Source organism: Paracidobacterium acidisoli, from assembly GCF_003428625.2.
GTDB lineage: Bacteria > Acidobacteriota > Terriglobia > Terriglobales > Acidobacteriaceae > Paracidobacterium > Paracidobacterium acidisoli.
Genome location: NZ_QVQT02000003.1, coordinates 227057 through 282359, shown reverse-complemented (window position 1 = coordinate 282359; position 55303 = coordinate 227057). Strand labels below are relative to the sequence as shown.

56 protein-coding genes (2 of these 56 cut by a window edge) are annotated in these 55303 nt (G+C 62.7%); 31 read left to right on the top strand and 25 right to left on the bottom strand.

All coding sequences use genetic code 11. The annotated features are described in order from the left end of the window. The 5 genes from nusB to D0Y96_RS08730 form a co-directional block, all read left to right on the top strand. Nucleotides 1-232 carry the 3' portion of a transcription antitermination factor NusB gene (gene nusB, locus D0Y96_RS08750; protein ID WP_117298995.1) on the top strand. 194 nt of this gene lie to the left of the window's left edge, so only the last 232 of its 426 coding nucleotides appear in the window; its start codon lies off the left edge, out of view; its stop codon occupies nucleotides 230-232. A 77-nt stretch (nucleotides 233-309) separates the two neighbouring features. After that, nucleotides 310-726 carry a lysozyme inhibitor LprI family protein gene (locus tag D0Y96_RS08745; protein ID WP_117298994.1) on the top strand — a complete coding sequence of 139 codons (417 nt, stop codon included), beginning with the start codon at nucleotides 310-312 and terminating at the stop codon, nucleotides 724-726. Nucleotides 727-803: 77 nt separating this feature from the next. Continuing rightward, entirely contained in the window at nucleotides 804-983 is a 180-nt protein-coding gene (locus D0Y96_RS08740; RefSeq protein ID WP_147324986.1) for a hypothetical protein, read from the top strand. A gap of 108 nt (nucleotides 984-1091) precedes the next feature. Continuing rightward, complete coding sequence (locus D0Y96_RS08735) at nucleotides 1092-1637, top strand: hypothetical protein (RefSeq protein WP_117298992.1); 546 nt, start codon at nucleotides 1092-1094, stop codon at nucleotides 1635-1637. A 118-nt stretch (nucleotides 1638-1755) separates the two neighbouring features. Further along, nucleotides 1756-3042: a hypothetical protein gene (locus D0Y96_RS08730; protein WP_147324984.1), complete on the top strand. Its 1287-nt coding sequence runs from the start codon at nucleotides 1756-1758 to the stop codon at nucleotides 3040-3042. A gap of 37 nt (nucleotides 3043-3079) precedes the next feature. Here the strand turns inward: D0Y96_RS08730 and D0Y96_RS08725 are convergent, their stop codons facing one another. Continuing rightward, nucleotides 3080-3955 carry a DUF5715 family protein gene (locus D0Y96_RS08725; RefSeq protein WP_117298990.1) on the bottom strand — a complete coding sequence of 292 codons (876 nt, stop codon included), beginning with the start codon at nucleotides 3953-3955 and terminating at the stop codon, nucleotides 3080-3082. A gap of 217 nt (nucleotides 3956-4172) precedes the next feature. Here D0Y96_RS08725 and D0Y96_RS08720 point away from each other — a divergent pair, with 217 nt between their 5' ends. After that, nucleotides 4173-4916 (top strand): YIP1 family protein, encoded by a 744-nt coding sequence (locus tag D0Y96_RS08720; protein WP_117298989.1) that lies wholly within the window; start codon nucleotides 4173-4175, stop codon nucleotides 4914-4916. Between the two features lie 39 nt (nucleotides 4917-4955). On the opposite strand, the gene D0Y96_RS08715 is transcribed toward D0Y96_RS08720, so the two are convergent. Next, the gene (locus tag D0Y96_RS08715) at nucleotides 4956-5966 is read right to left on the bottom strand and encodes a hypothetical protein (RefSeq protein ID WP_147324982.1); all 1011 of its coding nucleotides are present in this window, start codon (nucleotides 5964-5966) and stop codon (nucleotides 4956-4958) included. 233 nt (nucleotides 5967-6199) lie between these two features. Here D0Y96_RS08715 and D0Y96_RS08710 point away from each other — a divergent pair, with 233 nt between their 5' ends. The 7 genes from D0Y96_RS08710 to pyrG all read left to right on the top strand — a co-directional run bounded on the left by D0Y96_RS08710 (nucleotide 6200) and on the right by pyrG (nucleotide 13657). After that, nucleotides 6200-6838 (top strand): TetR/AcrR family transcriptional regulator, encoded by a 639-nt coding sequence (locus tag D0Y96_RS08710; RefSeq protein WP_117298987.1) that lies wholly within the window; start codon nucleotides 6200-6202, stop codon nucleotides 6836-6838. Then, nucleotides 6835-8160 carry an FAD-dependent oxidoreductase gene (locus D0Y96_RS08705; RefSeq protein WP_158562320.1) on the top strand — a complete coding sequence of 442 codons (1326 nt, stop codon included), beginning with the start codon at nucleotides 6835-6837 and terminating at the stop codon, nucleotides 8158-8160. Before D0Y96_RS08710 ends, D0Y96_RS08705 begins: the two co-directional genes overlap by 4 nt. Nucleotides 8161-8217: 57 nt before the next feature. Then, complete coding sequence (locus tag D0Y96_RS08700) at nucleotides 8218-8562, top strand: PadR family transcriptional regulator (RefSeq protein WP_117298985.1); 345 nt, start codon at nucleotides 8218-8220, stop codon at nucleotides 8560-8562. Further along, entirely contained in the window at nucleotides 8559-9224 is a 666-nt protein-coding gene (locus tag D0Y96_RS08695) for a hypothetical protein (RefSeq protein WP_147324981.1), read from the top strand. The genes D0Y96_RS08700 and D0Y96_RS08695 overlap by 4 nt, the downstream gene beginning before the upstream one ends. A 38-nt stretch (nucleotides 9225-9262) precedes the next feature. Continuing rightward, a complete protein-coding gene (locus tag D0Y96_RS08690; protein WP_117298983.1) occupies nucleotides 9263-10774 on the top strand; it encodes a hypothetical protein in 1512 nt (503 codons plus the stop codon). A 64-nt stretch (nucleotides 10775-10838) separates the two neighbouring features. Next, entirely contained in the window at nucleotides 10839-11804 is a 966-nt protein-coding gene (locus D0Y96_RS08685; protein ID WP_147324979.1) for a hypothetical protein, read from the top strand. A gap of 203 nt (nucleotides 11805-12007) precedes the next feature. Beyond that, the gene (gene pyrG / locus D0Y96_RS08680; RefSeq protein ID WP_117298981.1) at nucleotides 12008-13657 is read left to right on the top strand and encodes a CTP synthase; all 1650 of its coding nucleotides are present in this window, start codon (nucleotides 12008-12010) and stop codon (nucleotides 13655-13657) included. On the opposite strand, the gene D0Y96_RS08675 is transcribed toward pyrG, so the two are convergent. Both D0Y96_RS08675 and D0Y96_RS08670 read right to left on the bottom strand, forming a co-directional pair. Next, on the bottom strand, nucleotides 13647-14072 hold the full coding sequence (locus D0Y96_RS08675) for a PIN domain-containing protein (RefSeq protein WP_117298980.1): 426 nt from the start codon (nucleotides 14070-14072) through the stop codon (nucleotides 13647-13649). The two genes, pyrG and D0Y96_RS08675, sit on opposite strands and share 11 nt — an antisense overlap. After that, nucleotides 14069-14353 (bottom strand): AbrB/MazE/SpoVT family DNA-binding domain-containing protein, encoded by a 285-nt coding sequence (locus D0Y96_RS08670; protein ID WP_117298979.1) that lies wholly within the window; start codon nucleotides 14351-14353, stop codon nucleotides 14069-14071. The genes D0Y96_RS08675 and D0Y96_RS08670 overlap by 4 nt, the downstream gene beginning before the upstream one ends. Nucleotides 14354-14427: 74 nt before the next feature. Between D0Y96_RS08670 and D0Y96_RS08665 the strand changes: the two genes are divergently transcribed. Further along, the gene (locus D0Y96_RS08665) at nucleotides 14428-15087 is read left to right on the top strand and encodes a DUF4230 domain-containing protein (RefSeq protein WP_117298978.1); all 660 of its coding nucleotides are present in this window, start codon (nucleotides 14428-14430) and stop codon (nucleotides 15085-15087) included. Between the two features lie 21 nt (nucleotides 15088-15108). Beyond that, complete coding sequence (gene kdsA, locus D0Y96_RS08660; RefSeq protein WP_117298977.1) at nucleotides 15109-15942, top strand: 3-deoxy-8-phosphooctulonate synthase; 834 nt, start codon at nucleotides 15109-15111, stop codon at nucleotides 15940-15942. A 171-nt stretch (nucleotides 15943-16113) separates the two neighbouring features. Here kdsA and pheT read toward each other — a convergent pair whose 3' ends face one another. The 5 genes from pheT to D0Y96_RS08635 form a co-directional block, all read right to left on the bottom strand. Continuing rightward, entirely contained in the window at nucleotides 16114-18192 is a 2079-nt protein-coding gene (pheT, locus tag D0Y96_RS08655; RefSeq protein ID WP_117298976.1) for a phenylalanine--tRNA ligase subunit beta, read from the bottom strand. 68 nt (nucleotides 18193-18260) lie between these two features. Then, entirely contained in the window at nucleotides 18261-18629 is a 369-nt protein-coding gene (locus D0Y96_RS08650; protein ID WP_117298975.1) for a four helix bundle protein, read from the bottom strand. Nucleotides 18630-18699: 70 nt separating this feature from the next. Further along, nucleotides 18700-19806, bottom strand: a complete 1107-nt coding sequence (pheS, locus tag D0Y96_RS08645) for a phenylalanine--tRNA ligase subunit alpha (RefSeq protein WP_117298974.1) — start codon at nucleotides 19804-19806, stop codon at nucleotides 18700-18702. A gap of 12 nt (nucleotides 19807-19818) precedes the next feature. After that, nucleotides 19819-20034 carry a type II toxin-antitoxin system HicB family antitoxin gene (locus D0Y96_RS08640; protein WP_117298973.1) on the bottom strand — a complete coding sequence of 72 codons (216 nt, stop codon included), beginning with the start codon at nucleotides 20032-20034 and terminating at the stop codon, nucleotides 19819-19821. Continuing rightward, the gene (locus D0Y96_RS08635) at nucleotides 20031-20216 is read right to left on the bottom strand and encodes a type II toxin-antitoxin system HicA family toxin (protein WP_117298972.1); all 186 of its coding nucleotides are present in this window, start codon (nucleotides 20214-20216) and stop codon (nucleotides 20031-20033) included. Before D0Y96_RS08635 ends, D0Y96_RS08640 begins: the two co-directional genes overlap by 4 nt. Before the next feature lie 88 nt (nucleotides 20217-20304). Here D0Y96_RS08635 and D0Y96_RS08630 point away from each other — a divergent pair, with 88 nt between their 5' ends. The 7 genes from D0Y96_RS08630 (at nucleotide 20305) to D0Y96_RS08600 (ending at nucleotide 26276) form a co-directional block, all read left to right on the top strand. Continuing rightward, nucleotides 20305-20826 carry a gamma carbonic anhydrase family protein gene (locus D0Y96_RS08630; protein WP_117298971.1) on the top strand — a complete coding sequence of 174 codons (522 nt, stop codon included), beginning with the start codon at nucleotides 20305-20307 and terminating at the stop codon, nucleotides 20824-20826. Nucleotides 20827-20883: 57 nt separating this feature from the next. Continuing rightward, on the top strand, nucleotides 20884-21309 hold the full coding sequence (locus D0Y96_RS08625; RefSeq protein ID WP_117299703.1) for a putative toxin-antitoxin system toxin component, PIN family: 426 nt from the start codon (nucleotides 20884-20886) through the stop codon (nucleotides 21307-21309). Next, nucleotides 21306-21554 carry a hypothetical protein gene (locus D0Y96_RS08620; protein WP_117298970.1) on the top strand — a complete coding sequence of 83 codons (249 nt, stop codon included), beginning with the start codon at nucleotides 21306-21308 and terminating at the stop codon, nucleotides 21552-21554. The genes D0Y96_RS08625 and D0Y96_RS08620 overlap by 4 nt, the downstream gene beginning before the upstream one ends. A gap of 103 nt (nucleotides 21555-21657) precedes the next feature. Next, nucleotides 21658-22938 (top strand): histidine--tRNA ligase, encoded by a 1281-nt coding sequence (hisS, locus tag D0Y96_RS08615; protein ID WP_117298969.1) that lies wholly within the window; start codon nucleotides 21658-21660, stop codon nucleotides 22936-22938. A 33-nt stretch (nucleotides 22939-22971) separates the two neighbouring features. Then, nucleotides 22972-23472 carry a DUF6882 domain-containing protein gene (locus D0Y96_RS20705; protein ID WP_350449012.1) on the top strand — a complete coding sequence of 167 codons (501 nt, stop codon included), beginning with the start codon at nucleotides 22972-22974 and terminating at the stop codon, nucleotides 23470-23472. 34 nt (nucleotides 23473-23506) lie between these two features. Continuing rightward, entirely contained in the window at nucleotides 23507-25378 is a 1872-nt protein-coding gene (gene aspS / locus D0Y96_RS08605) for an aspartate--tRNA ligase (RefSeq protein WP_117298967.1), read from the top strand. A gap of 214 nt (nucleotides 25379-25592) precedes the next feature. Beyond that, entirely contained in the window at nucleotides 25593-26276 is a 684-nt protein-coding gene (locus tag D0Y96_RS08600; RefSeq protein ID WP_158562319.1) for a hypothetical protein, read from the top strand. 139 nt (nucleotides 26277-26415) lie between these two features. On the opposite strand, the gene D0Y96_RS08595 is transcribed toward D0Y96_RS08600, so the two are convergent. After that, the gene (locus tag D0Y96_RS08595; protein ID WP_117298965.1) at nucleotides 26416-27222 is read right to left on the bottom strand and encodes a rhomboid family intramembrane serine protease; all 807 of its coding nucleotides are present in this window, start codon (nucleotides 27220-27222) and stop codon (nucleotides 26416-26418) included. Between the two features lie 517 nt (nucleotides 27223-27739). Between D0Y96_RS08595 and D0Y96_RS08590 the strand changes: the two genes are divergently transcribed. Both D0Y96_RS08590 and D0Y96_RS08585 read left to right on the top strand, forming a co-directional pair. After that, nucleotides 27740-27934: a hypothetical protein gene (locus tag D0Y96_RS08590; RefSeq protein WP_117298964.1), complete on the top strand. Its 195-nt coding sequence runs from the start codon at nucleotides 27740-27742 to the stop codon at nucleotides 27932-27934. Further along, the gene (locus tag D0Y96_RS08585; RefSeq protein WP_117298963.1) at nucleotides 27931-28290 is read left to right on the top strand and encodes a carboxypeptidase-like regulatory domain-containing protein; all 360 of its coding nucleotides are present in this window, start codon (nucleotides 27931-27933) and stop codon (nucleotides 28288-28290) included. The genes D0Y96_RS08590 and D0Y96_RS08585 overlap by 4 nt, the downstream gene beginning before the upstream one ends. Before the next feature lie 110 nt (nucleotides 28291-28400). On the opposite strand, the gene D0Y96_RS08580 is transcribed toward D0Y96_RS08585, so the two are convergent. After that, the gene (locus D0Y96_RS08580; RefSeq protein ID WP_117299701.1) at nucleotides 28401-30290 is read right to left on the bottom strand and encodes a 30S ribosomal protein S1; all 1890 of its coding nucleotides are present in this window, start codon (nucleotides 30288-30290) and stop codon (nucleotides 28401-28403) included. A 485-nt stretch (nucleotides 30291-30775) separates the two neighbouring features. Here D0Y96_RS08580 and D0Y96_RS08575 point away from each other — a divergent pair, with 485 nt between their 5' ends. Beyond that, the gene (locus D0Y96_RS08575) at nucleotides 30776-33217 is read left to right on the top strand and encodes an alpha-L-rhamnosidase-related protein (protein ID WP_158562318.1); all 2442 of its coding nucleotides are present in this window, start codon (nucleotides 30776-30778) and stop codon (nucleotides 33215-33217) included. 130 nt (nucleotides 33218-33347) lie between these two features. Continuing rightward, a complete protein-coding gene (locus D0Y96_RS08570; protein ID WP_117298961.1) occupies nucleotides 33348-35063 on the top strand; it encodes a S53 family peptidase in 1716 nt (571 codons plus the stop codon). A 144-nt stretch (nucleotides 35064-35207) separates the two neighbouring features. On the opposite strand, the gene D0Y96_RS08565 is transcribed toward D0Y96_RS08570, so the two are convergent. After that, nucleotides 35208-36653: an alpha/beta hydrolase family protein gene (locus D0Y96_RS08565; protein ID WP_117298960.1), complete on the bottom strand. Its 1446-nt coding sequence runs from the start codon at nucleotides 36651-36653 to the stop codon at nucleotides 35208-35210. Between the two features lie 144 nt (nucleotides 36654-36797). Here D0Y96_RS08565 and D0Y96_RS08560 point away from each other — a divergent pair, with 144 nt between their 5' ends. Then, a complete protein-coding gene (locus D0Y96_RS08560; protein ID WP_117298959.1) occupies nucleotides 36798-38177 on the top strand; it encodes a hypothetical protein in 1380 nt (459 codons plus the stop codon). A gap of 199 nt (nucleotides 38178-38376) precedes the next feature. Here the strand turns inward: D0Y96_RS08560 and D0Y96_RS08555 are convergent, their stop codons facing one another. From D0Y96_RS08555 to D0Y96_RS08545, 3 genes are all read right to left on the bottom strand, one after another. Further along, on the bottom strand, nucleotides 38377-39003 hold the full coding sequence (locus D0Y96_RS08555; protein ID WP_252263618.1) for an HNH endonuclease: 627 nt from the start codon (nucleotides 39001-39003) through the stop codon (nucleotides 38377-38379). 14 nt (nucleotides 39004-39017) lie between these two features. Next, entirely contained in the window at nucleotides 39018-39920 is a 903-nt protein-coding gene (locus D0Y96_RS08550) for a ComF family protein (RefSeq protein ID WP_350449011.1), read from the bottom strand. Between the two features lie 117 nt (nucleotides 39921-40037). Further along, nucleotides 40038-40274: a hypothetical protein gene (locus D0Y96_RS08545; RefSeq protein ID WP_117298957.1), complete on the bottom strand. Its 237-nt coding sequence runs from the start codon at nucleotides 40272-40274 to the stop codon at nucleotides 40038-40040. On the opposite strand from D0Y96_RS08545, the gene D0Y96_RS08540 reads away from it, so the two are divergent. Next, the gene (locus D0Y96_RS08540) at nucleotides 40273-40794 is read left to right on the top strand and encodes a Uma2 family endonuclease (protein WP_117298956.1); all 522 of its coding nucleotides are present in this window, start codon (nucleotides 40273-40275) and stop codon (nucleotides 40792-40794) included. The two genes, D0Y96_RS08545 and D0Y96_RS08540, sit on opposite strands and share 2 nt — an antisense overlap. Nucleotides 40795-40860: 66 nt before the next feature. Here the strand turns inward: D0Y96_RS08540 and D0Y96_RS08535 are convergent, their stop codons facing one another. Then, nucleotides 40861-41793 carry an EamA family transporter gene (locus D0Y96_RS08535; RefSeq protein ID WP_117298955.1) on the bottom strand — a complete coding sequence of 311 codons (933 nt, stop codon included), beginning with the start codon at nucleotides 41791-41793 and terminating at the stop codon, nucleotides 40861-40863. A 167-nt stretch (nucleotides 41794-41960) separates the two neighbouring features. Between D0Y96_RS08535 and D0Y96_RS08530 the strand changes: the two genes are divergently transcribed. From D0Y96_RS08530 to D0Y96_RS08520, 3 genes are all read left to right on the top strand, one after another. Then, complete coding sequence (locus D0Y96_RS08530) at nucleotides 41961-44150, top strand: OPT family oligopeptide transporter (RefSeq protein ID WP_252263617.1); 2190 nt, start codon at nucleotides 41961-41963, stop codon at nucleotides 44148-44150. A 71-nt stretch (nucleotides 44151-44221) separates the two neighbouring features. Continuing rightward, nucleotides 44222-44470 carry an AbrB/MazE/SpoVT family DNA-binding domain-containing protein gene (locus D0Y96_RS08525; RefSeq protein WP_117298953.1) on the top strand — a complete coding sequence of 83 codons (249 nt, stop codon included), beginning with the start codon at nucleotides 44222-44224 and terminating at the stop codon, nucleotides 44468-44470. Further along, nucleotides 44463-44846 carry a type II toxin-antitoxin system VapC family toxin gene (locus D0Y96_RS08520; RefSeq protein WP_117298952.1) on the top strand — a complete coding sequence of 128 codons (384 nt, stop codon included), beginning with the start codon at nucleotides 44463-44465 and terminating at the stop codon, nucleotides 44844-44846. The genes D0Y96_RS08525 and D0Y96_RS08520 overlap by 8 nt, the downstream gene beginning before the upstream one ends. A 62-nt stretch (nucleotides 44847-44908) precedes the next feature. On the opposite strand, the gene D0Y96_RS08515 is transcribed toward D0Y96_RS08520, so the two are convergent. The 9 genes from D0Y96_RS08515 to D0Y96_RS08475 form a co-directional block, all read right to left on the bottom strand. Next, nucleotides 44909-46021: an ABC transporter permease gene (locus D0Y96_RS08515; protein WP_117298951.1), complete on the bottom strand. Its 1113-nt coding sequence runs from the start codon at nucleotides 46019-46021 to the stop codon at nucleotides 44909-44911. Beyond that, nucleotides 46018-47055, bottom strand: coding sequence for an ABC transporter ATP-binding protein (locus D0Y96_RS08510; protein ID WP_117298950.1), 1038 nt, complete (start codon nucleotides 47053-47055; stop codon nucleotides 46018-46020). The genes D0Y96_RS08515 and D0Y96_RS08510 overlap by 4 nt, the downstream gene beginning before the upstream one ends. Further along, on the bottom strand, nucleotides 47052-48116 hold the full coding sequence (locus D0Y96_RS08505; protein WP_117298949.1) for an HlyD family secretion protein: 1065 nt from the start codon (nucleotides 48114-48116) through the stop codon (nucleotides 47052-47054). The genes D0Y96_RS08510 and D0Y96_RS08505 overlap by 4 nt, the downstream gene beginning before the upstream one ends. Beyond that, complete coding sequence (locus tag D0Y96_RS08500) at nucleotides 48113-48892, bottom strand: TetR/AcrR family transcriptional regulator (protein WP_117298948.1); 780 nt, start codon at nucleotides 48890-48892, stop codon at nucleotides 48113-48115. Before D0Y96_RS08500 ends, D0Y96_RS08505 begins: the two co-directional genes overlap by 4 nt. Before the next feature lie 71 nt (nucleotides 48893-48963). Then, a complete protein-coding gene (locus D0Y96_RS08495; RefSeq protein WP_117298947.1) occupies nucleotides 48964-50397 on the bottom strand; it encodes a sodium:solute symporter family protein in 1434 nt (477 codons plus the stop codon). 172 nt (nucleotides 50398-50569) lie between these two features. Further along, nucleotides 50570-50893, bottom strand: coding sequence for a DUF167 domain-containing protein (locus D0Y96_RS08490; RefSeq protein ID WP_350449010.1), 324 nt, complete (start codon nucleotides 50891-50893; stop codon nucleotides 50570-50572). A 20-nt stretch (nucleotides 50894-50913) separates the two neighbouring features. Then, nucleotides 50914-51636: a YggS family pyridoxal phosphate-dependent enzyme gene (locus D0Y96_RS08485; RefSeq protein WP_117299695.1), complete on the bottom strand. Its 723-nt coding sequence runs from the start codon at nucleotides 51634-51636 to the stop codon at nucleotides 50914-50916. 72 nt (nucleotides 51637-51708) lie between these two features. Further along, on the bottom strand, nucleotides 51709-54321 hold the full coding sequence (locus D0Y96_RS08480) for a M1 family metallopeptidase (RefSeq protein ID WP_252263616.1): 2613 nt from the start codon (nucleotides 54319-54321) through the stop codon (nucleotides 51709-51711). 258 nt (nucleotides 54322-54579) lie between these two features. Continuing rightward, nucleotides 54580-55303, bottom strand: partial view of a copper resistance D family protein gene (locus D0Y96_RS08475; protein ID WP_117298946.1) — the 3' portion only. The gene runs 917 nt beyond the window's last position; 724 of the gene's 1641 nt are visible here — the last part of the coding sequence; the start codon falls outside the window, past its right edge; it ends in the stop codon at nucleotides 54580-54582.

The following is a 55303-nucleotide window of genomic DNA, read 5'->3' as shown; positions in this document are numbered from 1 at the left end:
CGCGCTGATCGTCGAGCACTCGAAGAACTGGAAGCTGGCGCGCATGGCCGCTGTCGACCGCAACGTGCTGCGCATGGCCATCGCCGAAATCATCGGCTTCTCCGGAACGCCCTTCCCTATTGTGATTAACGAGGCGCTGGAGATCGCGCGGCGCTACTCCGCGCCGGAGTCCATCAACTTCCTCAACGGCGTGCTGGATGCGGTGGCGAGAGCCAGACTGAGTGCGCGGTAGGGGACGGTGGAAAGTTGAATTGCGGTGAGAAGCATTTACCGAAAATCCCGTTTTGTGAGAGTTTCGCCTGAGATACGATGGCCTTCATGCAAATAGGTCATACTTTGCGTTTTTTTCTGCTTTCTTCACTCGCCTGCCTCTTGACTGGGAATATTTTGGCTCAACATATGAATGCGGCTGGAAATCCATGCCAGTCGATAGGTCCGGATTCTTCAGAGACGCAATGCTTCATAACGGCATCACAGGCTGCCGATAGGGAGTTGAACTCCTTCTATGGAAAACTTCGAGCACACTTGAGGTCCGACGACCTGAGTAACTTACAGGCAGCACAACGGCTTTGGATGCAGTTCCGTGATGCGAACTGCAAGGCTGAATACGATCTATATGAAGGCGGGAGTGCGGGGCCAATGGTACGTGCAGCTTGTATCGAGGCTGTCACTCGTCAGCGTACAGCAGAACTAAAGACCATATATGGCTGGGTGCTTGAGAAGTAACAATCTCTGCTCGCTAACAGCAGAAGATATGCGATATGCCCAGCAGCGTTATCCTGAAACATCTCAAAGGAACGTCTATGAAACTCCTTACCTGGCTGATGGAAACCTTTATCAACACCTTCGGCATCACCCGTCCCAGGCCCGAGCAGGAGCGCACCGCCAGCCTCATCATCGGAGGCTTTCTGCTGCTGATCATCCTTTTCGTCGCGAGCCTGACCAGCTTCTTCATCTATCAGCTTCGCGCCCCCGCCCATTGATCGCCGGAAGTTCCCTTTCCGGCACCTGCTCTTAAATTTGTGCGTATTGTCATATCTTTTTGACCGTCCGTTCGCGCTTTTTCCCGATTCTGTCCTCAGGGAGAGCCGATGCGTATCGCACGTTCTGTGCTGTTTCCTCTCACACACTGGAACTGGAAGGCGGCACTGCTCACCGCCGTCCTGCGCGGCTCTGCCTGCATCGCCGCCCTGCGCCACATGGAGCTGCACGCCCGCCAGCACTTCGGCATCGTCGAAGCCGCCTATGTTCTGCTCACCTCCGGCGTCTTCTCCGCATGGCAGCAGCAGTCGCTCAGTATCCGCTCACGGCGTCTCGGATGGTTCACCTGCGTCTTCGCCGTTCCGCTCAGCTCGCTCGGTCTTGACACATTGCTGCACCTCCGTCTCGACCACGGCAACATGCGCGCCCTGGGCATCTCGGCGCTCGTCTTTACCCTGGTCTCGGCCATGTTTCACTGGCATGTCATGCAGAACGGCGCCATGATTGTCGGCGAGAGCTCGCGCTCGCTCTGGACCGACCTCCGTCAGATGCCACGCCTCGTGCTCTCCTTCATCCGCACACCGCTTTCCTGGCTCGGGACCGCCGGAGATTCCGCGTCCGAGGCCGCCGAGTGCGAGGCCGAGCTGGCCGCATAAACGCCTTCGCAGCCCTTTTCATTCGCAGCGCTCTCTTCGCTTTCAGCCTGTCGAAGGTCTTTGTTTGCGCCCCGGCTGCGGGTACGCACAAAATAGCGAGGATGGAGTAACCTGCAGAGTGCGCTCCGGAAGACATGCCGGCCGCCGAAGATCGGCGCTCATCACGCTTTTTATGGCGGCGGGGCTTTGCGTCGCCGCCGCGCAGCCGCAAAAAAACGCAGCCGCCGCTGTGCCCGATCTGCAGCCCACCACGCGCATTCCGGTAGAGCCCCTGGGATTTATGCCGCAGGGCGGCTTCTACATGAGCTACCGCCTCTCGTCGGCCTCGCTCGGCTTTCTCGACAACGATCACCTGCTCTTCACCTTCCGCCCCGGCGGGCTGATGAAGCGCCTTCCCGGCGACGAGGATGGCGACGAGGATCAGGACATTCGCGCCGTCGTCCTCGACATCGCCACCGGCAAGGCCGGTCAGCCGGCGGAATGGCGCATGCACGACCGCTCCCGCTATATGTGGCCCGTCGCCGGCGGCGAGTTTCTTATCCGCATGCGAAACTCGCTCTTTCTGACCGACAGCTCACTGCGCCTCCGGCCCTGGCTGAACCTTCCCGAAGATCTGCGCGCCGTGCAAATCTCGCCCGACGGCACTACTCTCGCCCTTGAAATGAACGAGCCCGCTCCGCCCGCCTCGCAGAACACCGTGCTGGGCGACAAGCCGGCCGCACCCGAAAAGAAGATCAAAATCATCATCGTTCCCGTAGGCTCGCACGATGCCGAGGCGGCATCGGAGACTCACAACCCCGTCATGCTGCCGATGATTCCCGGCGGCCTGCTCGAAACGCTCGAAGGAAAGAAAGCGGACACCTGGGCCATCCGCAGCGTTCTCTTTCGCGGAGACCCGAAGATCGTAGCCGAGGTCCAGTCGCGGTGCCAGCCTACGCTCAACCCGGTCAGCGCCACCGTCACCCTGGTGGTCGGCTGCTATCAGAGCCTCGGCGACCAGCATGTCGTCGCGCTCTCGGCTGACGGGCACCAGTTGTGGGAGCAGAGATGGCAGGCCCGATACGTCTGGCCGACCTTCGACTTCGCGCGGAACGGCAGCCGCTTCGTCTACTCCACCCTCGACCTCGGACGCCCCATCGGCACCATGGACCCCTTCGACAGCACCGACGTGAAGGCGCAGATGGTGGGCGTCTTTGACACCGCAACCGGCAAACTTGCTCTGGTCCGCAACGCCTCGCCCGTCATGAGCGCGGGGCAGAACTACGCGCTCTCTGCCGACGGGCGGCGCTTCGCCATCCTGCGCGACGATGCCATCGAGATCTACGACCTTCCGCCCGTGGCGGAGCCTGCGCCCGGTCCGGCAGCGCAGACCCAGGCCAGTAAACAGGGCTCAGGCAAAAAGTAGAAGCGCGCAGGAGACAGAGCGCACCGGCTCACGCCGATCAGTGCACCCCGGCGGCCAGCAGCGTGGCATTCGCCTGGTTCCGTCGAACCGGATGCCCCGGAACCCTGCCTGCCGGCGAGTAGCTTTTGTACACCGTGATATGGAAGCAGGCCTGGTAGAACTCCTCTTCCACGTCGATCCGTCCTGCCGCCTGCAGCGGCATCAGCCAGGCGCGCATCCAGGCAATCTCGGAAAACGACATGCCGCGCTTGCCGATATCCACCGCCGCCCCGGTCAGGTGCGGCGAAGCGATCTCGCCCGTCGCGGCCGCGGCGTTGCCGTTGATCTCCATCAGCCGCCGCTGATAACTCACCGTCCGCACCGCCGAGTTCACCCGCAGCGGCCTGCGAAAGCGCGTATTGTGCGCACGGGCCAGATCCATCAGAAATCGCGCCGTCCAGGGACGGCAGTAGCGCCGGTCGGCCGGAATCTCCGGATTCACCTGAAGACCGGCAACCGCGGGCACCACCACCAGCTTGTGATCGTCGCGCAGCTCGTCCAGCTCGGCCGTGTCCTGAATCCGCTTCAGGCCGTCGGCTTCGGTCCGCTCGTTCTGGCGCATCAGCGAGGCCAGAGTTCCGCGCATCGGCGGCAGCGCTCCCGCGCGTGTCAGCCGGTACGCCGGAATCGATGTGGTCACCACCGGCACCGTCGGCTCCAGCTCGGCAGCCTGCATCTCGGCCTTTGCCTCTGTCTGTGGGCTGCGGCTCGCCGTCTCCGTCGCGCGGTGGTGCGCCGTCGTGCGCACATGGCTCACGGCGCGAGCATGACTCACACTATGGCGGCGATGATGATGGCGGCGCACGGCCGCTGAGGCCGGCAGCGCAGACGCGAAAACCAGCAGAAGGACCAGCGAAAAACCAGAACTGCGCATTGTTGGGGACCGCCGAAAATCGACCCGAGCACTCTGAGAATATCGAACCCGGAACGGCCGGGGAAGTACTTCGGCGGGTTCATGTACAAAAACCTCTTGGCCCGCGCCGCTGCTGAGCAGGTTTTCGGGGCAAATTTTCTGAACGCTTTCACCCTGCCGGAGTAAAATCCGGGCCAGTTGGAAGACGCCGCTTTTTAACCCGATCTCCGGAGGCTCCATGACCGACATCCACGCTGCGACCATTCCCGAAGGTACCCGGCTCAGCGAAGGCCAGCGCATCGTCGACACGTTCACCGCTCCCTCAAAGACCTTCACCGACATCCTCCGCAGCTCGGCATGGTGGGGACCGTTTCTGGTTCTGCTCATCGTCAGCATCGGCTTCTCCTTTGCCGTGCAGCAGAAGGTCGGGTGGGCAAGAGTCTTTGAGAGCAACCTGCACCAGAGCCCGAAGCAGGAAGAGCGCTTTGCCCAGATGCCCGCCGAACAGGCGGCGAACGCAAAAGCACTCGGGCAGAAGATCACCGCCGTCATCGCCTACAGCTACTCCGTCGTGGTCCTGATCATCACCGTCGTCAGCGCGCTGCTGATCTGGGTTACGGTCAACTTCGGCTTCGGAGGCACCTCGAAGTTCGGCCAGATTTATGCGGTCAGCATGTACGCCACGCTGGTCATGAACATAAAGTATCTGCTGGCCATCGTCGCGCTCTTCGCCGGACTCGCGCCCGACTCATTCACGCTTCAGAACCCGGTCGGCACCAATCTCGGCTACTACCTCAGCAGCGATCTTCCCCGCTGGCTGACGCTGCTCTGCACGCACATCGATCTCTTTGAGATCTGGTCGGTGATCCTCTCCACCATCGGCGTGGCAGTCGTGGCAAAGGTCTCGCGCGGCAAAGCCGCCGCCGCCGTCTTCGGCTGGTGGATCATCCTGGTACTGCTCAGCGTTGTGCTTGCTTCCTGAAGCGAAGGCGGGAGCCGTTTTATTCAGGAGAGCAGCCGTTTAATTCCCGTCCTCGATCGGCGTCAGCGCGTGCCGGTTCTCCGGCTTGCGAGGGTCCACCCCGAAGTCCCACACATCGAGGTTGACCTCGCCCGGAGAGAGAATCTCCATCAGCGCGTACTCGCCGAAGTCCAGCGGATACTTCGGCGTCAGCTTCATCCAGTAGCCGCCCGGCAGAATCTCCGCCTTCGTCGGCACGATGTCCTCCGACTGCGTCACCTTGCCCAGCATGCTCACGCGCATCGCTCCGATCGTGCGCAGTGTGCGGCGCGTCTCCACCCGCACAATCGCATAGCGGCTGTCCGGCGAGCTGTGCGAAACCGCCTTTTTATCATCCTTCACTGAGCTGGCTCCGCCCGTATTCACCGTCAGCGCCCCGTCCGGCCCCGCAGTCTCCGCATCGCCGTGATCGAGACTCACATACAGCACCGGCTGGTTCACGTGCAGCTGTATCTTCGACTCCGGCCCGTCGAGCTGAATCAGCTCCTTCGCGCCGCCCAACGGCGCAATCGCCGCGCGCAGAATAGTGTGGCCCGTATCCCGGTTTACATTGCCGTTGCTCTGCTCCAGATGCACCAGCTCCGGAATCCCCTGCCACGTATCGAGCGCAAAGATGCCGCTCTCATCCGGCAGCCGCAGTCCCGGAGCCACCACCGGCATCCGGTTCTTCTCCGCGGCGCGCTCCGCCTGCTCTTCCTTATCGATCTCCGCGGCAGTATTCTGCGCGGCATTATCGTCCGGAGCGGCCGCCGGATTTGCCCCCGGCGCATGATCCCGGTTCCACTTGTCCGTCGCCGGCCAGTCGACCAGCGCATACGGAATCTCCTCCACCTGCCCGTTTCGCTCCGCGCTGGTGTAACGCACCCGGTCGCCGACGACCTCGTACTTCAGCACCACCTGGTACGAGCCGTCCTTCAGAATCAGCCGCTTCCGCTCCGCCTGCGCAAAGCCGGGAATCGCCACCCCAAAGAGCAGAGCCACAAGCAGCAGAAGAGCCGGAATCAGGCGCACAGGTCGCATCTGCACCATTAGACACCGCGTCGCCAAAGCCGTCATCGCCCTCCATCCCTTTGTCTTTCATCCCGATTCATTTCCGCGAGGCTCGGGATGGCGTATGGGCCCAGCCGGAAAGATCGCCTCAAAGCCTCATCTTCACGCCGGCACTCCACCGGTCGGATAAATCTTTCAGGCTTTCAATCAATCACTTGATTAAATATCCAATCAGATGATAGTCTCCTCTTGAAATGGCCAGAACCGACACCGCCGCCGGGCTTCTCCCGGTCACCACCGAACAGATTGACAGGCGGATGAGCCTCCTCCAGGCCGCCTTCGATGTCATCGCCGAGGCGGGATTCGAAGGGTTGCGTACCCGCGCCGTCGCGCAGCGCGCCGGGGTCAACGTCGCGACCCTCCACTACTACTTCCCCACCAAAGAGACGCTGATCCACGGCCTCGCCGAGTTTCTGGCAACGATCTTTGCCACGCTCCATGCGCCGGAGGCGCCCTCGACCGGCTATCGCGCCCTCGACCACCTCCGTCAGGAGTTCACCGACATGCACTTCTACCGCGAGCACCATCCGCAGCTCGGCATCGTTCTGGCGGAGCTGGCGCTGCGCGCCGGCCGCGACGCCACCGTTCGAGCAGCCCTCGACATCATGATGGGCAAATGGCGGTACTGGATCGGAACCATCGTATCCACCGGCATCGGAGACGGCACCTTTCGCCCCGGGCTCGATCCGGAGATCACCACGTCCACACTGATGGCCATCCTCGGCGGCGCGCCGGCACTGGGCATGGAGGCCGTCGAAAACATTCGTCTGGGCGTCGAGGAATGGCTTCTCGCGCCCGCCATAAAGGAAAAGCTGAAGGGAGCAAACGCATGAACCGCGATCTGCATGTGCTCGTCATCGGCGGAGGCATCGGAGGCCTCTGTCTGGCGCAGGGACTGAAAAAATCCGGCGTCTCCGTCACCGTCTGCGAGCGCGATACCTCAGCGGCGGCGCGTCTGCAGGGCTTTCGCATCCATATCGACCCGCAGGGCAGCCAGGCGCTCCACGACTGTCTCCCCGAGCACCGCTGGAACCTCTTCACCGCCACCTGCGGCGACTATGGACGCGGCTTCACGCTTCTGAGCGAAAAGCTCGACGAGCTGATGCAGTATCGCGAGCCGCATGAGACCGCCGACCCCGTCCGGCGTCATCGCTCCGTCAGCCGCTCGACGCTGCGCCAGGTGCTTCTGGCCGGACTCGGCGACACCGTCCGCTTCAACCGCCGCTTCGTTCGCTACGAGCGCGGCCCGGAAGGACGCATCACCGCCTTCTTTGAAGACGGCTCGACGGAGCAGGCCGATGTGATGGTAGCCGCCGACGGCGTCAATTCACGCGTCCGCGAGCAGTACCTGCCCGGCAACGAACCCGTCGATACAGGCTCGATCAGCCTGGGCGGAAAGATTCCCCTCACCGATGGCGTCATGGCGCTGCTGCCGCCCTGCCTGCTCGACGGACCGGCCATCGTTCTGCCTCCATCGCCCGCTAACCTGTTTATGGCGGCATGGCGGCGCTCCGCCCATGCAAAGGAGATGGCCCGCCAGCTCCGGGATGCCTCGCCCGCCTCCCGCGCCGTGACCGACGACGAAGGCGATTACGTCGTGATGGCGCTCGGCGCGCGCCGCGAGTACTTCCGCCTCAACTGCGAGCCCGAAGAGATGACTCCCGCACAGATGCTCGACCTGATGCGGAGCAAAGTCTCCGCCTGGCATCCGAATCTGCGCAAGCTGGTCGAGATGATGAATCATGACCTGGGCTTTCTGAACATTCGCACCTCCCGGCCGGTGGCGCCATGGACGCCGACGAACATCACGCTGCTCGGCGATGCCATTCACAGCATGACGCCCTACCGCGGCGTCGGCGCCAACATCGCTCTCCGCGACGCCGGCCAGCTCTGCGCCGCTCTCGCCGCTGCCGCTCGCGGAGAACGGCCGCTGACCGAGGCCATCGGCGAGTATGAGGCGCAGATGCGTGTCTACGGCTTCCACGCCGTCTCCGAATCGCTGAAGTCGCTCGAACAGGCCATCAGCGAGAAGAAGTTCGGCTTCCGCGTGGCCATGTCGGCCATGCGCATGGCAAACCATGTGCCGGCACTGCGAAGAAAGATGGTTGCAAGCCTTGAAGCCCGCCCGCCGAAGAGCGTCGCGCAGGCATCCTGAGCTTTATCTCTGACGATTTTTCTTGCTGTCCGCCATATATTCACTATTATTGAAGAAATGGCAAAGCGAACCTTTCTCGGCGAGTTCGAGCTGATGATCCTGCTGGCGATCCTCCATCTGGGAGACGAGGCCTATGGGGTTCCTGTATCGCGCGAGCTTGAAAATTACTGCGGCCGCAGCATTGCGCTGGGCAGCGTTTACGCATCGCTGGAGCGCATGGAGAACAAGGGTCTGGTCAGCTCCAGCGTCGGCGATCCCACGCCGGAACGCGGGGGAAAGGCGAAGCGCTATTTTCGCGTGACCGGAGAGGGACTGCGCGAGGTGCAGGAGACGCGCCAGGTGCTGACCCGGCTCTGGCAGGGCCTGCCGCAGATAACGGAATGGAAGGGGAGGCAGGCATGAACTCCGGACGTCCGCCCGTAATTGCGACCTGGCTGATGGAACATCTGACTCCCGGCGGCAGGGACGAAGCGCTGGCCGGCGACCTGCTCGAAGAGTTCCTGCATGGGAAGACGGCCGGCTGGTACCGGTGGCAGTGCGCGGCGGTGGTTGCAGCCGGATACCGCGAAGCGCTGCGCACGCGCTGGCCGGCGGCGATCTTTGCCGCGGCGTGGGTCATCCCGGTGCCGGCGACATTTTTCCGGATCGCCACCGATGCGCGGCTGTCGAGGCTCTTCAACAGCGCCTGGGAGCTGCCGTGGCCCTGGTCGACAATGTGCGAGATGAGCTTTTATGTGGCGGCGAATCTGCTGTTCCTGTGGACCGGGCTGCTGACTTACCTTGCGCTGCATGCGCTGACGATGCGGGAGGAGCGGGTGCGCGTGCTGCGCGGGCTGGCGCATTGTTCTCTGCTGTACCTTCCGCTCTCGATCGCGTGGGCGGTGCTGACGGGGCTGATGCAGACGCCGGGACATCCGGTGGATATCCGGCACACCGCCGCCGTGGAGCTGATCCTCGATCCGCACTTTCTGCCCATGCGCGTGCCGTTCTTTCTGAGCCTGCTGCTCTCCACCTGGGCAGCGCTGCCCGCCAGGAAGCGGCATTCCGGAAAGATTGCGGCCTGAAGCTCGACCCTTTTGCACGTTAACCGTGAGGCGCGGTCATGGAACTGCCTGTCTTCAGCAAATCGGATGCGTCGGCTGACCCCTCTTCTGCCCCGGAGACGCGCGCCCGCATTCTCTGCGGAACACTGGCGGCCCTTCTTGTGGTGCTGGCCTTTTGCAATCCGCCTGCGCACGCTCTTTCCGGTCCCGCGATTTTTCTTCTGGCTGCGGGATATATCTGCTTTGCGACTGCCGCGGGGTTTGCCGGTGCGCTGATTCCGCGCCGCCGGAAATCGGAGCTGGGACCGGAAGGGGAATCGGAATGGGACCTGAAACGCAGCCCGGAACGGATCTTTGAGCGGATCTGTCTTTCCGGCGCGGCGGCACGCGGCGCGGCTCTGAGCTGGATACTGCTTGCGCCTGCCGTGCTGCTGCTGCGCGAAGCCTCAATGTGGGCGCTGCCGGTGACCGCGGCTGCGTCGGCCGCGCTTGCCGTGTGTCTGCGCAGGGCTGCGCCGGAGGAGACGTCCCCTTCCGCCGTATGGATGACATATCGGCAGGAAACACCGTACTTTGCGGAGCCGCTGCGCTTTTTGCCGAGGCGCCGGATGGCGGTGCTGTCGTCGATCTGTCTGCATGGAACAGTGCTGGTGCTGCTGATTCCCGCAATCTTTGCCGGCAGCGTGCTGCTGGCTGCGGCCGTCTTCGGTCCGGCAGCGCAGGTTGCCGGATGGAAGGCGGCACCGGATGAACCACGGAAAAACGCGGTCCGCGCGACGCTGCGGCTGACGCTGGGAACGGTCTTCGCGCTTTTCATTTTGTTCCTGGCGATGCTGCCGTGGCTGCCGGGCGGGACGATTCCGCCGGGGATGGCGGCGGTGCAGGATCGGGCGCAGGCCGCCGCCCGGGCTGCATCGGCCGCGGCAAAGGAGGCTTCCGCAGGCGCGCCGGAGAAAGGATTCCGGGCGATGATTCTGTGGCCCGCGCCGGAGAAGAAGCCCGTTGTTCTTCCTCCCGTGCCGCATCCGGTTCGTTCTCCTCTGAGCAGGCTTTCCGCTCCGCTGGTAATTCCCTTCAATGGTCCGTACTGGTATTCGAGAGAGCCGGGAAAGTGGCCGGGCGCGAATGCCCATGTCGCCCACGGAAGTCCGCTGACAACAAAGATCCACTCAACGGACTGGAAGCCGCTGCTGATGGCGGCCCATCAGCAGCTGGGCACGGCGATCGATCTGAACTGCTGCAGCCGTATCGAGCTCACCATTCGCAATGGCGACCCGCACGCGGAAAGCATAGCCGTGGGAATTTATCTGACGGATTCCACCCTGCCCGGCAAACCATCGCAGTATCTGGGTGCGGAGCCGGTTCTTCCAGGCGCGGAAATGGGCATGGACTCCGGCCTTTCGACGGCCCGCGTTCGGGAGCAGACCCTGACATTCCCGATGCGCGACGAGGGCCGCATTCGCAAATTCGATGAGATTACGGTCGTCTATCTGACCGGAATGGATCACTCGACCGAGGGAGCGAGGATCGCCGTACGGTCCTTCACTCTGTTTCCGCGCCAGCGCCCTTGAACCTTTCCGGAGAGGCATCAGCCTCTTTCTGCATCGAGCGCCGCTTTTGGTTATCCTCAAAGGTATGCGTTTCCCTGTAGTTCCTGTGGTTTGTGTTCTGGCGGGACTCTGTCTCTCCGCCTCGGGCCAGTCGACAACCGGCCAGCAGCCCTCGGGCTCCCAGGCCGCCGCCGCTCCGGCGACCTCGAGCGGCGCCTCTGCCCAGACTGCGGCTCCCGCCCCGGCCACACCGCCGCTGCGGCTGGAAAACCTGCCTCCCGAGCCGCACACGCCCACGCCGGAAGAGCAGGCCGAGATGCAGCGGCAGCGGCAGGTCGCCGCCATCAACCGCATCGCCACCATGCAGGCCCACTGGGGCGTGGCCATGTCCACGCCGGGCGTCTCCCTCTCGATGAAGGAAGTCGGCCGCACGAAGACGCCGCAGGGTACCGAGCTCACCTACCGGGTATCGGCCATCGGCTTTACCGCCGGCGAAAAGCTCGCGTTCATGCGCTGGCCGCTCGATGGAAATATTGAGACGACGATGGATAATCTGACCGTCAGCCCGAGCGGCGAAGCCATCTGCGGCCCTGCCCCCACCGCAGCCGACCCCACCTCCTGCACCAAAACCATGGAGGCCAGTCAGCCCCTCGAAGTAAAGGCCACGGTCGCGCCCGGAGAAGCCATCCGCATCGCGCTGATCGACGCCGACCAGAAGCGCGGAGCGGCGACTTCTGTCGTGCCCTTTCCTATCGCCGGAGCGGACAAGGGCTGCAAAATCGAGCTGCTTCTCGGTCTGAAGAATGCCGGACTGGTGCTGATCGAAGGCGAAGGCTTTCCTCCGAACGCCTCGCTCGCGCTCAATACCAGCTCCTTCGGAGAAAAGAGCGCTCTGAACGCAAAAACGGACCCCGGCGGCCATCTGATCGTGGCCATGATGCCCGGCGTCAAAGGACACGCCTCCGGCGCGACCACGGTGAGCTATCAGGGAACCGCCTGCTCCCCCTCGCTCACCTTCCCGTGGGGCGCAGACAGCTACAAAGCGCAGTAAAGCAAAGCCTTTCGGGTACTCCGCAGCAAAAAAACCGCCCGGCCCGCGCACCTCAGACAACTTCAGCCGCTGCAGCAGCCCGGCGGCTGAGGTTACCTCTCCCGCCACCCGAAAGGCTCTTCCCTTCGCCGCCGCTTCCTGCGATACTTGATTGTGCCAACCGGGTTCGCCCATCCCACACAATTGAAGAAGGTGATGCAGGAATGTCCGCAAAGTACATCTTTGTGACCGGCGGAGTTGTGTCCAGCCTAGGCAAGGGTCTTGCTGCGGCCTCGATCGGCTGTCTGCTCGAAAGCCGCGGCCTCAAAGTCAATCTGATGAAGTTCGATCCGTACCTGAACGTCGATCCGGGCACCATGTCGCCCTTTCAGCACGGCGAAGTCTTCGTCACCGACGACGGCGCGGAGACCGATCTCGACCTCGGCCACTATGAGCGCTACACGCACGCAAAGCTCACGCGTGACAATAACCTGACCACCGGCCGCATCTACGAGCAGATCATCACCAAAGAGCGGCGCGGCGATTACCTCGGAAAAACCGTTCAGGTCATCCCCCACGTCACCAACGAGATCAAAAACGCCATGCGCAAGGTGGCCTCGGAAGGCGACGTGACCATCGTCGAAATCGGAGGCACCGTCGGCGATATCGAATCGCTGCCCTTCCTCGAAGCCATCCGCCAGATGCGCCAGGAGCTGGGCCGCGAGAATACTGTTTTCGTCCATGTCACGCTGGTTCCGTGGATCAGCGCCGCGCAGGAGCTGAAGACCAAGCCGACGCAGCACTCCGTCAAGGAGATGCTCTCGATCGGCATTCAGCCCGACATCCTGCTCTGCCGCACCGACCGCTTCCTCTCGCACGAGATCAAGAGCAAGATCGCGCTCTTCTGCAATCTCGAAGAGAAGGCCGTCATCGCCGCGAAAGATGTCGAGTCCATTTATGAAGTGCCGCTCAACTTCTCCCACGAGGGCGTCGACAAACTGGCGCTCAAATATCTGCACATCGAAAGCCGCGAGCCCGACCTGAGCCGCTGGACGGAGCTGGTGCGCCGCTGCTACAACCCGCAGGACGACGTCTCCATCGCCATCGTCGGCAAGTATGTCGAGTATGAGGACAGCTACAAGTCTCTGAAAGAAGCCCTCGTCCATGGGGCGCTCGCCCATAATCTGCGCCTGCGCGTGACGTGGATCGAGGCCGAAGGCCTCGAAGCTGCCGACTATGAGAAGCAGCTGGAGGGTTTCGACGGCATTCTGGTGCCCGGAGGCTTCGGCAAGCGCGGCATCGAAGGCATGCTGAATGCAATCCGCTACGCCCGCGAAAACAGGGTGCCGTACTTCGGCATCTGCCTCGGCATGCAGACGGCGTGCATCGAGTTCGCCCGCAACGTCTGCGGCCTGGCTGCCGCCAACTCCAGCGAGTTCGACCCGGCCACGCCGCACCGCATCATCTATAAGCTGCGCGAGCTGACCGGCGTCGAGGAGATGGGCGGTACGATGCGCCTCGGTGCCTGGACCTGCATCCTCCAGCCCGATTCCCTCGCCTCGCAGTCCTACGGGAAAACCGAGATCAGCGAACGTCACCGTCACCGTTACGAATTCAACCGCGAATACGAAGCGCTGCTCACCGGCGCCGGGCTGCGCATCACCGGCACCACTCCCGACGCGACCTATGTCGAAATCGTCGAGATCCCCGACCACCCCTTCTTCCTCGGCTGCCAGTTCCACCCCGAGTTCAAATCGAAGCCGCTCGAGCCGCATCCGCTCTTCAGCGCCTTTGTGAAGGCCAGCTACGCGAACCGCACAAAGAATCTGCCCGCAAGGCAGCGCGAAGAAGACGCGGCTCGCATCACGGCATAACGATCCGCTCCGCCAGATCGGGCGCGAGCGCCTGAAAATGGCGGAGATTGAGCGTGTGGATTTTTTCCGCCCCGCACTTTCGCGCACACGCCAGCAAAAGAGCGTCGTACACACGCCCACCACCCACTCCTGCTTCAGCGGCGGTCTTCAGCGTGTGAAGATATTCCTTTTCGGAGAGAGCGACCGTGGAAAGCCGTTCGCATACTTCTCCGGTCACCAGAATGCCTTCTTCAGGCCGCAGGCGAAGCGGATGCGGAAGACGCGTGATGACGGAATACAGCTCCGCGAGTGTATGACTGCTGCATGCCGCCACCTCAGGACGCATTTTCCCCAGCAGTGCTTTGCACTCCCGGTGCTTCGCATTGGACTCGAGAAAAGCCGCAATCAGCACGGAGGTGTCGAGAAAATGCTTCACTCGGCATCACCCGGGTTCGCGCCCAGGCGAATCAGGTCCTGAATTCTTTCTTCCCGGTGTTCATCGATCAGGCCTGAGGCAGAGATGCCTCCGGCTTCCCCGGTAATGACCCACATTCCATCCCTTTTCACCAGCCCGCCACGGCGGTGAGGCCGCAATACAATCGTGTCGTCATGCTGCTCGACATCCAGCAGCTCGCCCGATTTCAGGTGCAGGGCATCCCGCATGGCCTTCGGGACCACCAGGCGTCCGGCTTTATCGATGCTGGTAGTGGCATTCATAATGCCATTTTACCATTTCAAATGGCACCAGCCGAAATTACGATAAAACGGGCTCATCCCACATCCAATCCTGCATGGTGACCCTGCCTCCTCCTCATGCTCAGCGGCGTACCTCGTTCTGGAAATACCTGCTCCTCGGCCCGCTGCTTGGACTTCTGTTCGGGTTCGGTATCCTCGCCTGGTTTCTGCACGCGGCCACGCAGGGCGTGTGGGACCGCGTCGCCACCGTAGTGAGCGGCCGTCCGCTGCACATCGACACCACACAGCCGACGGTCGTCAGCCGCATCCAGCGCCTGGCCCGCCTCGAAACCGTCACTTACACCATGGACAAGGTCGTCGAAGGCGACCGCGAGGGCCGCGTTCTGCCCGAATTCCTGACCGGAGACAAAATTCTGCTGACCGTGCACGGCGAGGCCATCGCCGGCATCGATCTGCACCAGCTCACCCCGGCCGATGTGCAGGTTAGCGGAAGCAGCGTGCATCTCCATCTGCCCGCCGCACAGATCTTTACCGTCACCCTCGACGACGAGAAGACCCGCGTCTACTCGCGCTACACCGGCATTCTGGTGCCCGCCGACCCGAACCTCGAAAGCGAGGTGCGCGCCAAAGCCGAGCAGGATCTGCGCCAGTCTGCCCTCGCCGCCGGAATCCTCAACACCGCGCATCAGAACGCCTGCTCCACCGTGACCACGATGCTGCTTGGCCTCGGCTTCCATCAGGTCGACTGCTCCTGAATCTGTGGTTGAATAACCCTTGTGAGCCATCCATCTGACAGCCGTGCATTTGAAATCGGCCCCGTCCATGTGGGCACCGGTCAGTTATTTCTGGTCGCCGGTCCCTGCGTCATCGAAAGCGAAGCGCATGTGCACAAAATAGCCGATGCGATCCAGCGCATCACCTCCGACCTGGGCGTGCCGTATATCTTCAAGGCCAGCTACGACAAGGCCAACCGCACCTCCGTCAGCAGCTTTCGCGGACCCGGCCTGATCGAAGGCACGGCGATTCTGCGCCGCCTGGCCGAGGCCACCGGACTGCCCGTTCTGACCGATGTGCATGAGCCTTCGCAGTGTGAAGTGGCCGCCGAAGGCGCCGATGTGCTGCAGATTCCGGCCTTTCTTTGCCGGCAGACCGATCTGCTCGTGGCCGCGGGTAAAACCGGCCGCGCCATCAATGTGAAGAAAGGCCAGTTCGTCGCCCCGACCGACATGCAGCATGCGGTCGAGAAGGTCGCCACCACCGGCAATACGCGCGTCTTTCTCACCGAGCGCGGCGCGAGCTTCGGCTACCACAATCTTGTTGTCGATATGCGCTCGCTGGCCATCATGCGGCGGCTGGCTCCCGTCGTCTTCGACGGCACGCACTCCGTGCAGATGCCTTCCGCCGCTAACGGCGTCTCCGGCGGCCAGCCCGAGTTCATTCCGCTGCTGGCGCGCGCCGCCGTCGCTGCAGGCATCGACGGACTCTTCCTTGAAGTGCACGACAATCCTGCCGAGGCAAAGTCCGATGGAGCGAACGCGCTTGACCTGAAGAACCTGCGACCTCTGCTCGAAACGCTGCTGGCCATCCACGCCGCTGCGCAAACCGTATAGCAGGAAGCAGCGTCTGAACATTGGGACTGCGTGTTCAGACAAAAGCGCAGAGCTTTGGACCGAGCTTTATATCAGGGCACGGCTTCAGCCGTGCCATAGCAGACATGAAGAAGACCGGATTTCAGCCCCTAAGGCTTTTTAACGCCTCTGCCGTCTGAACCAGAGAACGCCTCAGCTGCGCAGCCTTGCTCCCCGCGCTTCGAGGGCTGCGACGACCTGCTGCGACCAGCTCTGCACTTCCTCTTCGCGCAGGGTGCGCTCGAGCGACTGAAAGACGGTTCCGAGGAGCAGCGAGTAATGGCCGACGGGTGCGAGCTTTCCTTTTGGGTCGCGGAGGATTTCTTTGAGCGCGAAGCTTTGCAGCTCGGAGATGGTGAGCGAGGCGACGGCGTCGGCGATGACGGAATATGTCACCGTGTCCGGCACAATTAAGGAGAAGTCGCGGCGCACGGGCTGGAAGCGGGAGAGCTCGCGCATGGCGGGCTGGCGCAGCGACTGTTTGTAGAGGCGGTCGAGATAGAGCTCGCCGAGGAAGACGGTCTGCTTGAGCTTGCGGCGCTCGGCTTCGGCGGGGTGAAGCTGGCCGAAGTAGCCGACGGTGGCTCCGTCGAGCACGGCGCGGGCGCTGCGGCCGGGATGCAGCCATGCGGGCATGAGTCCGGTGGCGGATGGGAAGCGGTCGTAGTAGAGCGAGCGCGAGGAGAACTTTCCGAGCAGGGTTTCGACGGTTCCCTTGATGTCGAAGAAGTCTGTCTCTGCTGCGCCGAGCGCGGCGCCGGTTGCGCCGATGGCGAGCGAGGGGCGCTCGTCTACCTTTTCCGCGGCGCCGGTGAAGACGGTGCCCATCTCGAAGAGCGCGGCCGATTCGACGTCGCGGCTGATGTTGAGCGAAAGCATGCCGAGCATGCCGGGCACGAGCGAGGGGCGCAGCATGCCCGCTTCTTCGCTGAGCGGATTGCCGATGGCGACGGCGGATTTCGGATCACGGGAAAATGTATCTGCGTCGGTTACAGAACAAAAAGTAGAGGAGATGGCCTCGTTCCAGCAGAGTGCGAGGAGAGCCTCGCGCAGCGCGGCTTCTTTTTCGGCCCAGGGAAGGGCGACAACCGAACCTGAAAAGGATGGCAGCGTGTTCTGAAAACGGTTATAGCCGTAAACGCGGGCGATCTCTTCGATGAGGTCGATCTCGCGCTCGAGGTCGAGACGCCAGCTGGGCAGCGTGACGCTGTAGTGTTCTTCTTCTGTCTTGTGGAGCGTGCAGCCGAGGCCGGTGAGGATAGTTTCTGAAATTGCCGCGGTAATACCTTCTTTGTCTTCGGTCGGTCCGAGGATGCGGCGCGCTTCGCTGACGGCGAAATGGATGCTGGCGCGTTTTGCGGTGCGCTGCTCGGCTTCGGGGATGAGGACATCGACGAGATCGCCTTCGGCGTAACCGCCTGCTTCAAGGATGATGCGGCTGACGAGGGCGTTGGCGACAGAAGCGGCGTTGAAGTCGGCTCCACGCTCGAAGCGGTGCGAGGCGTCGGTGTGGATGAGGTGACGTTTGGAGCTGCGGCGCACGGTGGCGGGGTCGAACCATGCGGCTTCGACGAGGATGTTTTTCGTCTCGGGCGTGATCATGGTGTCCCACCCGCCAATCACTCCCGCGATGCCGAGGGCCTTCTTGTGGTCGGCGACGATGAGATCGTCGGGATCAAGTGTGCGCTCGATACCGTCGAGGGTCTTGAGCTTTTCGCCTTTGCGCGCGCGGCGGACGACGATGCCGCCTTCGAGCTTGTCGAGGTCGAAGGCATGTGTGGGCTGGCCGATGGCGAGGGTGACGAAGTTGGTGGCGTCGACGGCGTTCGAGATGAGCTTTTGCTCGAGGAGACGGAAGCGGTCGGCGACGATGCCGGTGGAGGGCGCGATGGTTACGTCGCGCAGGACGCGGGCGGTGAAGCGTCCGCAGAGCTTCTGCTCTTCGATGGTGACGGGGAACGGCTGCGAGGTCGGCTTTGCTGCGGGCAGCGCCGTTTCCAGCGGCTTAAGCTGCAGGCCATAGATGGTTGCCGCCTCGCGCGCGATGCCGTAGTGGTTCATGGCATCGACGCGGTTGGTGGTGATGTCCATCTCGAAGAGCGAGCCGTCTGCTTCAAAATCAAACACGCCTTCAACGGCGATGCCGCGCAGCGTGAGGTCATCGGCGAGCTGGCGGTCGGAGACGGCGAGTTCAGGAAGGTACGAGCGGAGCCAGTTGGAGAGAATTTTCATGCGTATTGTGTGGCGGTCAGCAGTCAGGGATGAAGCGGCCAGGAATAAAACGGCCAGCAAACCCTCCCTCAGCCATTTTCCTCTCTCATCGAATTCAATAAGCCGTGAAGCATACGGCCCAGTTCACTGCACTCGGACAGTACCTGCTGAAGCTCCTGCTTCCCGAGATAACCGAGGCTTTCTGCAAGTTCAGCCTGTGTCTCCAGTTCATAAAGCGATCCTCGCGCGTGGCCGAGAAAAAGAATGAAGACTTTGTCAGAGAGCCTTCCCTGGCCTTCCGCGATATTGCTCGGGATAGAGACGGCAGCACGTCTCATCTGCGCTGTCAGGCCAAATACTTCTGCTTTGGGAAAAGACTGCGTCACTCGATAGATTTCACGCGCAAGCGCCATTCCCTTCTGCCAAACCAGCAGGTCACGAAACTGCTTCACCCTCATGCCATGAACTCGCTGGCCGGTTTTTCACTGGCCGTCTTACTCCTGACCGTTCTTCCGCTGCCCCACTCGTTCACGCAAACTGCTCCAGAAAGCGCAGGTCTCCGGAGTACATGAGGCTGATGTCGCTGATGCCGTAGCTCATCATGGCGACGCGGTCGATGCCCATGCCGAAGGCGAATCCGCTGATCTTTTTCGGATCGTAGGCGGGCTGCTTTTGCTGCACGAATCCGAAGACGGCGGGGTCGACCATGCCGCAGCCGAGCAGCTCGATCCAGCCGGAGTACTTGCACTTGCGGCAGCCTTTGCCGCCGCAGAAGGGGCAGCTGATCTGCACGTCAGCGGAAGGCTCGGTGAAGGGAAAGAAGGACGGGAAGAAGCGCGTTTTGACGCTCGATCCGAAGAGCGCCTTCATGAAGTGGTCGAGCGTGCCCTTCAGATCGGAGAAGGTAATGTTGGTGTCGACGCAGAGGCCTTCAACCTGATGGAAGATGGGCGAGTGGGTGGCGTCGGCGGCGTCGTTGCGGTGCACCTTGCCGGGGATGACGATGCGCACGGGCGGCGGCTGCTGCTCCATGGTGCGGATCTGGACGGGCGAGGTGTGCGTGCGCATGAGCAGGCGGTCGCGGAGCGGCTTGCGCTCCTGCCCGGTGATGACGAGGGTGTCCTGCGTATCGCGTGCCGGGTGCCCCGGCGGAAAGTTGAGCGACTCGAAGTTGTAGTAGTCGGTTTCGACCTCGGGGCCGACGCCGACGGAGTAACCCATGGCCTGGAAGATTTTGACGATTTCGTTCCACGTCCTGATGAGCGGGTGCTCGGCACCAAGGCGGCGGCGGGTGCCGGGCTGGGTGATGTCGATGGCTTCGGCGTCGAGAACGTTCTGACCTCTCGAACCCGCGGCGCGTTGCAGCTCTGAAACGATGTGATCTTTCAGCGCGTTAAAACGCTGGCCGATCTCTTTCTTTTTCTCTGCTGGCGCCTCTTTCAGCCAGAGAGAGCTGAGCAGGGTGAGACGGCCCTGCTTGCGGCCCTCCCATTTGAGGCGGAGATCTTCTAGCTCCTCGGGAGTAGAAGCCTCTCGGAGACCGAGATCAAATTCAGCCTGGAGAGTCTGGAATCGCTGCGTCAGATGTTCGGGGGAATAGTCGAGAGAAGTGGGCGTCGGTTGTGGATCGGACATTTTCTGGTGAACTCAGGCTGGGATGGGCATTTTCGCAACGCGGGTGGTCGGCTCGGGCACGGGTTCGCCGTCGGCGCGCAGTCCTTCGATGTGGAACTCTATTCCTTCACGAATCAGCTGCTCGGCTTCTTCGTAAGTTGTTCCTGCAACCCCGAGACCGGGAAGGTCGGGCGCATACGCGCTCCAGCCGGTTTCGGTTTTCTCGAAGATGACTGCGTACTCTTTCATTTCAACCCTGCCTGCTTGAGAATATTGCTGAATGTTCCCTTCGCCATATCCGCTGAGGGATGACCGGCGATCGTTACCTTGCCAGGCTTTGACGGATGTTTGAACTGACGGTGGCTTCCTCGCTGCGTCACCTGATACCAGCCATCCTGCTCAATCAGCTGGATTACGTCGCGTACTTTCATCGGCGCGGCTCTCCATAAAGTCTATCGCAGAACCCTTGTTCCAGCCCTGATTCTCCAGAGGGACGTCACACCGTTCTACACTAAACCCATGATCCGCTCGTATCAGGGACACACTCCCGTTATTCCGGAAAGCTGCTATATCGACGTTTCGGCGCAGATTATCGGCGACGTAACGCTGGGCGAGCACGCCAGCGTGTGGATGAATGCCGTGGTACGCGGTGATGTGCACTCGGTTCGCGTGGGCGCGAACTCGAATGTGCAGGACTGCGCGGTGCTGCACGGGATGCGGAATCTGTATCCGGTGATTGTGGGCGAGTATGTCTCAATTGGGCACAATGCGACGGTACACGGCTGCGTGGTGGAGGATCACTGCCTGATCGGCATGGGCGCGACGATTCTGAATAACGCGCGTATCGGCGAGGGCTCGATTATTGCGGCCGGAGCGGTGATTCCCGAGCATACCGTCATCCCGCCGCGCTCGCTTGTCGCCGGAGTTCCCGGCAAAGTCCGTCGCGAGCTCACCTCCGATGACCTGGAGCTGATCCTCAAATACGCCCGCAACTACCTCGACTACACGAAGATTTATCTGGAAGAGCGGAAGAGCTGGTAGCAGCCGGACTTCAGCTCCCCTGTTGCGCGGCCATATTGCATGCAATATCATTCCAGCATGCGACTGGTCCTCGATACTTCGGTTCTGGTCGCAGCCATTCGCAGCAACCAAGGTGCATCCAGCCAGTTGTTGCAGTCTGCGCTCGAACGACGGTTTGTACTGCTCCTCTCCGTCCCGCTGATGATTGAGTACGAAGCAGTACTGACGAGACCGGAGCATCTCACCGCATCCGGGCTCACCGCCAGTGAAGTGGGTGCTTTGACCGATGCAATCGCGGCGGTGGCGGAGCCGGTCCATTTGTCCTTTCTCTGGAGACCGATGCTGCGCGACCCCGATGACGATATGGTGCTTGAAGCGGCGGTAAATGGCGGGGTCGATGCCCTGGTAACTTTTAACCTGAGAGACTTCGATGAGCTTGCCAAAGGTTTCGACATAGCCGTTCTGACACCGAAAGAAGCCCTCGGAAGGATTGGAAAACGATGAGGAAGAGCAACTTTGCATTGCGAGTGCAGGCGTCACTGCTCGATGAAGCTCGAAAGGTAGCAGACGCAGAAGGCGTGGCATTGAATCAGCTCATCAATGTCGCCCTTGCGGAAAAGCTCTCCGCCCTGCGCACGGAGGACTACTTCCGCGAGCGCGCCGGGCGCGCCGATATTGGCAAGGCTCTCGGCATCCTCAGAAAGGCCGGAGGAGATCATCCCCCCATCGAAGGCGATGAGCTGGGGTGAAGCCTGATCTTTCGGCAGCGAAGCACCTTCAACGTAGCCTGCTCCGCGCATAGCAACGGAATGTGTCCCTGATAACCTGAAGACAAGACCTTTACCTGACACCATGAGCACACTTAAAGCCGTACGCGGCACCCGCGATCTGCTGCCGCCGGAAACCGAACTCTGGAACCATATCGAAGCGACCGCACGGCGCGTCTTTGCGCGCTACAACTTCGGCGAGATTCGCACGCCCATTTTTGAAGACACCTCGCTGTTTGCCCGCGGCGTGGGCGAGGAGACGGATATCGTCTCGAAGGAGATGTACACGTGGGAGGACCGCGCCCGGGCACAGTCGGAGAAATCGCAGTCGCTGACGCTGCGGCCGGAGAATACGGCCGGGGTCGTTCGCGCCTATATTGAGCACAAACTGGGCGAAACCGGGCTGCTGCAGAAGCTTTTTTATATTGGTCCGCAGTTTCGCCGCGAGCGTCCGCAGAAGGGGCGGTATCGGCAGTTCTGGCAGATTGGCGCGGAAGTAATCGGGCCGCCAAGCGCGGGATCGGAGTCGCCGCTGCGCGATGCGGAAGTGATCGAGATGCTGGCCACGCTGCTGGATGAGCTGGGCATCGTGGGCTGGAAGCTCGAGATCAATTCGGTTGGGTCTTCGGCGGACCGCGCGCGGTATGTGGCGGCGCTGCGCGAGGCGCTGGCGCCGGTGAAGGACCGGATGTGCGAAGACAACCAGAGGCGGGCGGAGACGAATCCGCTGCGCGTGCTCGACTCGAAGGACGCGGGCGATCAGGAGATTATCGACGGCCTGCCGAAGATCGCGGAGTATCTCGATGCCGAGTCGACGGAGAATTTCCGACAGGTGCTGGCGGCGCTGAATGCGTGCGCAGTGCCGTATACGGTGAATCCGAGGCTGGTGCGCGGGCTGGACTACTACACGCGGACGACGTTCGAGTTCACGCATGGCGGTCTGGGCGCGCAGAATGCTTTGCTGGGCGGCGGACGGTATGACGGCCTGAGCGAGGTGCTGGGCGGCCCGAAGGCTCCGGGGATTGGCTTTGCGATGGGCGAGGACCGGCTGGTGCTGACGCTGCAGGCGCAGGCGGCGGAGGCGAAGGCGGCGCTTGCCGATGCGTTTGTGGCTCCGCTGGGTGAAGGGTTGAATGCCGAGGCGCTGAAGCTGGCGCGGGAGCTGCGCGGCGCTGGGTTGCGCGTTGAGCTGGGCGATGGCGGATTCCGGCTGAAGAAGTCGTTCGAGATGGGGAACAAGCTGGCGCGGAAGATTGTGCTGCTGGGCGAGGATGAACTGAGCTCCGGTATGCTGACGGTGAAGGATTTCGCGACGGGCGAGCAGGTCAAAATAGCTCGGACAAATCTGACTGAGGCTTTGCGCTGATCATTCAGCACCCCCGTTAAGGAACGATCAAAAGTGACTGAACATACTGACCGCCATCTTTGCGACGCCTGCCTGGAACGAGAGTATGAGACCTACCGACATGCTCGAGTTCACGAGGCTATAGACCGCAACAAAGAGTGGACGGAGCGATTCAGGATTGCTAGCTGGCCACGATGGGATTACAGCCTGGAATCGAGTACGCTGACCTTTTCGGAAAATGGTCAGCCACGAGTTATCGCGGATATCGTTGTAACAGGCTCTGTCCACAGCAACAAATGGGAGTGGAGCTGGGGTAACCCTCACATGCCCTCAGAATCGCGGGACCGGATGAGCGCAGTGCGCGACTTCGGCGAGGAAAAGGAATGGGCACCACTCACTACTTTGTTTCTGGAAAGTAATGAGTATCTGGGATGGGAGTTCACCGCGATAGCGGCTCACCTTCTGGGCGCGGATGCAGGATATAGGTGTCCGGACAGCGATGCGCCCGGTAACTTTGTGTATGTTGTGACATTCAACACCAGATTTGTGCAGTAATTACGGCTTTCATGCAGAAGCATTAAGGGATTCAGTGACACTCGACTTTTTAGGAACCAAACAGCGCACGCATACCTGTGGCGAGCTTCGTGCCGCCGACGCCGGGAAAACTGTCACCCTGATGGGATGGGTGAATCGTCGCCGCGACCACGGCAACCTCATCTTTCTGGATCTGCGCGACCGCTACGGCATCACGCAGATCGTGCTCGACAAGGATCTCGCGCCCGAAGGCCACCTCAAAGCCGAGCAGGCGCGCCCCGAGTACGTCGTCCTCGCCCAGGGGCTGGTTCGCGAGCGCGGCAAAGAAGCCGTGAACCCTAAAATGCCCACCGGTGAGATCGAGATCGCCGCGCATGAGCTGCTCATCCTCAACGACGCGAAGCTCGCGCCCTTCTCGCCCGCCGAAGAAGCCATCGGCAACGAGGAAGTGCGCCTCAAGTACCGCTACATCGACCTCCGCCGCCCCGAGATGCAGCGCAACTTCGAGGTGCGGCACAAGCTGGCGCTGGCCGTGCGCAGCCATCTGTCCCAGGAAGGCTTCCTGGAAATCGAAACGCCGTTCATGACGCGCTCGACGCCGGAAGGAGCGCGCGATTATCTGGTGCCGAGCCGCGTGCATCCGGGCGAATTTTATGCGCTGCCGCAGTCGCCGCAGCTCTTCAAGCAGATTCTGATGATCTCCGGCATGGACCGCTATTTCCAGATTGCGCGCTGCTTCCGCGACGAGGACCTCCGCGCCGACCGCCAGCCCGAGTTCACGCAGATCGATCTGGAGATGACCTTCCCGCAGCAGGAGACCATCTTCCGCGTGGTCGAAGGCTTCCTCGCCGCCAGCTTCGCCGCCGTCGGCATCCATCTGCCCACGCCCTTTCCGCAGATCACCTACGACGAGTCCATGCGGCGGTTCGGCATCGACAAGCCCGACCTGCGCCTGCCGGGGCTGACCGATGTGAGCGAAGCCTTTACGCAGGAAAACCTTGCCGCACTGGCCATCGATCCGGCGCTGCCCGTCGTCGCTCTGCGTATTCCAAAGGTCAGCGAGCTTTCGCGCAAAGAGCGCGACGACAACAAGCCGCTCTTCGACACGCGCAGGGGCGCAAAGTACATCGACGACCTGAAGCGCCTCGAAAAGGGCTTCCCCGAGGCCGCGGCAAAGGTCCGCGCGCTGGCCGATGCCGCAGCCGACGACCTGCTCATCATCGTCGCCGGAGACGCGGCCACGCACATCGCCGCCTCCGATACGAAGTCCGAAGGCCGCCTGTCGGAGCGCGAGATTGCGGTGCTGAGCGCGGCGGGCAACTTCCGCGTGGAGCTGGCGAAGAAGTACGCCGACCGGCATGGAGCTTTCGCCGTTACTGATGCGGTGGTCAATTCGCCCGATCGCGAGTCCGCGACGCTGGTCGATGGAACTGCGGCCTTCCGGCCCATCTGGGTAACCGACTTCCCCATGTTCGAGCACGACGAGGCCACCGGCCACTGGATGCCCGCGCACCACCCCTTCACCTCGCCGCACGAAGAGGACATGGAGCGCCTCGTCTCCGATCCGGCCTCGGTCCGCGCGCGGTACTACGATCTCGCCATGAACGGCCTCGAGCTCGGCTCGGGCTCAATCCGTATCCACCGCCAGGACGTGCAGCAGCAGATCTTCCGCGCTCTCGGCATGTCGGACGAGGAGGCAAAGGCCCGCTTCGGCTTCTTCCTCGAAGCCCTGCAGTACGGCACGCCGCCCCACGGCGGCATCGCCCTCGGCCTCGACCGGCTGGTGATGCTCCTTGCCGGAGCGTCGAGCCTGCGCGAAGTGATCGCCTTCCCCAAGACCGCCAAAGCCATCGACCTGATGGTCGACGCGCCCACGCCGGTCAGCGAGCAGCAGCTGAAGGAGCTGCATATAAGGACGAGGCTATAGTCCGGTCAGCGAAGAAGCGGTTAGCTGGCAGGGCGGTCAGCCAAAAACCGATCAGCGAGTGCATGGGTTGTGCAGGCTGCATGGGCTTGTGACGGCCAGGGCAGGGCAATACGATTCCCCAGGCCAGATACAAAAACCGCCGACCGCTTTTCTGCTGACCGGAGTTCAGCTGACCGCCTTTTCGCTGGCCGCTCCATCAGCTATTCCATCAGCTATGATGTTAACGAGGTTCTGGAATCGCGTGAACGTTGTCACCCGCCGTCTGTCTGTCCTGCTGGTCTTCGCCGCTTCGCTTTTTCCCTTCAGCTGCCTGCACGCTCAGGTCACTGCCACCGCACCGGTAACGGAGCTCTCGCAGTACTCCCAGCGCTGGGATGTCTTCGGCGGCGCGCAGTACGCGCACTTCAACCCCAGCCCCAATCGTGGGGTGGAGGCGATCAACCTCCTCGGCTGGAACGGCTCAGCCACTGTCTGGGTCCGTCCCGTATGGGGCATTGAGGCCAGCGCGCGCGGAGCCTACGGCAACATCGTTCTGCCGGCCGGCAGCGGCGGCCCGAACAACCCGCCCATGTCCGAGCATCTCTTCCTCTTCGGTCCGAACTTCCGTTTTCTGCGCACTCCGAAATATACCTTCGGCATGCACGCGCTCTTCGGAGCCGCCTACGGAAAGTTCAGCACCGGCTTTCCCAGCGGAGAGACGCCGCAGCAGTTCAGCATCTACAACGACAAGCTGGCCTTCGGAGCCGCAGTGGGCGCCTCCGGCGACTACAACCTGAGCCCGAAGTGGTCCGTCCGCCTGATTACCGACTGGCAGCCTACCTATTACGGCTACTCCCGCCAGAATGAGTTCGCCGGCGCCGTGGGCATCGTCTACAAGCTGGGATCGCTGCACAAGTAGCGGCAAGTCAGCGGTGAAGCACAAAAACTGTCAGGGATGAAGCGGCCAGGAATAAGGCGGACAGCAGACAGTAGCTTTGCTGACCGCTTTTTCACTGGCCGTTTTGTGCCTGACTGCTGCCCGCATCACCAGCTCCGTCTCAGTTCATCCACTTCCGGTCGTTCGGATCGTTGTCCGGATCGATGTACTTTCCATCGCGGTCGAAGCGCACATCGCGATTCTGCTTCCGCATGTAGACCTCGAACTTCTTCGCCGCGCGCCGCCGTTTCCAGCGGTAGTAGCTGTTGCGTATGCCATACCAGCGCTCGGTGCCGGCCCTGGCAAAGCCGCGCCGCGGGGCAAATTTGATGTACAGCCAGCCGAACAGCGCGCCGCCCAGCTCGGAGAAGGCAAAGGCCCGGTCCTGCGAGAAGAGCATGGCCAGCGCGATCAGCATATAGACCGCCACCAGATACTTCGCCTTGATCATCATCGGCAGCGGAAACATCATGAACTGCATGTCCGCATACAGCACGCCGAAGGCGATCAGCAGCCCGAAGATGCCTCCGTATGCGCCCGTCAGCATCACGGCCGAGGCGGGCATGGCGAAGTAAAGCCCGATCGCCGTCAGCGCCGCTCCCGCGACCGAGACAAAGTAAATCTCGGCCACCCAGCGCGATCCGTGGCTGGACTCCAGGAAGCTGCCCAGGAACCAGAGCGAGAGCAGCTCGAAGGCAGTGGCGAGAATCCCCGAGTGGACAAAGCTGTAGGTAATGATCTGCCAGATCCAGCCGTGCAGCACGGCGAGCGGCGACAGCGCGGTGTAGATCACCAGCGTGGAAGCCGCCGGCTTCGAGGCCACCCCCAGCAGCACCAGCGCGAAGTATGCGCCGAGATTCCACAGAATCAGAGCGCGTGTGAATCCCCGGAAGTCAGGAAATGTGAGAACTCCACCGAACTTTGGCATAGCCACCTGAATAACGATTCTACCGTCCTGGCTTTGCCCCCGTCTCAGCCATCCCATAACCGGCGTCCGCAAGGATTCCCGATCCGGTTCTCGCTCACCCCCGGGCACCTCGGCAGGTCTTTATCCATACTGGCCGGAGTACTCCGGCTGTGGAAGAATGCCGGCTCATTCACTTGTATGCTGAATCTGTTGTCCGACAAATTCGTCCAATGCTGTGGAGATGCCCGCAGCGCGGAAGAGGCCAGGCCGGCGGCCGGCCTTTGCTTTGCGGATTGCAGCATGAGTGCAGGCAACACCGGCGCGCGCACTCTCATCCTGACGCAGACAGGGGGTGCGAAACGGCGCCTGTGCACATCCCCTCTGTGGCACGTACGCTCCCGTTTTCGTCCGGAAAGGCCCCGGCTCGCTTGACGCAGCCGTGGCTTCTCCTCAACACTAACCAGGTTGTGGACCTGTTGCTAAAATATCGGGGTCACCCGGAAAAACCATAGACCCCTACCCCCATCTGGAGGATTGCATGCCAATTTGCCCTGAATGTGAGAGCGCGCTCGACTTTGAAGAGGATGAAGTCGAGGAAGGCGACGTGATCGCCTGCGATGAATGCGGCACGGAATACGAAGTCGTCGCCACCGACCCTCTTGAGCTGTCCAAAGTCGAGGAAGGATATGAAGACGACGAGGACGAGGAAGCCGCCGGCGAGGAAGAGGAATGACAACAGGCCGGCGTTCCTTTCTTCGCGCAGCATCCCTGACATTTACCGCGTCGCTCCTGTTTGCTTCTGCGGGCTTCGCGCAGAACTTTACCCAGAAGAGCGTGCAGGGGAAGGTCTATTCCTCCGACAGCAAACCGGTTACCGGAGCGATCGTCTACCTCGAAAACTCCTCGACCAAAGACATCAAGACGTTTATCTCCACAGCAGACGGCAGCTACCGCTTCGGTCAGATCTCCGGCGACTCGGATTACACGCTCTGGGCCGCATGGAAGAGCCGGAAGAGCCCTTCGAAGGAGATCAGCTCCTTCGACTCGCGTAAAACCCTCATCATCGACCTGCACATCAAGACCGACTGACGGCGCAGCGCGCCTCGCGCCGGCCCGGCACTCTTCAGGCTCTGCCAAACAAAACGCCACTCCCGAAGGAGTGGCGTTCGTCTTTCTGTGCTCTGCGCTTTGAGCCTGTCTCAGCGCTCGCGCTTCCAGTTCACCAGGTCGCCGAGCGTGGTCGTCGAGCTGGAGACCGGCTGCTTGTAGGCTTCCACATCGGCGCGGCTGGCTTCCTCGCCGACAGCGCGCAGGCTGAGGCCGACCTTCTTCTCATCCGGGTTCATCTTGATGATCTTGAAGTCGTGCTCCTGGCCCTGATCGAGCTTCATCGGGACGCCGTTCACATCCGTCGCCTCGGAGACATGGCACAGACCCTCCACGCCTTCGGTGATCTCGACGAATGCTCCGAACTGCGCCGTGCGCAGCACCTTGCCGTGCACCACATCGCCTACGCGATGCTGCGCAAAGAAGGACTCCCACACATCCGGCTGCATCTGCTTGATGCCCAGCGACAGACGCCGGTTCTCCGGCTCCACGCCCAGCACCACAGCACGCACCTTCTCGCCCTTCTTCAGCACTTCGGAGGGATGCTTCACGCGCTTGGTCCAGCTCAGGTTGCTCACGTGAACGAGGCCGTCGATGCCGTCCTCGATCTCGATGAACGCGCCGAAGTCGGTCAGGTTGCGAACCCGTCCTTCCACCACGGTGCCCGAGGGATAGCGATCCGAGAGATTCTCCCAGGGATTCTCGAGCAGCTGCTTCATGCCCAGCGAGATGCGCCGGTCCGAGGGATTCACGGCCAGAATCACCGTCTCTACCTCGTCGCCCGGCTTCACCAGCTTCGACGGATGCTTCATCCGCTTCGACCAGGTCATCTCCGAGACGTGCACCAGGCCTTCGATGCCCTGCTCCAGCTCCACAAAGGCGCCGTAGTCTGTCACGCTCAGCACCCGGCCGCGCACCCGGGCGCCAATCGGATACCGCTCGACCGCATCCAGCCACGGATCAGGCGTGAGCTGTTTGAAGCCGAGTGAAACGCGCTGCTTGTCCTTGTCGAACTTCAGCACCTTTACCTGGATCTCGTCGCTTACGTTCACCAGATCGCGCGGGTGCGTCAGGCGTCCCCACGACATATCGGTGATGTGCAGCAGACCGTCGATGCCGCCCAGGTCCACAAATGCGCCGTAGTCGGTCAGGTTCTTGACGGTTCCCGTCAGAATGCTTCCCTCTTCGAGGTGCTCGAGGGTCAGCGACCGCTTCGCCGTCAGCTCCTCTTCCAGAATCTCCTTGCGGGAGACCACCACGTTGCCGCGCTTCTTGTTCAGCTTGATGACGCGAACTTCGATCTGCTGCCCGATCCAGGCATCCAGATTGCGCACCGGGCGAACTTCGAGCTGCGAGCCGGGCAGAAATGCCTTGATGCCGATATCGACCGTCAGACCGCCCTTCACCCGTCCTGCCACCGTGCCGAGAACCGGCGTCTTCTCGTTCGCCGCCTTCTCGATGGTGTCCCAGACGCGCAGCCGCTGGGCCTTGTCGTAGCTCAGCAGGTAGCCGCCTTCGATCTCCTCGCGCTCGACCACGACTTCGACCGTCTCGCCGGGATGCAGCTTCGGCTGTCCGGTGTGGTCCGTGACCTGCTCGATCGGAATGAGGCCCTCGGACTTCAGTCCCACATCGACCACCACGTGCTTGTCCGTGAGTTTGATCACGGTGCCGGTCACAATGGTGTCGTCGAATGACAGCGCGGCCGCTTCGGCAGCCTGCTCGCGATCGAACGACTCCAGAGCGGCGGCGAAGTCTTCCATCCCCGGATCGGACTCTTCTTCATCATGAGCAGCCGGTATTTCGGCGACCGCATGCCGGTCCTCGGTGGTCAGGTGAGATTCAGCGGAAACTGCTTCCGGGTTGTGGGTGAGTTCAAGGGACGGGTCGATTTGATCCGTCGCAGGGTCAAGCGTCGGTGTTTCGAGTTCGGTATTCAGTGGAGTGCTCTCGGTTTGTTCAGGATTCAGGACGTCTGCCATCGCTGCCAGCTCCGGGATTCGATTGGCGGCTCCCGCAGGTCCGCCCTGCAGCCTGAGGATGTAACTGGTCAAAACGGCCGGTCACGGCTGCAGATTCCCTCGCTGACTACTTCAGATGTGCAGCAGGCCCGCGAAGGTTCGGGAATCACAGCTCCCTCTCTCCGGATTTGCCGCGCGGGTCAATCTCGAAGAGACGGTGAAGTGTGAGAGCACAACATCGGTCTCCATTCGGGAGTATCCGGCAGGCAGGGATGAGCAGAAGCGGCGATCACAGGCCAGCGCTAATGAATCCCGCACGCGCAAGTCTGTTATCAAAACTATAGAACTCGCTCCAGGGCATGTCAATGCAACTGAGGCCGCAGAAGCCCTCTGCAACCAATTCTTCACATTCGCTCTCCACTTTTTTATGCCCCGGAACCGCCCGTCCCGCTTCATCCAATAGAGAACTTATCCCTCCGGGCAAACGATTTGTTACCCTTTCCGGCATGCCGCGAATCACCCTGCCCGCGCTGCTTCTCGTCTCTGCTTTTCTTCTGCCTCTCGCCGCGAGCCACGCCCAGTCCTCCGCGCCTCCGCTCAATCCCACGCTCGTCGCCGCCCGCTGGCCCGCCGACTGGATCGCCTGCCCTCACGCCCCGGAGCGCGATGCCGGCGTCTGGTACTTCCGTAAAGAGATCACCCTCGCCGCCGTCCCCCCGCACTACTGGGTGCACGTCAGCGCCGACAACCGCTATCTGCTGCACATCAACGGCGCCTACGCTGCCGAAGGCCCGGCCCGCGGCGATCTCTTTCACTGGCGCTTCGAGACCGTCGACCTTGCGCCCCTGCTGCACCCCGGCAAAAACATCCTCGCCGCCACCGTCTGGAACTTCGGCACCCAGGCGCCCGTCGCGCAGATGAGCAACCGCACCGGCTTCCTCATGGCCGGCGATACCAAAGCCGAAGCCGCCGTCAACACCGATGCCTCCTGGCTGGTAAAGCAGGAGCCGGGCCGCAGCTCCCTCGGCCACAATGGCGTTCGTAACTACTACGCCGCCGGACCCGCTGAAAAGATCGACGGCCGCACCCTTACCTGGGACTGGGATCAGCCGAATGCCGATCCCTCCGGCTGGCAGGCCGCCCGGATCATCGGCCACGCCTCCACCCGCGAGGCCCAGGATGCCGATAACAACTGGGAGCTCGTCCAGGATCTGCTTCCGCCCATGGAGCACCGCCTCACCGCCGCCGGAACCGCCGTCCGCGCCGAAGGCCTGCCCGGCATCCCCGCATTTCCCGCGCAGCCGCTTGAGATTCCCGCCAACAGCCATGTCACCCTCCTGCTCGACAACCGCGTCCTCCAGACCGCCTATCCCGAGCTCATCCTCAGCGGCGGCAGCGGCGCCGAGGTCCATCTCACGTACTCCGAGGCCCTCTACGACGCCAAAGGAGAAAAAGGCAATCGCAACGAGATCGCGGGACGCCATATCGAAGGCGTCGAGGACGACTTCATCAGCGGCGGCGGCAGCAACCGCTCTTATTCCCCGCTCTGGTGGCGCACCTGGCGCTACCTGCAGATCGACGTCACCACCCACGCCGAGCCGCTGCGCCTCGACCGCCTTCAGGCCTGGTTCAACGCCTACCCCTTCAACGCCAAAGCCTCCATCTCCGCCGATATTCCTCAGCTCAGACAGCTCTGGGACACCGGCTGGCGCACCGCCCGCCTCTGCGCGCACGAAACCTACATGGACGCGCCCTACTGGGAGCAGCTTCAGTACGTCGGCGATACCCGCATCCAGGCGCTGATCTCCTACGCCATGACCGGCGACAGCCGCCTTGCCCGCCAGGCCGTCACCAACATCGACGCCTCGCGCACCACCGACGGCCTCACGCAAAGCCGCTTCCCCTCCGGCCTCGTGCAGATGATCCCGACCTTCTCGCTTCTCTGGGTCGACATGCTCCACGACTACTGGCTCTACGTCGATGATCTGCCGCTGGTAAAGCAGACCCTGCCGCACACCCGCGGCGTCCTCGACTGGTATGCCTCGCGCCTCCGATCCGACGGCCTGCTCGGCAAAGCCGAATGGTGGGAGTTCGCCGACTGGAGCAGCGGCTACCAGGGCGGCGTTCCTCCGCAGAACGCCGACGGCGGATCGACCTACCTGACCCTCCAGCTCATCGGAGCGCTCAAAGATGCCGCCGACCTCGAATCCGCATACGGAAGCCCCGAGCGCGCCGCGCACTACCGGGAGCTCATCGCCCAAGCCTCGGAGGCCATCAACCGCAGCGCATGGGACGCGAAGACCGGCCTCTACGCCGACCTGCCGCTCGGCAGCACCGTAAAGCCCACCTTCAGTCAGGAGGCCAATGTCATGGCCGTCTGGCTCGATGTCGCGCCCAAAGCCGAGCAGGCTCCGATCCTCCGCCGCGTCATCGCCTCGAACGAAGCCGGCACCGCCAGCTATGAAGGCAAGCCGCTGCCGCCGGTCTCGCAGATGAGCTTTTACTTCCGCTTCTACTTCGCACGCGCGCTGGAGCACGCCGGCCTCGCCGACCTTTACCTCGATCAGCTCGGCCCCTGGTACAACATGCTCAAGCTCGGCCTCAGCACCTGGGCCGAGACCCCCGAGCCCACCCGTTCCGACTGTCACGCCTGGAGCGCCAGCCCCAACTACGACCTGCTCACCGTCGTCGCCGGCATTCACCCCTCCGCGCCCGGCTTCAGCCGCGTCCGCATCGAGCCGCACCTCGGCCGCCTCGACCACCTCGACGCCGCCATGCCCCATGCCGAAGGCGAGATCCACGTCGTCTACCAGCGCACCGGCAGCTCGCTCCGGGCCACCATCACCCTGCCGAAAGATCTCAGCGGCGACTTTGTCTGGCAGGGCCGCAGCATGCCGCTTCATCCCGGCACACAGACCATCGAAACCGGAGCCGGACATCGTTCTTGAGAAACCGGCGGCCGGGCATTGAGCTGCCGGGCCGCCATAACTATCTCTTCACTTCTCTGTAACGTTTCGAAAAATCCGCTCCCTATCCGGCAGGGCGCAGAACCTTATGCGCTTCTGAAGGAGCACGAACATGCCAGGCAAGAGCAAAGGTCATGTGGAACTTAAAGGCAGTCATCGCGTGCCGCTCACAGGCGCAAGGCCCGTCGGCAAAGTCGATCCGGCGGATCATGGCTATGTAACGGTAAGGCTCAGGCAGAAGGAATCTCCGAAGAGCTTCGACAAGCTGGTCGACGGCATCATGGCGCAGCCGCTCGGCGAGCGTAAATATCTCACCCAGGAACAGCTGGCCGAGCTGCACGGAGCACCCGCCGCAAGCGTCGCCAAAATCGATGCCTTCGCGCACGAATACAACCTCACCGTCATCGAAACCAGCCTCGCCAAGCGCACCGTCAAGCTGCGCGGCTCCCTCGCCGATCTGCAGAAGGCCTTCGGCGTGAAGCTGCAGAAGTTCCGCACCGGCAACATCACCTATCGCGGACGCACCGGCTCCGTATACATTCCGCGCCAGCTCGCCGGCATCGTCGAAGGCGTCTTCGGACTCGATGACCGCCCGGTCGCAAAGCCGCACATCCGCATCGCCTCTTCGCACAACGGCCACACGGCGAAGAACGGACACAGTAACGGACGCACCGCAAGCAAAAGCAGCGCTGTGCCCAAAGCGAAAAGCCTCTCCGTCCTCGACGTGGCCGCCCTCTACAACTTCCCGAAGAAGCTCGACGGCGAAGGCCAGACCATCGCCCTCATCGAGCTCAACACTGCCGCCAATCCCAGCCAGCCCAAAAAGCTCGGCTCAGGATACACCCTTACCGATCTCAACAAATTCTTCAAAGGGCTGAAGCTCACCACGCCCCAGGTCACCGCCGTCTCCGTCGACGGAGGGGCCAATCTGCCCAATCTCAATCCCGACGCCGATGGTGAAGTCGAGCTCGACATCGAAGTTGCGGGAGCCATCGCGCCCGGCGCCAGCATCGCCGTCTACTTCGCTCCCAACACCGATCAGGGCTTCATCGACGCGCTCAGCTCCGCCGTGCACGACTCCGTTCGCCGCCCGTCCGTGATCTCCATCAGCTGGGGCGGGCCCGAAGACTTCTCCACCCAGCAGTTCCTCGACGGCATCAACGCCGCGCTGAAGGACGCCGTCGCCCTAGGCATCACCGTTCTCGTCGCCGCCGGAGACAGCGGCTCCTCCGATCTGCCCACCCAGTATGCGCGCCAGCCGAAGTACAAGGGACCGCATGCGGACTTCCCCGCCTCCAGCCCCTTCGCTCTGGCCTGTGGAGGAACCCGCCTCACCGGCTCCAAAACCACCATCACCAGCGAGGTCGTCTGGAACGAAGGCCGTCAGGGCGGCGCCGGCGGCGGTGGAGTCAGCGCCGAATTCGCTCCACCCTCCTGGCAGGCCGGGCTCTCCATGCCGTCATCGTCCAAACCGGGCCGCGGACTGCCCGACGTTGCCGGTAACGCCGACCCCTACACCGGCTACAAAATCGTGCTGCAGGGCAAAACCGTCCCCATCGGAGGCACCAGCGCCGTCGCTCCCCTCTGGGCCGGACTGCTCACCCTCATCAATCAGCACCGTGCCTCCTCCGGCAAGCCGGCCGTCGGCTTCCTGAACAGCACGCTCTACTCGCTGCCTGCAACCTCCGACGCCTTCCGCGACATCACGGCCGGCAACAACGACATCGACGGCAATCTCAAGGGTCAGTACACCGCCGGACCCGGCTGGGACGCCTGCACCGGTCTCGGCTCGCCGAACGGAACAGAGCTGCTCACCGCGCTGTCGTAAGCATGCAGAAACAGGGGACAGGGGACAGGGGACAGGGGACAGGGATTAGAAAAACAGAGATTAGCCATCAGGGCTCAGCGATCAGAAGTGTGCATCCACGCCCTGTGCCCTGTGCCCTGTGCCCTGTGCCCTGATGGCTAATGGCTAATCCCTGTTCCCTAATCCCTGTTTTCCGGCCTTCCTGAAGCTCACTCCCGCAAACGGCGATTCCTGCTGCTCCAGCAACGGAGATTTCTGCGACTCGAGCGTCTGCTCGAAAAACGCGACCGCGTAGCGATCAATCACCGTATGCAGCCGCGCCGTCTCCGCCAGATCGCTTCCACCGAAGCGCACATACCTCGAAAAGGCCGGCCGGTCGGTGAAGACGGCATGGCTTCCCGTCGGCAGCTCCGCATAGTACTCACCGTGCGCGGCCATCATCGGCAGCAGCACATGAAAATCCGCGACGTCCATCTCCGCGTCCACGCGCGCATCGGGATCGAGCTTTGCCAGCTGCTCCGCATCCAGCAGCGGAACGTGCTCCGTCATAAAGAAAAACGGCATCGGCACGCCGCTCTGCCGCGCCTGCGCCAGCAGCGGACCGGACATATCGAAAACCGCGCGAATCCGCGAATCTTCCACCGCGGTCTCCGCCGCCACCGATCCGCCCAGCGAGTGTCCCAGCGTGCCCACGCGGTCCATTGCCAGCCGCCCGTAAAACGCATTGCGCGGATCGTGCTCCCATTCCTCCAGCGTGTTCAGCACAAAGCGCGTGTCCGCCGTCTGCTCTTCCACCAGGTTGTTCAGGATCGCGTAAGCTCGGTCGAAACCGATCGTGCCCAGCGGCTCAATCGGGTTCGATGGCGTATCGAGCACCCGCCCGTCGCTCAGCTCCACCGGCCCCGTGCTGTAAGGATGATCGATCGAGAATACGGCAAAGCCCTGGCTCGCCAGCTCTTCCATCAGAAACGTGCTCTGCGTTCTCCGCCCGTCGATCGCCGGGCTGAACAGCAGCACCGGAAGCTGCCCTCCCGGCTGTACCGACCCGTCCTCGCACGCGTTCGTCCACACAAACCGCTGATACGACGACAGCAGTGTCGTCTCCTTCCATCGCCGGTATGGAGCCTTCCCCCAATTCGGCAGCAGAAGCCGCAGCAGCGCTGCGCGTCCCTGCCCGCACTGCGCCGGATACCATGCCTGCACCACCACTTCGCGATGGCTGCTGTCGTGCGCCGCAGGTTCCACGCGGCTCGTGTCCGTCAGGCTGAAGATCCTCGTGCCCACGGCGAACGGCCCATCCGGCTTCGGCAGCGTAAACATCGGAAGCACGTGCGCGCAGATTACCGCCGCGGCCACCAGCAGCAGCCCTGCCGCTCCGGCCGCCCGTGCCCGGATCGCTCTTCGCGTCATCACAGCGCCTGCCAGCAGCAGCGCCGCCAGATACACCGGCCCCATCTGCCAGTGCGGCCCCTCCACCACGGCGTGCAGAATCAGCACCAGCAGCGCCGCGGCCGCCAGACAACGCGCCAGTCGGCCGCCCGGTCTTCCCGCCAGCAGAATCAGCGCCGTCGCAGCCACCAGACAGGCGGCAATCACTTCGAGAATCCGCACTTCGCCCTCCGCGAGCGAGACCGCTCAGAACCGTGGGGAAAACAACCTGCTCTTCGGGGGCAAGAACCTTGCGCTGGCCAGTCCCTCCCATCATACTGAGAAGCGTCCCCCTTTCCTGCCCTCTGGAGCTGACCCGTGCAAGTAATGGAAAGGTACCCCTCCGCCTCGTTCGCGCCGCCCGCGGAGCATAAGCCGAAGAACATCCTGCTGGACTTTCTCTGGCGCTTTCTTCTCGTCTATTTCTTTCTGAGCGACTGGGTATGGCTCAACGAGCTGGCCGTCAATCCCACGCGCCCCATTCATCCTGTCTTCAACGCCGTCTTCGGAAGCCTCGCGCGCTGGACCGGCCACCACCTCTTCCACCTCACCGGCCCGCTCGCGCCCAACTCCTTCCGCGACACGCAGTACCTCTACCTGGTCCTGCTCGTCCTCGCCGTCACCTCAGCCGTTGCCGCCCTGCTGTGGACCGCCTTTGGCCGCAAAGGCCATTCGGCGCAGACCGCCTATCGCCTGCTGCGTATCTGGATTCGCTACACCCTCGCGTACATGATCCTCATCTACGCCATGGACAAGGTCTTCCGCCTCCAGTTCATCGCGCCTACGCTGCAGCGCCTCATCGAGCCCTACGGCGACTCCTCGCCGATGGCGATGCTCTGGACCTACGTCGGCTACTCCGGCTTCATGACCGTCTTCTCCGGTCTCGCCGAAGTCCTTGGCGCTGTCCTGCTCCTCTGGCGGCGCACCGCTCCGCTCGGCGCGCTCGTCTGCGTCGTCATGATGGCCAACGTCGCCCTGATGGACTTCTGCTACGACGTCTCCGTCAAGATGCTCGCCGCGCACTTCCTCGCCATGAGCGTCTTTCTGCTCGCCCACGATGCGGACCGCCTGCTTCGCGTCCTCACCTTCAACAGCCCGGCGCCGGCGCGCGATCTCGAAAAAGATGAGCTCACGGTTACAAATCCCTCTGTGCGCCGCTGGCTGCCGCTCGTCAAAGCCCTGATCGTGATCTATACTCTGGTGCCGGTCACCGTGCGCACCTACATCCAGTTCCGCCACTCCGGACCCTTCGCGCCGCATCCGCCCTTTTACGGGCTCTACCAGGTGCGCTCGCTGACCGTGAACGGAACGCCGCGTCCTCTGCTCGTCACCGACGGCCCCGTCTGGCGCTGGCTCATCGTCGAGCATCGCGCCGAGGCCACCATCAAGACCATGGACAACACGCTGATCGTCTGCAAAGCGCAGTACCACGCCGACGCGCCCGATCTGCAGATACAGGGCACCGCTCCCGGCCTGTCCTCCTCTGAGTCTGATCTGCCAGGGCATGGCCCATCTTCTTCGGCTTCGGATGCGTCGCCTCTGTCGCTCACGCTTTCGCCTTCACCTTCGCAGCACGGCGAGATGCTCCTCACCGGCACCGATGGCAGCGACAAAATCTCCGCTGTGCTCGATCCCGTCGATCCGCGCAGCTTCACCCTCGTGAATCGCGGCTACCACTGGATCAACGCAACATCCTTCAGCCGCTGAAGACCTGGAATCAGGGAATAGAGATTAGAAGAACGATCTGGGTCTGCCGCAAAAGGTCTCTGCGCCGGTCGAAGATTTATTTATTTCGCAGTGCTGAAAAGCTGACCGGCTTCAGGGAGCCCCGCGATTCGCGCGCGGTGCCGCGCCTTTCTAATCCCTGATCGCTAATCGCTGATGGCTGATCTCTAATCCCTGTGCCCTAGTAGTACAGATACTTCCGCCACTTCTGGTCCGAGTGGCCGATCATCCGCATGATATGCCGGCTGGTGTGCAGCGAAAACGGCCGCGGCTCGCGCAGCAGCTTCATATCGCGCAGCTCGTGCAGCAGCAGGTTGCCCTTGCGGCGATTGCAGTTGTGGCAGCACGCCACCAGGTTCTCCCACGTCGAAAGCCCTCCGCGCGAGCGCGGCACCACATGGTCCAGCGTCAGCTCGCACGACGGCAGCACCACGGCGCAGTACTGGCAGGTGTTCCGGTCGCGCAGCAGAATATTCTTCCGGGAGAGCGCCCGCGTCTGGTGCGGAATTCTCCGGTACTCCAGCAGACGGATCACCGACGGCATCGGCATGCGCGCCCGCGCCGCGTGCAGAATCGTGCCCTGCTCTTCTTCGGTGCGCGCCACGCCCTTCAGCACCAGCACCAGCGCCCGCCGCGCTCCGCAGATATTGATCGGCTCATACGACGCGTTCAGCACCAGCACCGGCATCTGCATCGCGGGGCCCGACGAGACGCGAGGGCCATACTCCGCAGCCGGTTCCGCAGGAGAGGCCGCATGGGATACGGCATGGTATTTGGCGATTGATTTCTGCTTTCTCGCGTGCACCATTACTTTTCCTGACGTCATCTCTCCCCCGTTCCGGCTGAACCCTGTCCTCCGGCGGCTGCAGGCACGTTGTCCCACAGAGCAACCTCGCTCTCCGCCGAATCCTCCGCGTCATCCATCTCCGCGAGCATGCGCTGCGTCTCTTCCTTCTGCGCCCGCGCCACCGTAGCCACCCACACGTTCTCCACACCGGCCCTGCGCAGCGCCTGCGAGCAGGCCCGCGCCGTCGCGCCGGTGGTGTAAATATCGTCGATCAGCAGCACCTCTCTGCCGGCAACCGCCTCTTTGCGGGAGACAAAAAAAGCGCCTCGCAGATTGGCGCGGCGCTGGTGTGGGGTCAGACCCGCCTGGCTTTCCGTCGAGCGTTGCCGCCCAAGCACCCCCGTCAGGAGCCTCGCCTTCAGCTCCGGTCTCCGCCGCCGCATCACGCGGATCGCCGCCCGCGCCAGCAGCTCCGCCTGGTTAAAATTCCGCGCCAGCCGCTTTTTGCGTGAGAGCGGCACGGCCATCACCACAAGCTCCTGCGGCAGATCGGGAATCGCCAGAATCCTCTCCGCCAGCAGCACGCCCAGCCGGTCGGCAATCGGCGTCAGCCCCTGATACTTCAGCAGATGCAGCAGCGCCCGCAGATTTCCCCGGTAGACACCGTGCGCCACCGCCCGGCGAAAGGGCGGATCGGTCAGGCGGCACGGCCGGCACAGAAGCTCATCGAGCATGACCGCGGCCTCCGGATCGGCACCCAGCGCCTCGCCGCAGCAAAGACACAGCGCTCCTGATTGTGGGGGAAGTTGCTTCCAGCAGAATTCGCAGACAGGCAGGCGGGAGAAACCGGGGAGGGGATTGCCGCAGACGCGGCAGTCAGCAGGAAAGAGAACAGTCGAGAGACCGTCCAGTGCATTTTCCGGAGTACTTCGGAGCACGCGAACCACTGCGCGCCATGCCGAAACCCCGGAAGCTCCCTGCGAATGGTCCCGCCGGGGCGGCGTTTCGGAAGGCGGAACTTCGGTCGTCAGCGAGTACGGCTCACTGCGGAAGACTCACCTCACTGCGGCAGGCTGCCCTTCAGCCGTGCAGCCACCTTTGGGTGTGAGTATACGGAGGAGCCCGGCCTGAATCAACTCGCTTTCACCATCTTTTGTGCAGATTTTCAAATCCGCCACAACCGGCTGTGCTCGCCGGGCAGCAAAAGTTGCTGTTGAAACAGCGCGCCACGGCAGGCTGCCGGTAGAAATTTGAAGAAGGATTACGGCGAATTCCGCTACCATAAAAGCCATGGCCGTCACCGCCCAGATTCCGATCGGCGAATATCTCCATACCAGCTATCGGCCCGACTGCGACTATATCGACGGCGAGGTTGTGGAGCGACACGTGGGCAAGACGGATCACGCAAGAATACAGGCACTGCTGGCGCTGTGGTTTGGCATGCACGAACAGGAATGGCACATCCTTGTGACTACCGAGCACCGCATGCGCGTCTCCGAGACCCGCGTCCGCATTCCCGATGTCACCCTGGTCCGTCCCGGCGCGCTGACTGAAGATGTTCTTACCCATCCTCCGCTCTGCTGCATCGAGATCCTATCGCCGGAAGACAGCTATTCGCAGATTCGTGAAAAGTGCCGCGACTATCGCCTCATGGGCGTCGAAAATATCTGGCTCATCGACCCGTCAACGCGCAGCGGACAGGCCGCCATCCCCCAGGGCTGGCAGGATACCCTCGAATTCGGCATTCCTGAAACCCCCATCCGGCTGTCCCTCGAAGACCTCTTCGCCCGCCTCGACCGCTCCCTCGCTTAGGCACAGAGCCGCTGCCGCGAGGCAGCAGCGAAGCGGGGGAATCCGCTTCTTCCTCTGAAACCCTGCTCAGCTCCCCCGAACCGGTTGCTCCCGCGTGGCAGGCATCGCCTGCTTCCCCGTCAGCGTGGCGAATACCCCCGCCACCACCAGCGCCGCCCCCGCCATCTGCGGGGCGGAAAGCCGCTCTCCCGCCAGAGCCGCGCCCGCCAGCAACGCAAATACAGGATTCACATAGGCATAGCTCGCCACCCGCGTCGCCGGCTCATGCGCAATCAGCCATACATAGCAGGTGAAGGTGACAATCGAGGCCGCAATCACCAGATACGCCATGCCCGCAACCACCCGCACCGTCAGCCACTGCGAGACCGGTGGAAAGCCGCGCAGCTCCCCGGTCACCGCTGCCAGCACCAGCAGCAGTGTGCCGCCGCAGGCCATCTGCCAGCCCGCATTCAGCGTCTGCGGACGCGGCAGCTTCAGCCGTCGCGACCACAGCGTCCCCACCGACCAGGAGATCGTTCCGCCGATCAGCACCAGCATGGCCGCCAGCGGCGACCGCCCCGGCCCTCCCGGCGTGTACAGCGCCAGCACCGCCACGCCTCCAAACCCCAGCGCCACGCCCAGTACCGAGAGAAGGGTTGCCCGCTGCGTCCGCAGCACCCACACCTCGCCCAGAAAGATCCACACCGGAATCACCGCCGAGATCACCGCGGCAATCCCCGAGGCGACGCGCACCTCGCCCCAAAAGAGCGCGGCATACATCACCATAAACATCGGAACGCCCAGCAGGCACGCATTCCGCGTGCGCCTCCGGTCCGTCTCCACCCGCGCCGTTCCGCCCCGCACGTAACTCCACGCAATCAGCACCAGCCCGGCCAGCAGAAACCGGAAGCCCGCGGCAAAAAAGGGCGGCACCATCGCCACCACCTCGCGGATGCCGAGAAATGATCCTCCCCACAGCACATAAATGGCTGCGTAAGCGAGCACTCTGCGAATCGGCATGACCCAGCATAGCTTACGGTCGGAGGCACACCCTCTCCGAAGCGAGCCGCCGGAGCGCTCCGAGGAATGAGTCCGCGACGGCGAGTATGAAATCGCAGACGGCGCTACTGTACGCTCTCCCGCGGCTGTTACACTCGTCCTTCGCAATTCGCACGCGGAGGCTCCATTTGTCCACCAATCCGGGATTTCAGCCCTATGTTCCCCCCACCCAGACGCGCCCCGAGTTCACCCTCCGCGCCATTCTTCTCGGCTGCGTCTTCGGCCTCCTCTTCGGAGCCGTCACCGTCTACGTCGGCCTCCGCGCCGGACTCACCGTCGCCGCCTCCATCCCCATCGCCGTTCTCTCCATCAGCGTCCTCCGCGCCCTTGGCCGCGCCTCGATCCTCGAAAATAATATTGTCCAGACCACCGGCAATGCCGGACAGTCCATCGCCGCGGGCGTTATCTTCACTCTGCCCGCGCTTATCTTTCTCGGCTTCGATCTCGAGTACTCGCGCATCTTCATCCTCGCCCTGCTCGGCGGATGGCTCGGCGTGCTCTTCATGATCCCCCTCCGCCGCCAGCTCATCGTCGAGGAGCACGGCAACCTCACCTATCCCGAAGGCACCGCCTGCGCCGACGTGCTGCTCGCCGGCGAGCACGGAGGCTCCTTCGCCAGCCGCGTCTTTCTCGGCCTCGGCCTCGGCGGCATCTATACGCTCTTCCAGAATGACAACCTCTTCGGCGCCTGGCCGGGCCAGCCCGATTACCAGCCCGACTGGGGACCGCAGCACATCCTCAAAGGCGCGGCCATCCGCGCCGATGCCACCCCCGAATACCTCGGCGTCGGCTACATCATCGGGCCGCGCGTCGCCGGGACCCTCTTTGCCGGTGGTGTTTTTTCCTGGCTTGTCCTCATGCCGGCCATCTACTTCTTCGGCTCGCACTTCCCCGGCGCGCTCTATCCCGCCACGCAGCCCGTCGCGCAGATGTCTCCCAGTGACCTCTGGGCCGCGTACATCCGCCCCATGGGCGCGGGAGCCGTCGCCGCCTCCGGGCTCATCACCCTCATCAAAACCATCCCCACCATCGTGGGAGCCCTTAAAGCCGGAGCCTCCAATCTCCGTAAAAACAGAGCTTCGACCGCAGCCGGCGATCTCCGCACCGAGCGCGATCTGCCCATGTCCGTCGTCCTCGGAGGCAGCATTCTCCTCGTTGTTCTGATGTGGCTCTTTCTCACCTTCAGGCCCGTGCCCGGCGCGCAGACCGGCTGGCTCGCCAACCTCGCCGCCTCGCTGCTCGTCGTTGTCTTCGGATTCCTCTTCGTCACCGTATCGTCGCGCATCGTCGGCCTCATCGGCTCCTCGGCAAACCCCGTCAGCGGCATGACCATCGCCACCCTCATGGCCACCGCCGCCATCTTCCTCGTCAAGGGCTGGACCGCGCCCGCCTTCGGAGCCCTCGCCATCACCATCGGCGGAGTCGTCTGCATCGCCGCCGCCAACGCCGGCGACACCTCGCAGGATCTGAAGACCGGCTTCCTCGTCGGCAGCACGCCCTGGAAGCAGCAGCTGGCCCTCATCATCGGCGTCTGCGTCTCCACCATCTCCATCGGAGCCACCCTCAATGCCATGAACCGCGGCCTCGAAGAGTTCCACCAGACCGCCCATCCCTGGAACCTCTCCGCGCCGCACGACGGCGTTCAGAACCAGGGCGCCTTCACCCGCAAAGAGATTCAGGTCATCCACTCCGACAAAACCACCGACACCCGCCCCGGCAGCCGGTACATCCTGCTCAACGCCCTCGGCTCGCACGAGTTGGCCGACGGCAAATACCTCTACAATCCACAGACCGGCAACATCGAGGTGCAGTGGATTCAGGGCATCGGCAGCGAAAAGGCAGCCGCGCCGCAGGCCCGCCTCATGGCGACCGTCATCAACGGCATCCTGCGCCAGCAGCTGCCCTGGGGGCTGGTCCTGCTCGGCGTCTTCCTCGTCATTGCCGTCGAGCTGCTCGGCATCCGGTCGCTGTCATTCGCCGTCGGAGCCTATCTCTCCATCGCCACCACCCTCGCCATCTTCGTCGGCGGAGTCGTGCGCTGGATGGTCGATCAGGCCGCGAAAAAGACCGGAGAAGCCTCAGGCACCGAAAGCGAGATCAGCCCCGGCTCGCTCTACGCCAGCGGACTCATCGCCGCCGGCGGCATCGTCGGCCTGATGGGAGTCGCGCTCAGGCTCTATGAAGCCGCCACCGGCCACGAAAACATCGTCGCGTTCCCCCACACCTTCCTCTATCACGCCTGGGTCTCGGTGCTGATGTTCGCGATGCTCGCCTTCTCCCTCTATTACTTCGCCCGCAAACCACTGAATAAGAACTAACGGCATCTGTGCCACAAGAGCCAAATATGACATTCAATCTTCCATCTGTCATACTGAAGGTGAGGTGTCACATGCAGGAAACTCGTCTCCGTGTAAATGAAAATGGCCGGGTTGTCATCCCCGCTGAATACCGCAGGGCGATGGGCATCAAAAAGGGCGATGAAGTCATCTTGAGCATGGATAAGCATGAACTGCACATCACCACGCTTCGTCAGCGTGTTGCAAAAGCTCAGGAGCGGATGGCCCGCTATATCAAACCGGGAAGACTCTTATCGGAAGAGCTGATCGCAGAGCGCCGCGAAGCGGCAAAGCATGAGTAAGATCGTCCTCGATGCCTCCGCCATTCTCGCCGTAATCGCACAAGAGCCTGGAGCTGATCTCATTCTCGCGCATATCGGCAGCACAGTCGCCAGCACCGTGAATCTTGCCGAAGCTCAGAGCAAGCTGGTCCATGATGGAGCGCCCAAAGACGATGCCTGGGAAGATATTCTGACCGTCGTTCAGGAAGTGATCAGTTTCGATGCCGAACAGGCGAAGCTGGCAGGAGCACTCCGGACACAGACCCGCTCCCTCGGCCTCTCTCTTGGCGATCGCGCCTGCCTGGCATTAGCCATTTCTATCGGAGCACCGGTCTACACCGCAGACCGTATCTGGAAGAAACTGCGCCTCGGCATTCCCATCCACGTCATCCGTTAAGTGCCGAAATGTGGGTGCCCCATGTCCGGAATTTCGGACATGGGTTTTCTCTCAGTCCTCCGCTATAAATTCCTCTTGAACAGCGGCGTTGCGATCAGCAGCGTCCCCGCTCCGTATAAGGCCAGAAACAGCATATCCATCCGGATCGACGCGAATCCGCCCTCCTTGAGCAGAATCGACTGCAGCCCGTGGACCGCATAGGTAAACGGGTCCACCACCGAGATCGCCTGCAGCCACTTCGGAAAGGCCGAGATCGGATAGATCGCGCCGCTCGGGAAGAACAGCAGCGTATTCAGCACGCCGAAGAGCGCCCGCGGCACCAGCGGGTCTTCGACGCGCACCATCAGCAGGAACATCATCCCGTTGAAGGCCACCGATGTCAGCACGATCAGTATCAGCAGCTCCAGCGCCGGCAACGGATGAAAGATCGTGCCCAGCCCGGCCAGCAGCGAACCCAGCACGGTCAGCACCACGCCCGACATCACCGCCTTGATCGCGCCCGCCACATTCAGGCCCATGATCAGCTCCAGCCGTGTAATCGGCGTCACCAGGTAGCCCTCATGCACGCCCCGCGCCTTGTCGTCGATGTACAGCATGCCGCCGCCGATCATGACGGACACATACATCGCCAGCGCCACCGAGCCCGACAGCAGAAACTTCATGTACTCGACGTACGGATACAGCTCCACGATCTGCAGCGCGATCTGCTGCACCACTTTCGGCTGAATCACCGGCGCATTCAGCGCATCCACCAGCGACTGCATCTCGGCCTCGATGCTGCTGCTCACGAACTGGTCCGAGTTATCGACCACCAGCCCCAGCTTCGGCGAATCGCCCGCCAGAACCCTCCGCGAATACTGCGCCGGAATCACCACCACGCCCGACAACTTGCCCGTCCGCACATCCTCGACGGCCTGGTTCTTGTCCTCGTACTCCGTCGTCGTGAAGGTGCGGATATTCGCCGCCACCGCGTCGAAGGCCTCATGCACCTTCACCGCCTGCACGCCGTGGTCGTAATCCACCACGCCGATCCGCGCATTGCGGATCTTTCCGCCAAACGCGTTGCCCAGAATGATGAGCTGCACCAGCGGCAGCACCATCGCGGTCAGCATCAGCGCCGGCGAGCGGAAGAACTTCCGCAGCTCGCGCTCCACAATCGCGAACATTCGATTCATGGCCGCATCCCCGGTCGCGGCGGCATCACAAATCCCTGCGCCTTGACCTGTTCATCGCGGAGCTGCCGCCCCGTGTAATGAACGAACACATCGTCCAGTGTCGTGCTCTGCACATTCAGCGACCGGATCGGCTCCTTCAGGCTGTCGGCCAGCTGCACCAGCTGCACCGTCGTCAGCGATCCGTCCGAGGTCAGAATCCGGTACATGCCGCCGCTCTGCGACTGCACGCCCGTCACGCCGGCCAGCTTCTCCAGCCGCTCCTGCCACTCCGGCGCGTCTTTGGTAAAGCCCGCCTCCACCACGCTGCTGCCCGGCACGCTTGCCTTCAGCGTCATCGGCGAATCCAGTGCCACCAGCGTGCCGTGATCCACAATCGCGATCCGGTCGCACAGCCGGTCGGCCTCGTCCATGTAGTGCGTCGTGATCAGCATGGTCAGGTCGCGACTGCCGCGCAGATTGTTCAGCATCTCCCACACCGCCACGCGCGACACCGGATCGAGACCCGTCGTCGGCTCGTCGAGAAAAAAGATGCGCGGATTATGCACCAGCCCCCGCGCAATCTCCAGCCTGCGCCGCATGCCGCCCGAGAGCGTCTTGGTCTGCGCCTTCCGCCACTTCGTCAGGTCCACCGCCTCCAGCAGGTCTGCGATATTCTTCTGCCGCTGCGCCTTCGGCACGTCGTACAGTTTCGCGTAAATCGAAAGATTCTCTTCGACCGTCAGGTCGATATCGCTGGTCAGCGCCTGCGGAATCACACCGATCAGCCGCCGCACCGCATCCGGCTCCTTTGCCACATCGAGCCCGGCAATCCTCACCCGCCCGCTCGTCGACGGAATCAGCGTCGTCATCATGCGGATCAGCGTGCTCTTGCCCGCTCCATTCGGCCCCAGCAGGCCGAAGATCTCCCCGTCGGCCACCTCGAAGCTCACGCCCTTCACTGCCTCGAAGTCGCCGTACTTCTTCACCACGTTCTCGACCGAGATCGCCGGCTGTGCCGCTGCAGGCGTCGCGGCCGCTGCGGCCTGCGCGTTCATCGCTTCACCAGCCTGTCGCGCGGAATGTAGACCTCCGCCGTCATCCCCGGCACATAGCGCATTCCCGGGTTATCGATCAGCAGCTTCAGCTGGATGGTCTGGATATCGCGCTTCATCCGGCTCACATCGCGCTGCGTCGCAAAATCCGCCTCCACCAGCTTCGCAATCACCTTGCCCTGCATCGCCGCGCCGCTCGGCATCACCACGCGCAGCGTGTCGCCCAGCTGCACCGCATCGGCCTGCGTCTCGGGCAGCGGAGCGTACACCCATGTCTGCGTCAGATCCACCACGGTGATAATCGGCGTGCCCGCGGCCACATACTCGCCCAGCCGCGCGGCCTTCGTATCCACAATGCCCGTCACCGGAGAGACCACTTTGGAATAGCCCAGCTCCACATCCGCCTCATCCAGCAGGGCCTGCGCATTCGCCAGATCGGCGCGCGTCGCCGCCGTCGTCTGCACCGCCGCCTGCGCCTGATACGTATTCGCAATGGCCACCTTGAGCGAGGCCTCCGCCGCCGACACGCTCTCCTTCGCCGCGTCCACCGCCGCCTGCGCGGCGTTCAGCGATGTCTCGGCCTCTTCGCTCGATTGCGCGCTCATCACGCCCTGCTTCGCCAGCGCCACCGTCCGCGTCGTATCCGCCTTCTGATGCTCGTACTGCGCCTGCGCCTGCGCAAGCGATGCCCGCGCCACGCGAAGCTGCGCCTCGGCATTCGTCACCTGGCTCGACGTCTGCCCCGATGTCTGCCGCTCCGTCGCGCGCGACTCCTGCAGCTTGAACTGATCGCTCTCCGCCGTCGCCCTGGCCGCGTTCCGCGCCGCCTCCAGATCCTGGCTCTGAATCGTGGCCACCTGCTGGCCGGCCTGCACCTTCTGGCCTTCTTCGGCGTCCAGCGACTCCAGCAGTCCCGGAATCCGCGAGCTGACCACCACCTCGTTCGCGTCCACCGTTCCAATCAGCTGCAGATCGCCCGTGTTGTGCGTGGTCAGGAAATACCATCCGATCGCCACAACCAGCAGCACCCCGAGAATCACGAATATCCGTCGGCTTGCCTTCATGATGCTTTTCTTCTCCACACAGGAGCGTCCCTTTTTACTTCCGGCATGGGCACGCTCTTCAGCACTCGCTTCGCCGCGATCGCACCGTGTCTGCGATCCACAAACAGCGCCATACCCAGAAAGCGGATCGCGGCGCTGCGCCGCTCCTTCACCACGCCTGGGTCATACGGGTCCATCGGAAGCATCATCTTCATCATCGGCCCGCTCAGAAAATAAAAGACATTCGCGCCCAGCGCCGAATAGATCACCTGCAGCGCATCCACCTCGCACAGCTCGCCGCTCCGGATGCCTTCCTTCACCGCCGCCAGAGCCTTCTTCATCACCGGCTCAAAGACTGTCTGCACCAGCAGCGGCATCGAACCGCTCTCGCCGCGATGAAAGCGCACCATCTCCTGCTGCATCAGATTCTGAAACTCATGCTTCGACACGATCCGGTCGAAGTGGTTCAGCGCCATGTGCAGCACCCGCTCGCCCGCCGTCGCGCCCTGCTCCGCTGCGCTCAGCGCCCACACGGCAATCTGCTCCGCCGCATCCTGCAGAGCCGCGGCATACAATTCCGCCTTGCTTTTGAAGTAGTAGTAAAGCAGCGCCTTGTTCACCTTCGCCGCATCGGCAATCGCGTCCGTCCGCGCTCCTGCCAGCCCATGCTCGCTGAACTCGCGCACCGCCGCCCGCAGTATGCGCTTCCGCCTCTCATCGGATCGCTCCTGCGATCGTTCCTGGGAGCGCTCCTGAGGCCGCCCGTGCTCCGTTCGTTCTGTGTCTCGCTTCTTCATTAATTAACCAGTTAGTTAAAGTCTACTGCAAAAAAGCGGGCCGCGCATCTTCTGCGCAGCCCCTTTTTGTTTCAGCCCGCAAACGGCGCGATCTGTTCGGCTCTGGGAGGCTTCGTCGCCAGACTCACCACCACCAGGCACAGCAGCGCCGCGGCCAGGGCAGGAAAGATCGCATCCCGCTGCGCCACAATCGCCGGCAGATGATCGTGAATGAACGGCGCATCCCAGAAGACGGTGACGAACGTTCCCGCCGCAATCGCGCTCACCGCTCCCGCCGCGTTGGCGCGCCGCGAATAAAACGCCGCCAGAATCACCGGCGTCAGCGCCGCCGAGTACACCGTATAGGCGTACAGCATCTCCTTCAGCACCGACTGCGCATGCAGCGACTGATAGAGCGACCAGATTCCCAGCAGCACCACCATCAGCCGCGACACAATCAGCACCCGCCGGTTCGACGCATCCGGAGCGATGTAGCGCACAAACACGTCGTTCACCAGATTCGTCGCCGGAGAAAACAGAAAGTTGTTCGCCGTCGACATGATCTTCGCAAAGATCGCGCCCATCAGCGCCGCTCCCAGCAGTGCCGGCAGGCCATGCAGCGCCGCATACGCCAGAATCTCTCTTGGCCGCTGCGCCACTTCGCCGGAAGGAAAGATCACGCTCCCAAAGACCGCCAGCGCCACGATCACCGTCTCCAGCACCACCGTGCCGACAATCCATCCCACCACGGCCACGCGCGCGTCGCGCTCCGATTTCGCCGAGAAAAACTTCTGATACATCGCCTGGTTGCCCAGCATCAGCAGCATCGTCGGCACCAGCAGCTCCAGTCCCTGCATCAGCGAGAAGTCGCCCAGCACCTCGAAGTGCGTCGCCGGCAGCGCATGCGTTACGCCGCTCCAACCTCCCGCCGCATGCAGCAGAAAGGGCAGCGCAACAATCATCGTGACCGTCGCCAGCAGCCCGATCACCACATCCATGTACGCGACGGAAGACATCCCCGCAAGCGCCGTGAACACGATCACGAACGCCGCAATGATGTACCGCCCCAGCACCGGAGTAATTATCGTCGGGAAGACGAGATGCAGGATGTCGCCGCCGCCCGTCAGCTGATAGCTTGTGATTCCGGTATAGGCAAACAGCACGGCGATCACGCCCAGCACGCGCGCCGTCTGGTTATAGCGCGTCTCCAGCAGGTCCGGAATCGTGAACTGCGCAAACTTCCGCGCCCGCGGCGCGATGAAATAAATCAGCAGCAGCCCCAGCCATCCGCCCGCCGACTGCCACAACGCCGCAAAACCATGCCGGTACGCATTCTCCGCTCCGCCCAGCAGCGAGCCCGATCCGATCCACGACGAGAGCAGCGTAAACACCAGCACAAACGCCGGCAGCGTGCGCCCCGCCACCAGATAATCGGCCCGGGTCTTCACCTTCCGCACGCGGGTCAGCGACACCACAAGCAGAGAAAGAACGATCACGCCCAGAACCACGGCGTACAAAGAAGACATGCAGCTTCCTTTAAAAAACGGTCAGTAACCGCTCAGTGTACGGGAGAGCGTTCCCCTTGTCAGTCTGTCTTTCTCTGCGTAACAACCCATGCGGCAACGCGACAGGCATGCGCCCCGGCATTCGCTGAGCTGCTGCTGCGAAGCGAACGATAAGAGACCGTTCGGAAGGCGCTCACGCCTTCACCCTCCCCATCGCCTCTTCGAGCTTTGCAGCAATCTCCGCCGCCGGCCGCCCACGCACCGCAATCAGCTTGTTGCGCGACTGCGCCCCGCCTGCTATTTCGACAGTTGTTCGCGGCACATCCAGCAGCTCCGCCAGAAATTCGACGAGCGCGGCATTCGCCTTTCCCTCCACCGGAGGAGCCTGCAGAGCCACTTTCACCGCCGCCTCGTCGCCTGCGCCCATCACGCCGGTCAGCGCCGTCCGGCTCGCTCTCGGCGTGACGCGCACCATAAACCGCGCGCCATCGCGCGAATCTTTTACCAGACGGCTCACGGCTGTCTCCGGCATGCACATTACGGCTGCTTCGCCCTCGCGCCGAAGAGCGCCGTGCCGATCCGCACGATCGTCGAGCCCTCATCGATCGCCGCCTCAAAATCTCCCGACATCCCCATCGACAGCTCGCTGAAGTCCAGCCGCGCATGGCTCCGCGCCAGCTCGTCGCGCAGATCCCGCAGCTTCTGAAAACATCTCCGCGCGCACTCGGGATCGCCCTCGAGCGGTGCCACCGTCATCAGACCGCGCATCGCCAGATGCGGCATCTCCGGCAGCCGCTCCAGCAGCAGCCGCAGCTCATCTCCCGCCGGGTCGAGCCCCGTCTTCGCCGCCTCATCACTCAGCTTCATCTCCAGCAGCACCGGCAGCGGCTTTCCTCGCTGCGCGGCAGCATCGTTCAGCCGTTCCGCCACGCGCAGCGAATCGACGGTATCCACTCCATCGAACAGCTCCGCGGCCTTTGCCGTCTTGTTCGACTGCAGATGCCCGATCAGGTGCACCTCTGCACCCTCGACGCCCATCGCATTCAGCTCGGCCGCCTTCTGCTGATACTCCTGCACGCGGTTTTCGCCGAACAGAGTCACGCCCGCCGCCACGGCCTCTGCCAGCGCGCTCGCCGGATGCACCTTCGACACCGCCATCAGCTTCACTTCGCCGCGCGCCCGTCCCGCGCGAGCGCACGCCGCCGCGATCCGTTCCTCTATCCTCGCCAGTCGATCCTGAAACGCTTCCACAGTCCCCATCTTAAGCAATCCCGCGGTAAAGAAAGCGGGGCGGGATCGCTCCCGCCCGTCGTCTTATTGCAATCGGCTTCGTTATTTCTGCCCCGTCATCCATTCCTGCAGCTTCGGCTCCTGCGCCGAGCGCAGCTCGATGCAGTCGCTGATCGCATTCCCGGCGCGTGTCAGCGCATCCGCCGAGGCCGCGACCTTATGCGCCGCAAAGAAGCTCGTCACCTCATCCCGCTTCTCCGCGCTGCAGAAGTAGCCGGTGCCGCGGATCAGGTAAGCTCCCATCGACGTCGTAATCTGCGCCTGCACCTTGTCCCAGCTCTGTTGAATGAACGTCCATGCCCGGTCATGCGTCTCCGGAATCTCCAGTGAAATCGCCAGCACAATCGCGGCATCCTGGTTCTTCACCTTGCCGGAGACCGCATACTCCAGCGCTCTCTGCTCCAGCTCCGGGTTGCGGAACTCCACCAGACGACGCAGCGCGCCTTCTCCGATCTGCGGATCGCTCGTATCTTCAAAGGTCTTCTGCAGCCGATCGAAGAGCGCCGCATCGCCATTGCTCGCCGCAATCGTCAGCGCCGGCTGCGCGAGCGTGTTGTCGACCGATGCCGGATCGGCAAGATACTTCTCCGTAATCTGCTTCGCCTGCGCAATCACGTCCGGGTCCTTCCCCACAGCACCCAGCGCTCCAAACAGTGCCGCCCGCAGCTCCCGCTTCTCCGGACCATCCTCAGCCGATGGCGCTCCAAGCCGTTCATACGCAGGCTTGAAGTTCGCATTCACCCATGCCGCCAGCTTCGCATGCTCTTCCGGCGTATTCGCAATCCTGCCGTCGATCGCCTCCACCGCTCCCAGCGCGGTCGTCACCACCGCTGCGCTCGTGTCATCCTTCACCGCAGCCGCCAGATTCAGATAGTCGCCGACCGAGGCCGTATTCGCATGCACCTGCGCCCACTCGTTGCCCAGCAGGCTGATGCGTTCTTCCGGAGAAAGTCCGCTCTCCACATGGCTCACAATCGCTGCATACGCGCTTGCAGGGTATATATAGCGGTAATAGCCTCTGCCCTTCGCGTCACCGAAGAGAAACTCCGCCTGCGGAGCATGGAGCGCCTGCTGCGCGGCCGTCAGCACCTCGCAGTCCTGCTCTTCGCCGCCTGCCTTAAAGCACACCGGCATTGACCACGTCTGCGCCTTCTCCGGCTTCACCTTCGGATTCAGGAAGAACCGCTGCTGGCTCACCGTCACGCTGCCGCTCTGCGGCTCGCCAAAGTTCAGCACCGGCTCACCCGGCTGCGAGATAAAGCTGTCCATGATCTTATCGATGGGCCGGTGGCTTACCTCCGTCTGCGCGCTCCAGAAATCCTCCGCCGTCGCATTGCCGTACATGTGCGCCTGCAGATAGTTATGCACGCCCCTGCGAAAGACCTCGGCGCCTTCGTAGTTCTCCACCATCAGCAGCACGGCCGCGGCCTTGCCATACGTAATGCCGTCGAACATTTCGTTGATCTGGTCCGGCGTGTTCGCCTCGGCGCGAATCGTCCGCGTCACCCGCTGCGCATCCAGATTCAGCGTGTCGTTCAGGTCCGTCGCCACATCCTCGGGAATCTTCCACTCCGGCTTCCACGCCGCCACCGGCTTGTCCTCCATCCACGTGGCGAAGCCTTCATTCAGCCAGATGTTGTTCCACCACTGCATCGTCACCATATCGCCGAACCACTGGTGTGCCATCTCATGCGCCACCACCTCGGCCACTCTCTTCTCCGCCGCCACCGACGCGGTCTTCTCGTTCAGCAGCATGTCCGTCTCGCGATAGGTGATCGCGCCGAAGTTCTCCATCGCGCCCGCCTCAAAATCCGGCAGCGCAATCAGATCCAGTTTCGGCATGGGATATCGAATGCCGAAATAGGTGTTGTAGTAGTGCAGCACAAACTCCGCGGCCGACAGAGCGAACCTTCCGTACTGCACTTTATCGGGAGTCGCGCAGGCGCGGATCGGCACACCGTCGCTCTCGCCCGAGACGCACTGAAAATCGCCCACCAGAAACGCCACCAGATACGTCGACATCTTCGGCGTCGTCGCAAAGCGGATCGTGTGCTCGCCCACCAGCGGTCCTGGCGTGTCCGACACGATATTGGTATTCGAAATCGCCGTATCGTTCTTGTCGATCGACAGGCTCACATCGAAGGTCGCCTTGTACCCCGGCTCATCGAAGCTCGGAAATGCCCGCCGCGCATCGGTCGGCTCAAACTGCGTCACCGCATAGTTACGTTTTGCCGTCTTCGACAGATAGAACCCGCGCAGCTCGTTGTTCAGAATGCCGCTGTATTCGATCGCAAGCGTCATCCGGCCGGCAGGCAGCGTCCGGTTGAAGGTGAAGGTCGCCTGCTGTTTTTCGGCGTCTTCGCTCACCGTCGCCTTCAGCGTTTTGCCGTTCACCTGGGTCGTCACGCTGTCGAACTTAATCTCCGCCGCATTCAGCGTGATCGAATCCACCGGCTGCTCCACCAGTACGTCGATCTTCTCACTGCCCGTAAAGGTGGCATCCTTCAGGTTCGGCACCAGCGACAGGCTGTAATGCTCCGGACGCACCGTCTGCGGCAGCCGCTGCGCATGAAGAAGTGCTCCGGGGAGCGCCAGCATGCCCGCAAACGCCGTGGCCATCACACCACGACGCACACTACAAAGAACTGGAACCATACACGCCTCACTCAAAAAACTCTTCTCTTGCCTCTTTCGACGAAAATACGCCTCTTACGATATCGCAAAGCCTCGCGCATACGCCTGATTGTGATCTCAGAAGGAACTCCGCAGTGTGCGGATATATTTGTGTGATCGCAAACCGCCGGACAGCGGTTGCCCGCGCCGGATGCGCCGCCCGCCGGGTGGCCCCATCTCCGGATTTCCGGACAGGGAAGGCTACGTGCTTTACTCTTTTTGCTGTCCGGTCCGCGTTTCTCAGCTCTCCCGATAATCGAGCAGCAGCAGGCCGATCAGCATAAGACACACCGGCCACACCCATGCGGCGATGCGCCGTCCGCGCCGTTCTTCGCCGCCCATTCCCGGCAGGCCGGCCGTCGCCAGCCGCAGCTCCAGCCATCGCCCGCAGCCTGCCGTCACTCCCAGCAGCGCAATCGGCGTATGCGTCATCTCGGCAAACATCTCGGCCTTCATATCGCCCAGCGCATGGCTGTGCGTCAGCAGCAGCGCGCCGCCCAGCATACACATCGCAGGAAAGAAATACTTCGCCTTCGCCCAGGTCAGCCGTCCCGTCTCCACCCCGCACTGGAAGAGCGCAAAGACCGCGATCAGCGCCGCGTAAAGCCGGTGCTCCAGCACATCGGGAGCCGTAAAGCTCGCCCAGAAGGGCCGCGGCCCCAGCGGCCAGCACTCCGGATCGGCGCGCAGAATCAGAAATACCGACAGCCCGAGGAAGAGCAGCGGCCAGTATGCCGCCCAGTGCTGCCGCGGCAGCCGCGAGAGCAGCGCAAACAGTCCGGCCGCCAGCACAATCAGTCCCGCCCAGTGATGGTTGTACTCCGACCACGCCCGGTCGTTCGCATCGTTCGGCACACCGCCGGTAAACACCACCTCCGGAACCGCCACGCTCAGCGGTGTCGGCGGTACAAGCTGCGCCACCGTAGGCGTGCGGAAGCTCGGCCACTTCCACTCCATGCGCTGC

Coding starts and splice junctions, on each gene's coding strand:
- pyrG (WP_117298981.1), top strand. CDS start 12,008: ATGTCCGCAAAGTACATCTTTGTGACCGGCGGAGTTGTGTCCAGCCTA.
- D0Y96_RS08580 (WP_117299701.1), bottom strand. CDS start 30,290: ATGGCAGACGTCCTGAATCCTGAACAAACCGAGAGCACTCCACTGAAT.
- pheS (WP_117298974.1), bottom strand. CDS start 19,806: ATGTCCGATCCACAACCGACGCCCACTTCTCTCGACTATTCCCCCGAA.
- D0Y96_RS08690 (WP_117298983.1), top strand. CDS start 9,263: ATGGAACTGCCTGTCTTCAGCAAATCGGATGCGTCGGCTGACCCCTCT.
- D0Y96_RS08745 (WP_117298994.1), top strand. CDS start 310: ATGGCCTTCATGCAAATAGGTCATACTTTGCGTTTTTTTCTGCTTTCT.
- D0Y96_RS08505 (WP_117298949.1), bottom strand. CDS start 48,116: ATGAAGGCAAGCCGACGGATATTCGTGATTCTCGGGGTGCTGCTGGTT.
- D0Y96_RS08555 (WP_252263618.1), bottom strand. CDS start 39,003: ATGGTGCACGCGAGAAAGCAGAAATCAATCGCCAAATACCATGCCGTA.
- D0Y96_RS08585 (WP_117298963.1), top strand. CDS start 27,931: ATGACAACAGGCCGGCGTTCCTTTCTTCGCGCAGCATCCCTGACATTT.
- D0Y96_RS08600 (WP_158562319.1), top strand. CDS start 25,593: ATGATGTTAACGAGGTTCTGGAATCGCGTGAACGTTGTCACCCGCCGT.
- D0Y96_RS08700 (WP_117298985.1), top strand. CDS start 8,218: ATGGCAAAGCGAACCTTTCTCGGCGAGTTCGAGCTGATGATCCTGCTG.
- pheT (WP_117298976.1), bottom strand. CDS start 18,192: ATGAAAATTCTCTCCAACTGGCTCCGCTCGTACCTTCCTGAACTCGCC.
- hisS (WP_117298969.1), top strand. CDS start 21,658: ATGAGCACACTTAAAGCCGTACGCGGCACCCGCGATCTGCTGCCGCCG.
- D0Y96_RS08670 (WP_117298979.1), bottom strand. CDS start 14,353: ATGAATGCCACTACCAGCATCGATAAAGCCGGACGCCTGGTGGTCCCG.
- D0Y96_RS08635 (WP_117298972.1), bottom strand. CDS start 20,216: ATGAAAGTACGCGACGTAATCCAGCTGATTGAGCAGGATGGCTGGTAT.
- D0Y96_RS08625 (WP_117299703.1), top strand. CDS start 20,884: ATGCGACTGGTCCTCGATACTTCGGTTCTGGTCGCAGCCATTCGCAGC.
- D0Y96_RS08740 (WP_147324986.1), top strand. CDS start 804: ATGAAACTCCTTACCTGGCTGATGGAAACCTTTATCAACACCTTCGGC.
- D0Y96_RS08545 (WP_117298957.1), bottom strand. CDS start 40,274: ATGGCTTTTATGGTAGCGGAATTCGCCGTAATCCTTCTTCAAATTTCT.
- D0Y96_RS08570 (WP_117298961.1), top strand. CDS start 33,348: ATGCCAGGCAAGAGCAAAGGTCATGTGGAACTTAAAGGCAGTCATCGC.
- D0Y96_RS08695 (WP_147324981.1), top strand. CDS start 8,559: ATGAACTCCGGACGTCCGCCCGTAATTGCGACCTGGCTGATGGAACAT.
- D0Y96_RS08640 (WP_117298973.1), bottom strand. CDS start 20,034: ATGAAAGAGTACGCAGTCATCTTCGAGAAAACCGAAACCGGCTGGAGC.
- D0Y96_RS08590 (WP_117298964.1), top strand. CDS start 27,740: ATGCCAATTTGCCCTGAATGTGAGAGCGCGCTCGACTTTGAAGAGGAT.
- D0Y96_RS08710 (WP_117298987.1), top strand. CDS start 6,200: ATGGCCAGAACCGACACCGCCGCCGGGCTTCTCCCGGTCACCACCGAA.
- D0Y96_RS08500 (WP_117298948.1), bottom strand. CDS start 48,892: ATGAAGAAGCGAGACACAGAACGAACGGAGCACGGGCGGCCTCAGGAG.
- D0Y96_RS08515 (WP_117298951.1), bottom strand. CDS start 46,021: ATGAATCGAATGTTCGCGATTGTGGAGCGCGAGCTGCGGAAGTTCTTC.
- D0Y96_RS08620 (WP_117298970.1), top strand. CDS start 21,306: ATGAGGAAGAGCAACTTTGCATTGCGAGTGCAGGCGTCACTGCTCGAT.
- D0Y96_RS08735 (WP_117298992.1), top strand. CDS start 1,092: ATGCGTATCGCACGTTCTGTGCTGTTTCCTCTCACACACTGGAACTGG.
- D0Y96_RS08650 (WP_117298975.1), bottom strand. CDS start 18,629: ATGAGGGTGAAGCAGTTTCGTGACCTGCTGGTTTGGCAGAAGGGAATG.
- D0Y96_RS08575 (WP_158562318.1), top strand. CDS start 30,776: ATGCCGCGAATCACCCTGCCCGCGCTGCTTCTCGTCTCTGCTTTTCTT.
- D0Y96_RS08520 (WP_117298952.1), top strand. CDS start 44,463: ATGAGTAAGATCGTCCTCGATGCCTCCGCCATTCTCGCCGTAATCGCA.
- D0Y96_RS08535 (WP_117298955.1), bottom strand. CDS start 41,793: ATGCCGATTCGCAGAGTGCTCGCTTACGCAGCCATTTATGTGCTGTGG.
- D0Y96_RS08510 (WP_117298950.1), bottom strand. CDS start 47,055: ATGAACGCGCAGGCCGCAGCGGCCGCGACGCCTGCAGCGGCACAGCCG.
- D0Y96_RS08685 (WP_147324979.1), top strand. CDS start 10,839: ATGCGTTTCCCTGTAGTTCCTGTGGTTTGTGTTCTGGCGGGACTCTGT.
- D0Y96_RS08720 (WP_117298989.1), top strand. CDS start 4,173: ATGACCGACATCCACGCTGCGACCATTCCCGAAGGTACCCGGCTCAGC.
- D0Y96_RS08560 (WP_117298959.1), top strand. CDS start 36,798: ATGGAAAGGTACCCCTCCGCCTCGTTCGCGCCGCCCGCGGAGCATAAG.
- D0Y96_RS08630 (WP_117298971.1), top strand. CDS start 20,305: ATGATCCGCTCGTATCAGGGACACACTCCCGTTATTCCGGAAAGCTGC.
- D0Y96_RS08485 (WP_117299695.1), bottom strand. CDS start 51,636: ATGGGGACTGTGGAAGCGTTTCAGGATCGACTGGCGAGGATAGAGGAA.
- D0Y96_RS08595 (WP_117298965.1), bottom strand. CDS start 27,222: ATGCCAAAGTTCGGTGGAGTTCTCACATTTCCTGACTTCCGGGGATTC.
- D0Y96_RS08540 (WP_117298956.1), top strand. CDS start 40,273: ATGGCCGTCACCGCCCAGATTCCGATCGGCGAATATCTCCATACCAGC.
- D0Y96_RS08705 (WP_158562320.1), top strand. CDS start 6,835: ATGAACCGCGATCTGCATGTGCTCGTCATCGGCGGAGGCATCGGAGGC.
- D0Y96_RS08725 (WP_117298990.1), bottom strand. CDS start 3,955: ATGCGCAGTTCTGGTTTTTCGCTGGTCCTTCTGCTGGTTTTCGCGTCT.
- D0Y96_RS08495 (WP_117298947.1), bottom strand. CDS start 50,397: ATGTCTTCTTTGTACGCCGTGGTTCTGGGCGTGATCGTTCTTTCTCTG.
- D0Y96_RS08665 (WP_117298978.1), top strand. CDS start 14,428: ATGGTGACCCTGCCTCCTCCTCATGCTCAGCGGCGTACCTCGTTCTGG.
- D0Y96_RS08480 (WP_252263616.1), bottom strand. CDS start 54,321: ATGGTTCCAGTTCTTTGTAGTGTGCGTCGTGGTGTGATGGCCACGGCG.
- D0Y96_RS08525 (WP_117298953.1), top strand. CDS start 44,222: ATGCAGGAAACTCGTCTCCGTGTAAATGAAAATGGCCGGGTTGTCATC.